The following is a 55,334-nucleotide window of genomic DNA, read 5'->3' on the forward strand; positions in this document are numbered from 1 at the left end:
ACCCCGCAAACGCCTCGGCTACCACACCCCCCGCGAAATGTTCGCTAGCCTCCTCATCCAAGACCTAGACCGCGTTGCGACCACCCCCTGAATCTGCCGCACCTTTGTTTCCCCGCCCCTGGGGTACCGCGCCGAACCCGAGCAGCACTCCTCCCCTGCCAGAGGACAAACAGCCCGGGCCACCCAGACGGCACGGTGACTCGCAGCACGACCCAGCCGACCCACACCTGCGTCACAGGAGCCGGATATCCCATCCCGTGCGGCGCGCGGGGGTGGCGTGGTGGGTGGATGGGCGCGGCGCGGTGCGGTGGGTAGTTCGCGCGGTGGGTGGGTGGGGAGGTTCTCCGGGGGTTCATGGGATGGCGTGGTGATGTTCATTCGGGCGGGTGAGGGTCACGTGAACCGGTTTGAGGGGAGTTGGAATGAGTCGGCGTGCGTGGGTGGTGGCGGCTTCTGTGGTGGGGGTTGCCGCGTTGATCGGCAGCTCGGTGCAGGCGGCTTCCGCCGATGAGCGCGGTCCGCGAGTGGCCGGTACGGCGACGTTGCCGGACGTGTCGCTCGGGAAGTTCTCCAACGGGCTGATCCGAGGGTCGGTGGACGACGATCGGAAGGTCGATCTCGGCGGGATCGGGAGCGACATCTTCCCGGCCGGGAAGAGTGACGAGTTCTGGACCGTCACGGACCGCGGGCCGAACGGGCAGATCAAGGTCGACGGCACGAACCGCCGGACGTTCCCGGTGCCGGGATTCGACCCGGCAATCGTCAAGGTGAAGGTGGCCGGCAAGAAGCTGAAGGTGATCGACGCGGTCCCGATCACGACCCGGCACGGCAAGCCGGTGACCGGCCTCTCGAACCAGGAAAGCCGCGACGAACTCCCCTACACGTACGACGCCTCCACGCGTCTCCCGATCAACCCGAACGGTCTCGACACCGAGGGTATCGTGCGAGCGGCCGACGGCACGTTCTGGCTCGTCGACGAGTACAGCCCGTCGCTCGTGCACGTCTCGAGCCGCGGGCAGGTGCTCGCGCGGTACGTCCCGAAAGGCCTGAACCTCACCGGCGCCGACTACCCGGTGATCGAGTCACTGCCGGCGATCTTCCTGACCCGCAAGATCAACCGCGGCTTCGAGGGTCTCGCGCAACTGCCCGGCGGCGACCTGGTGCTCGCGCTGCAGAGCCCGCTGTCGAACCCCAGCAAGAAGGTCGGCGAGGCCTCGCTCAACACGCGGCTCCTGAGGTTCTCGCCGCGGGCCGGGAAGGTGACGGCGGAGTACGCGTACCGGTTCGACCCGGTCGGCGTGGTCGACCCGGGCGAGGACGACACGAGTGAGCTGAAGATCTCCTCGATCGTTGCTGCGGGCCCCGAAACACTGCTGGTCGAGGAGCGGACCGACAACGCCGCCAGGTTGCAGCGCGTCGTCCTGCGGCCGTCCGCGAACATCCTCGGCTCGCGATGGGACGATGCCGCGACCACCCCGTCGTACGAGGCCTCGACCGACGCGCCGGCGCTGTCCAAGACGCTGTTCCTCGACCTGAACACGGTCAAGGGCGCACCGAAGAAGATCGAGGGTGTTGCGCTGCTGCCGCACAACACCCTCGTCGTGATCAACGACAACGACTTCGGCATGACCGACGGACCGGACGCGTTCGATGCCGACGGCAACCTGATCGACAGCGGCATCGAAACCACCCTGGTGACGATCCGCCTGCGTTAGGCTCGCGGGACACTATCGCTTGTCGCGGCAGATCGTGGTGATCCAGGTCCAGCCGAGGATCACCGCGAGGTCGAACGCGATGATCGTGGGCCGGCTCCCGGCGCCGGCGCTGAGGCCTGCGAACGCGGCGAAGAACAGGATGCCGGTCACCACCGAGAAACGGGCGAGGGTACGGCGGCCGGCCGCGCGGTAGTGCGCGCCGAACACCAGACAGGCGGCGATCAGCCCGGAGAACCCGATCGTGCCGGCCACGAAATGCCCCAGGCCCCGGGTGCTGATCTCGGCGTAGTCGGCCGGCGTACCGACCGGGAACCCGGCAGCCGGATCGGCCGGGAACGCGGCCGCGAGCAGCAGACCGAGTCCGTACGCCGCCACCAGCCGCGGGCCCCACACCGCGCCGCGAACCACCGGGCTGCCGACGGTCATCCGTTGGCGGAGGCCGATCGCGGCCCCGATGCAGAGCAGGCCGCTGACGACGAAGTTCGTGGTCTGGATCCATCCCGGGCCGCCGTTCGCGAGCAGGCTCGCGGGGTGCCGGGTGATGTCGAATCCGTCCCGGGTGAGCGCCTGGATCAGCCACACCGCGACGTACAGCGGGCCGGCGACAATCCCGCCGGTCAGCAGCGCGCGGGTGGAGACGCGGGCGGCCGGAAGCGTCACAGTACTCATGGCGAAGTCCTTTCACAGAGGAGAACAGTCACCACTGCGTCGACCGGGCCACCGCGGAATCGACACCACGGCCGACGACAGACGAAATAGCCCGGTGTTTTGTGATGTGGCGTTGTTCACGTCACACGGCCCGCTCGGCGGCCGTCAGGTGTTTGTTCGATGAGGGCCAACGCAAAGGAACGTCATGAGCGCAGTAGTCGAAGGATTCGCTGGAAAGATCGTCGGACCGGGAGACCCCGAGTACGACGCCGCGAGCCGGACCGTGCTGGTCGGCGGCAGCCCGGCGTACGTCCTCAGGCCGGGAACCGTCGAGGACGTCCGGAAGGCCGTCCGGTACGCCGCCGGGAGCGGACTGCCGCTCGCGGTGCGCGGCGGTGGACACGCGTTCCCGGGATTCGGGACGAACGACGGCGGGGTGGTGATCGATCTCGTCGACCTGGCGGGGATCGACCTCGTGGACAAGGACCGGCACGTCGTGCGGATCGGCGGCGGCGCCACCTGGGGGCAGGTCGCGGCCGCGCTGGCGCCGCACGGGCTGGCGATCTCGTCGGGTGACACCAGGAGCGTCGGCGTCGGCGGGTTGACGCTGACCGGCGGCATCGGGTGGAAGGTCCGCAAGTACGGTCTCGCGCTGGACAGCCTGGTCGCCGCGGAGGTCGTGACCGCCGCGGGCGACGTCGTCCGGGCGTCCGCCGACGAGAACCCGGAGCTGTTCTGGGCGATCCGCGGTGGCGGCGGGAACTTCGGGATCGTGACCGCGTTCGAGTTCGCGGCGCATCCGACGACCGACATCCACTTCGGCAAGGTCGTGTTCGCGGCCGACGAGATCGCCGACGTCCTGCCGCGCTGGGCGGAGTACCTGCGCACCGCGCCCGCGGAGCTGACCTCGATCGCGTCGTTCGCGAACCCGTTCCTCGGCGGCCCCGAGGCGCCGCTGGAGATCCAGGTCGCGTACGACGGTGACGACGCGGAGCTCGCCGCGCGGGCGATCGACCCGATCCGCGCCCTCGGTACCGTGGTCGCCGACGAGGTCGCGCTGACGCCGTACGCCGAGGTGCTCGTGGACGGGCTCGTCCCGCCGCCCGGTATCCGGTTCGAGACCCGGAGTGCCTTTGTCGACAAGGATTCCGTGCCCGAGGTCCTGCGGATCCTCGCCGAGGCCGGTACCTCGCAGGGCTCTCCGGTCATCGCCGTCCGCAGCGTCGGCGGGGCCGTGGCGCAGGTCGCCGACGACACGACGGCGTACGCGCATCGCCAGGCGGAGCTGATGTTCGTCACCATGACGGTCGGTCCGCCGCCGGTACTCGAGGCGACGCGTCCGGCCCGCCAGCAGCTGTGGGACCGTCTGCGCCCGCACGTCAGCGGTGCGTACGCGAACTTCCTGTCCGCGGCCGAGGACGCCGACGTCGCCGCGGTCTACCCCACCAAGACCTACGAGAGGCTCGCGGCGGTCAAGCGCGAGTACGACCCGGAAAACGTGTTCTCCGGCAACCACAACGTCCGGCCGGCCAGCTAGGTTCGCGGCTTCCAGATCGGTAATGACCCCGGAGCTCGGAAATACTGTGCGGCATGCGTCGATCGGGGATGTTTGCCGCGCTGGCCGGATGCCTACTTCTTGTCGTGTCACCGTTGACGGCGCACGCGAAGGTGGAGGCCACGACCGTGAAGACCTTGACGTTCAACATCCACCACGGCGCGGGCGTCGACGGCAGGCTCGATCTCGAGCGGGTCGCCAAGACGATCGAGGCGTCCGGGGCCGCGGTCGTCGGCCTGCAGGAGGTCGACAAGTACTTCGACGCCCGCAGCAACTGGGTGGATCAGCCGGCCTGGCTGGCGGCGCGGTTGCAGATGAACTACGTCTTCGCCGCCAACCTGGACTGGGATCCCGCCGAGCCGGGTAAGCCCCGTCGTCAGTACGGCACGCTGGTGCTCTCGAAGTACCCGATCGTGGACTCCCGCAACACGTTGCTGCCGCTGCACGCGGGCAGTGAGCAGCGCGGTCTGCTCGAGACGCTGATCGACGTGAACGGTACGCCGCTACGCTTCGCCGACACGCACCTCACGACGATCAACGACGGCGAGCGCATCGAGCAGGTGAACGCGATCGTCGCCTTGCTGAAGGACGCTCCCGAGGCCACCCTGCTCGTCGGCGACCTGAACGCCGTACCGACGTCGGCCGAGGTGAAGACACTGACAACGCATTGGACGGACACCTGGCCGCAGAAGGGGTTCGGACTCGGGCTCACCAGCCCGGTGCCGTTGCCGACCAAGCGGATCGACTACCACCTGCACAGTTCGCAGCTGGTGCCGACCGCGGCATCGGTTCCGGTGAGCTTCGCGTCCGACCACCTTCCGGTCGCGGCCACCTACTCGCTCAGCTGACGCTCGTACGCCTCGGGGGACCAGCCCGCGGCGGTCTTCGTGACCATCTTGGCGCCGAGGCGTTCGTAGAAGCGGTAGCCGGCCGTGTTCTCCAGACGCAGCCCCCATCCGATCGGCAGCCGGTCCGGCAGCGCGTGCCGGGCCAGCTCGAGCATGAGCTTCCGTCCGACGCCGGCGTCACGGAAATTCTCACGGACATAGAGATCGTCCAACGCGAGCTGGTCGCCGCCGACCCACAGGTACGGCCGACGCAGCGCGGAAACGTACCCCGCCACGTCGCCGCCGTCCTCCGCGATCAGCACGATCACCTCGTCGCGCCCGAGAAACCCTTGCCAGTCCTCGACGCTCGCCAGCACATAGGCGCCCTGGTCCTGGTAGTCGGCCAGCTCACGCAACATGGTCAGCACGATCTCCGCATCCGCGACCACCGCGCGGCGAATCTCAATGGGCATGTACTTCTCCAGTCGAAGGCTTGAACGCCGGTACGACGACCAGCGCGAGGGCGGCCGCCACCGCGGCAGTGACCGCGGCGAACGTGAAGCCGCGGGTGAACCCGGTCGACACGGTCCCGGCCAGACTCGCCGCCGCGATACTCGACACCACAGCGACCCCGAGTGAGGCACCGAACTCGTGGAACGTGCTGAGCAGCCCGGACGCCAAACCGGCTTCCCGGTAGTCGATCTGCGCGAACGTCGTGGTCGACGACGCCACGAAGGCGGCGCCCAGCCCGATCGTCCCCACGGACATCCCGATCACGACCATGGCAGCACCCTCCCAGATCGCGGGGACAGTCACACCCGCCGCCGTGATCAGGAACCCGGCGATCGCGATCGGCCGCGCGCCGGTCCGGCCGATGACGTGCCCGGCGAGCTGGGCGCCGACGATCGCCGCGACCGCCACCGGCAGGAACAGCAGCCCGGTGCGCAGAGCGCCGTACTGCTGGAAATGCTGCAGGTAGAACGAGCCCAGGAAGAACATCGAGATCATCAGCGCGGTCGCGACCAGGATCATGAAGATACCGGCGGTGACCGGCCGGCGGGTGAAGATCCGCAGGTCCATCAGCGGTGACCGTACGGTGCGCTGGACCCAGGCGAAGACGCCGTACAGAACCAGGGCTCCGGCCAGCGTGCCGAGGGTCGCGAGCGAGAGCCACCCGCGATCGCCGGCGTTGATCAGCGCGTAGATCGCCGTACCCGTGCCGGCCGTGACCAGCAGCGCACCCGGTACGTCGAGACGTCCCGGCTGCTCGCTCGGCCGGTCGGCGGGAAGCATCCTGAGCAGTACCGCGAACACGACCAGACCGATCGGCAGGTTGATGTAGAACACCCACTGCCAGCCGGGGCCTGCGGTCAGCAGACCACCGAGCAGTACGCCGATCGCGGAGCCGCCACCGCCCATCGCGGACCAGATGCCGAGCGCCTTGTTGCGCTCCTCCGCGTCGAACGTCTTGGTGACGACGGAAAGCGCTGCAGGCGAGAGCATCGCGGCGCCGATGCCCTGTGCGACGCGACCGCCCAGCAGGAGCTCCGGCCCGTTGGCCAGACCGGTGACGAGCGAGGCCAGTGTGAACACGAGCAGGCCGGTCAGCACGACGCGGCGGGAGCCGAACAGGTCGGCGGCGCGACCGCCGAGCAGCATCAGACCGCCGAACATCAGCGTGTACGCGCTGACCACCCAGGTCAGCGTCTCGCGTTGCAACTGGAGGTCTGTCTCGATGTTCGGCAGCGCGATCGCCACCACGGTGACGTCGAGGATCAGCATGAACTGCGCGACGGCGAGCAGCCCCAGCAGTCGCCACCGCCGGGGGTCAGGTTGATTCATGATCTCGTCCTTAAGTTGAACAGCTGTGTACGGGTTATTGTCGTACGGTAACTCGTACACTGGTGTTCGACAAGAGGAATTCGTACAGTGGTGTTCGAGATCATGGAGGTTCGATGACTGTCACCACCCGGCGCGCGGACGCACAACGGAACATCGCGGCGATCCTCACCGCCGCGGCCGACTGCCTGGGCCGTGATCCGGGCGCGAGCACGTCGGAGATCGCGAAGGCGGCCGGGGTCGGGCGAGTCACCCTGTACGGCCACTTCCCGTCCCGGGCCGAGCTGGTCGACGCCGTCTTCGTCCAGGCGATCGCGACCGGCGAGGAGACGCTGGGGCAGGTCGATCTGACCGGCGATCCGCGCGACGCGCTGAGCCGGTTGATCGAGTCGAGCTGGCACCTGGTCGACCAGTACCGGGCGCTGCTGCTCGCGGCTCAGGACGCGCTGCCCCCCGGACGGGTGCACGAACTGCACGCCGGTCCGATGGCGCGGGTGGAACGGCTGCTCGAACGCGGCCGGAGCGAAAACGTTTTCCGTACCGACCTGCCGACGTCCTGGCTGGTCAGCGTCATGCACAACGTGATGCACGGCGCCGCCAGCGAGATCCAGGCCGGACGCATCACGTCCGACCAGGCAGCGCCGTACATCACCGCGACCCTGCTGGCCGCGTTCACTCCCCCTCAGTCGGAGTAGCTACTTACTCCAGCCAGGTGGTTTCGAAGGTTGCGTTGGCGTGGATGTGCACTGCTTCGTAGCCGCCCGGACCGGTGCGGAACTTGTGCGGGGTCTCGGCCGGGACGACCAGGATCTGGCCGGCCTTGCCGACGATCTCCTCGGTGCCCACGGTGAACGTCGCCGAACCACGCCGGATGATGAACGTCTCGGCGTACGGATGCAGATGCAGCCGCGGGCCGACGCCCTCCTGCGTGGTCGACTCGAGAATCAGCGAGACACCGGCGCCACCCGGCAGCTCGGTGTAGTTCTCGGTCCAGTCCTCACCGTCGTCGCGCCCGTCCGCCCGGCTGATCACCGCAGCCCCGGATTCCGCGATCTCCGTCATACCCACCCTCCTCGATCGATCCAGTCACCGTAGCGTCGCAGTCGACGCTTTCACATCCCTTTCGGCGTGGGGCGAATCCGCTCGTGCGCCAGCCGGCCTGCCACCGGGGCGAGCGCGGCGACGACCACCGCCAGTACGGCGACACTCGCCAAAGCGGCCGGCAGGGACCAGGCGGAGGAGAGCGCGCCGACCGCCGCGGGGCCGATCAGGAACCCGAGGTACGCGATCGTGGTCACCACCGCGATCGCCCCCGCGCGCCGCTCCGGGCCGGCCCAAGCGCCCGCCATCCCGATGATCGTCGGCGCGCACACCGACGTACCGAGACCGGCGATGCCGATGCCGGCCAGCGCGGTCCACGGGTTGCCGGCGGTGGCCGCGACGAGCGAGCCGACTGCGGCGATCGCGGCACCGATGACTAGGAGCCGTACCGGTTGGATGCGTTTCAGGAGGGCGTTGCCGGCGAATCGACCGGTGGCGGCTGCGGCGGCGAACACAGCCGGGGCGATCGACGCGAGGCCCGCCGCGGCGTGCAGCGAGGTGTCGAGGTGGACGGCACTCCAGCTCTGCCAGGCGTTCTCGACCAGGTAGGCGAGTGCGCAGAGCGCCCCGAGCACGAGGAGCACCGGTTCGAGCCTGGCCCTGGTACGACCCGCCTGGCCGGCGCCGCCCGCCATACCGGTGTCCTTCGTACGAGCGTCCTTTGCTCCTGGCGCGAGAGCGGCGAGTGCTGTGATCACGATCAGCGCAGCGACGCCGGCCAGCACCGGCAGCGCGCCCACACCGGCCGCCCGGAGACCCGCCGTACCGAGGCTCGCCACCACGACCGCGACCGAGAACATGCCGTGGGCAAGGTTCATCACCGGACGTCCAGTGACGGCCTCAGCCTGCGAGCCGGCCGCGTTGACGGCCACGTCCGTCGCACCAGAAGTTGCTCCGAGCAACAACAGCACGGCGCTCAGGGAGACGGCCGAGTCGGCCAGCGCAGGCAGTACGCCGCAGAGCCCGAACAGCGCCATCACCACCGGCAGCACGACCCCGCCGTACCGGTCGATCAGGTAGCCGGTGAACCGCATCGTGACCAGCGCACCGAGCCCGATCATCAGCAACGCCACCCCGAGCTCACCGTCGTTCACGCCGGCGCCCGTCCGGATCGCGGGAAGGACCGCTCCCCACGCACCCCAGAACAGTCCGAACGCCGCGAACCCGGCCACTGGTTTGAGCATCCGCACACCCTAGTTGGCACCCACCGTCGGGCTAGGCTCAGCGGCATGGAGCTGACCCGGACGTTCTCGGACGAGCAGTACGCGCGTGCCCTCGAGTCCTGGATCTTTCTCGAACTCGACGGAAAGGTGCCGGTGTTCACGTCGCCGTTCGGTGACGTGTTCTTCCAGGCGGCGGACGGATTCTGGTGGCTGGACACGCTCGAGGGGACGCTGGAGCGGCTGTGGGCGACCCCGGACGAGTTGCGGGACGTGCTGAACACGGAGGACGGTCAGGACCAGTACCTGCTGGCCGGCCTGGCGTTCGGCGCCGCGAACCAGGGCGTCGTACCGGGTCCTGATCAGGTGTATTCGTTCACCCACCCGCCGCAGCTCGGCGGCGAACTCACCCTCGACAACGTCGAAGTGCTCGACTTCGTGGTGTCGCTGAACATCCTCGGGCAGATCCACAGCCAGATCCGCGACCTGCCGCCCGGGACACCGATCTCCGGGATCACGATCAGCTGAGCCGTCTATCGTGTGGCGCATGCCGCTGTATTCGTTCGAAGGTAAGCGCCCGACCGTCCACCCCGACGCGTGGATCGCGCCCACGGCCACGCTGGTCGGCGACGTGGTCGTCGAGGCCGGGGTGTCGATCTGGTACGGCGCGGTGATCCGGGCCGACCTGGGCACCATCACGATCCGCTCCGGCGCGAACATCCAGGACAACACGGTCATCCACGTCGGCCACAACGGCTGCGAGATCGGCCCGAACGCGACCGTCGGCCACCAGTGCCTGGTGCACGACTGCACGATCGGCGAGCAGGCGCTGGTCGGCAACGGCGCGATCGTGCTGGACGGCGCGGTCGTCGGCGAACGCTCCCTGGTCGCCGCGGGATCCACGGTCACGCCCGGCGCGGTCATCCCGCCGGAGTCGGTCGCGATGGGCAGCCCCGCGAAGAAGATCGTCCCGCTCGACGGCACCGCGAAACTGTTCGTGGACCACAACGCCGCCGTCTACCACGCCCTGGCCGAACGCCACGCCGCCACCGTCGAACTCGTCGCGGACTGAGCGCGTCAACAGTTCCGTGATCGACGAATTCGCCAAGGAGTACCTGCACGACAGCCTGCGCTGGGTCCGCGAGTCGCTCCTGTCGAAGGTCGAGGGCCTGTCCGAGTACGACGTACGCCGGCCCTTGACCCACACCGGCACGAACCTGCTCGGCCTGCTCAAGCACCTCACGATCACCGAGGCCCGCTACCTCGGCGAGATCTTCGACCGCCCGTACGCCGACCCGCTCCCGAACTTCACCGACCCCGGCTACGCGAACCGCGACCACCTGTGGGTCACCGAACACGAGTCCCGCGCACACATCCTCACCAACTACCGCCGCGCCTGCGAACACGCCGACGCGACCATCGACGCACTCCCGATCGACGCCCGCGCCACCGTCCCGTGGTGGCCGCGCCCCGACGTGATGCTGTTCAACGTCATGGTCCACGTCCTCACCGAATCCAACCGCCACGCCGGCCACGCCGACATCCTCCGCGAACAACTCGACGGCACCACGAACAACACCTCGGACACCGACTGGACCACCCACCGCGCCCACATCGAACGCGCAGCCCAAGCCGCCGCCGCCGCGGAATTTGGTGGGTAAGCCAGCCGAAGTGGGGGTTCCACACCCTGAATCAGGGTGTGGAACCCCGCACCTGGCTGGTCTGCCCAGCAAATGCGGTGGCTTACCCAGCAAATGCGTGTCGACCGAGGCTTGGGGCCGGGCGGGTGAGGTGGGGGCTCAGATTCGCCAGGTGTAGCGGCGTTCGGGGCGGCCGGTGGTGCCGTAGCGGAGGGATACCTCGGCTTGGCCTTGGGTGGCGAAGAACTCTAGGTAGCGGCGGGCGCTGACGCGGGAGATGCCGACCTTCTCGGCGCATTCGGCGGCGGACAGATTGTCGGGCGCAGCACGCAGCGCTGCGGTGACGAGGTCAGCAGTTTCCTGACTGAGGCCTTTGGGGAGCCGGTTGACCGACTGGCGGGCAGGAGCCAGCACCCGGTCGACGTCCGCCTGGGAGGTGACCTGGTCGGGCACGCTGGCGCGCCGGCGGGCGTATTCGCGGAGTCGCGCCCGAAGATCCTCGAAACCGAAGGGTTTCAGCAGATAGTTCACGACCCCCTGCCGTACGGCGCCACGCACAGCGTCGGCCTCACGAGCGGCAGTGATGACGAGGATGTCGACATCGGGCTGGACCGCACGCAGGCGGGCGATCAGATCAAGACCGAAGACGTCGGGAAGATAAAGGTCCAGAAGAATGAGGTCAGGGGAAAGCTCACCGAGCGCCGCCACGGCCTGGTCACCGGAGTTCGCCGTACCGACGACCTCGAAGCCGTCCACCCGGTCGACGAACCCGCGGTGGATGCGGGCGACCATGAAGTCGTCGTCGACGACCAGCACCGTGATCATCGGGCTCCCTCCGGCGTACGTTGCGTGGACATCCGCGCGACGAACGCGGCCCCGCCCTCGGTGAGGTTGGTGACCGCCACCTCGCCGCCGCGGCGCCGGCAGATCAGGCGGGTCATCGCGAGGCCGATCCCGCGTTCGCCCTCGGCCGCGGCCTTGGTGGTGAAGCCGTGCGCGAACACCTCCTGCGCCAGTTCGGGCGCGACCCCCGGTCCGGAGTCCCGCACCACGATCTCCACGCTCGTCGCGTCCTGCCGCAACTCGACCTCGACCCACGCGGGCGACAGCGGCGTACCGGACTGGGCGGCGGCGTCGACGGCGTTGTCGACGAGGTTGCCGAGGACGGTCGCGATGTCGGCGGAAAGCGCTGGATCCAGGCGGAGCAGCGTCGTCTTCTCGGACACCCGGAGCTCTACACGGCGTTCCGCGGCGACAGAGGATTTCGCCATCAGCAAGGCGGCGACCGTGGTGTCGTGGACCCGCCGGGTCACGGTCAGGTCGAGCGATTCCCGGTAGCGATTGAGCGCACCGACGTACGTGACCACTTCGTCGTACTCCCCGATCTGGATCAGCCCCGAGATCGTGTGCAGCTGATTGGCGAACTCGTGCGTCTGCGCCCGCAGCAACTCGGCCGACGACCGGAACGACCCGAGTTCGCGCTCCAGCTGCGCCAGCTCGGTCCGGTCCCGCAGCGTGGTCACCGACCCGAGGGACCGCCCGTCCTTCAGCACCTCCATCCGGTTCATCACGAGCACGCGCCCACGCCGTACGACGACCGCGTCGCGCGCCTCGTCCTCGCCGGCCAGCACGTCCCGTAGCCGTCCTTCGACGCCTAACTCCCGCAAGGACTTGCCGACTGCGTCCGACGGGAGGTCGAGGAGGCGCCGGCCGACGTCATTCACCAGCGTCACGCGCAGATGCGGGTCCAAGGCAACAACTCCCTCGGCAAGCCCGTACAGCATGGCTTCCCGGTGCTCCGCCAGTCCCGCGATCTCCCGCGGTTCGAGCCCGAGGGTCTGCCGTTTGATCCGCCGGGCAAGCAACCACGACCCGAGCAGCCCCAGCACACAGGCGATCCCGAGATAAATCGCCAGGTACGACGACGCGCCCCGCAACCGCTGCAGTACGGACGGAACGCGCTCACCGACCATCACGGTCCCGAGGTGATCGCCGAGTGTCCCGTCCAACTTGCCCTGAGCGTCCCGGCCCTCGCTCAGCACCGGCACCTGGGCGACCAGTTCCTTGCCGCCATCGCCCTGCAACTGACCGGACCAGCCCCTCCTGACGTCAGGATCACCCAGCGTGACCTGAGTACCGATCAGCGTCACGTTGGTTGCCGCGATCACCTTTCCGTCGGCGTTCGCGACGGTGATCGAGCTGACGCCGGACTGGGCGATACTCGCCTGCAGCGTGGGCGCGAGCATCTCCGCGGGCGCCGGGTTGCGGATGTTGAACCGCAGCGCGGGGTTCGACGACAACTGCTCTGCCAACAAGGTGACACGGCGCCCTTCGACCCGGTTGAACGTGGCAGCCGATTGGGCGAGCGACACCGCGGCGACGGCGACCAGCACGATCACCACGATCGCCAGCTGCAGCACCAGCAGCTGCCCGGCCAGGGTTGGCCGTCCCCGCAATCGAATCGCCATCGTCACCTCCTCGCCCCTTCCGCACCGCATGATCACCGCTCCGGCGGCCAAGTGCCACACTTCAACCAGGTTCCGCCCGTGACCACAATGAACTCAACCACCGCTGCGGCCACAACGCAGACGCCCGTACCGCTGGAGGTCCACGATCGTCGCCACCTGATCCCCTCCAGAAAGGACTCAGCTGATGAGGTCTAGGCCGATGCTCTGGGTCACCACGGCGCTGGTCGCGCTGGTGACCGCGACCGCCTGTGGCGCGACCGCGGAAAAATCCGACAGCTCGAACGCCGACAGCGGAAAGCCGGCGACGGGTCTGCGGCTGATGGTGCCGAACACCGCGGGCGGCGGGTACGACACCACCGCCCGGACCGCCGCGAAGGTGATGGAGGACGCGAAGATCGCGACCGGGGTCCAGGTGTTCAACCTGCCCGGCGCCGGCGGCACGGTCGGCCTGCAGCGGATCGTGAACGAGAAGGGCAACGGCAAGCTCGCGATGCAGATGGGGCTCGGCGTGGTCGGCGCGACGTACACGTCGAAGTCGAAGGCGACGCTCACCCAGACCACCCCGATCGCGAAGATGATCGAGGAGGCCGGCGCGATCGTCGTACCGAAGAACTCGCCGTACAAGACGATCCAGGATCTCGTCACGGCCTGGAAGGCGAACCCGAAGGGCCTGGCTGTCGGCGGCGGCTCGTCACCGGGCGGACCGGACCACCTGCTGCCGATGCAGCTCGCGCAGGCCGTCGGCATCAACCCGAAGGACGTCAACTTCGTCTCGTACGACGGCGGCGGCGAACTGCTGCCCGCGCTGCTCGGCAGCAAGATCGCGTTCGGCGCCAGCGGATTCGGCGAGTTCCTGGACCAGGTGGAGAGCGGTCAGGTCCGCGTACTCGCCGTGACCAGTGAGAAGCCGATCGACGCGCTCAAGGACGTGCCGACGCTGAAGGACTCCGGGATCGACCTGGTGTTCACGAACTGGCGGGGCATCGTGGCGCCGCCGGAGATCAGCGACGCGGACAAGAAGGTCTGGATCGACGCGCTGACCAAGATGCACGACTCCCCGGAGTGGAAGACCGAGCTGACCAAGCGCGGCTGGACCGACGCGTTCGTGACCGGTGCCGAGTTCGGCACCTTCCTCACCGAGCAGGACAAGGCCGTCGCCGACATCCTGACGAAACTTGGTCTGGCAGCATGAGCGTGGCCGCTACCAGGCGGCCGGATCGAGCGCAGTACGGCGTGTGCGGGTTCTTGGCGGTCGTCGGCGCCCTGGTGATCGTCGACGCCGCCCGGATCCAGCAAATTGCCAACAGCAACGATCCGATCGGCCCGAAGCCGGTCCCGATCGTGCTCGGCGTACTGCTGCTCGTGGTCGCCGCGCTGTACGCCGTCGACGTCGCCCGCGGCGGCACCGGTGCGGCCGAGGAAGGCGAGGACGTCGACGTGACGTCGGCCGTCGACTGGCGCACCGTACTGCTGCTGATCGCCGCGTTCGTGGTGAACCTGGTCCTCATCGACCCGCTCGGCTGGGTGATCAGCGGGACCCTGCTGTTCTGGGGTTCGGCGTTCGCGCTCGGCAGCCGGAACCACATCCGGAACGTGTTCATCGCGGTCGCGCTGGCGCTGATCACGTTCTACGCGTTCGCGATCGGGCTCGGCGTCAACCTGCCGGCCGGCGTACTGCAAGGGATTCTGTGATGGACAACCTGACGAACCTGCTGAACGGGTTCGGCGACGTGCTGACGCCGATCAACCTGTTGCTGGCGCTGCTGGGAGTCACGGTCGGTACGGCGGTCGGCGTACTGCCCGGGATCGGGCCCGCGATGACCGTCGCGCTGCTGCTCCCCATCACGTATGGGCTCGAGCCCGTCCAGGCGTTCATCATGTTCGCCGGCATCTTCTACGGCGGCATGTACGGCGGCTCGACCACGTCGATCCTGCTGAACACGCCCGGTGAGTCGTCATCGGTGGTGACGGCGATCGAGGGCAACAAGATGGCTCGCGCCGGACGGGCCGCGCAGGCGCTGGCGACGGCCGCGATCGGGTCGTTCGTGGCCGGGACCATCGGGACGCTGTTGCTGGTGCTGGTCGCGCCGCAGGTGGTGAAGTTCGCGATCAGCCTGGGCGCGCCGGACTACCTGGCGATCATGCTGCTCGCGTTCGCCGGCGCGACGTCGGTGCTCGGGTCGTCGCGGATCCGCGGGTTCGCGGCGCTGCTGCTCGGGCTGGTGATCGGGCTGGTCGGCATCGACAAGGTGACCGGCCAACAGCGGCTGACGCTCGGCATCCCACAACTTGCCGACGGCATCGACGTCGTGGTGGTTGCCGTGGGCATCTTCGCGGTCGGCGAGGCGCTCTGGGTCGCGGCACATCTGCGGCGCACCCCGGGCACGGTGATCCCGGTCGGGCGGCCGTGGATGGGGAAGTCCGACTGGCGTCGCTCGTGGAAGCCGTGGCTGCGTGGTACGGCCTACGGTTTCCCGATCGGTGCGCTGCCGGCCGGCGGTGCGGAAATCCCGACTTTCCTGTCGTACGCGACCGAGAAGAAGCTGTCCAAGCACCCGGAGGAGTTCGGGCACGGCGCGATCGAGGGCGTAGCGGGACCGGAGGCCGCGAACAACGCGTCGGCGGCCGGCACGCTGGTTCCGATGCTCGCACTCGGTCTGCCCACGAACGCGACCGCTGCGGTGATGCTGGCGGCGTTCACGTCGTACGGCATCCAGCCCGGACCGCTCCTGTTCCAGCGCGAGCCGAAACTGGTGTGGGCGCTGATCGCGAGCCTGTTCATCGGCAACCTGTTCCTGTTGCTGCTCAACCTGCCGCTCGCGCCGGCCTGGGCGAAGCTCCTGCAGATCCCCCGCCCGTACCTGTACGCCGGGATCATCTTCTTCGCCTCGATGGGCGCGTACGCCGTGAACGCCCAGCCGCTCGATCTGCTGCTGCTTCTCGTGCTCGGCCTGCTCGGGTTCGCGATGCGCCGCTTCGGGCTGCCCGTACTGCCGCTGATCATCGGCGTGATCCTCGGACCGATCGCCGAACGGCAGGCCCGGATGGCGCTGCAGCTGTCCAACGGCGACGCGTCGGGGCTGATCGGCGGGCCGATCGCGTACGTGATCTATGCCGTCATCCTGCTGATGATCAGTGCGCCGTTGCTCGCCAAGCTCCGCCAGAAAATTATGACGAAAGATGTCGTACATTCGGCCTGATGCTGGGTGCATGAACGATGTGAACAGAGCCTGGCTGGGTGTGGTCTCCGCGGACCACGCCCAGCGGGCCGTCGAGGGCGGATTCATCCAGCTCAACCACGGCAAGCGGTACGGCGTCGCGCGGCTCCGTGAAGGTGACGGGTTCGCGATCTACTCCCCGACCGAGCGCTACCGGTCGAAAGAACCGCTGCGGGCGTTCACCGCGCTCGGGGTGGTCGCCGACGCGGCGCCGTACCAGGCCGAACCGATGTCGATGGGTGAGCGCGGCATGATCCGGCCGTGGCGGCGGCGGATCGAGTTCCTGCCCGTCCACCGCGCGGCGCTCCGCGACCTCGACCTGAAGCTGACCCGGGCGCCGAACTGGGGCTACCAGCTCCGCCGCGGCCTGGTCCCGCTCGAACCGGACGATTTCGGGATTCTTCGGGACGCCATGTCAATTTCCTGAGCTCGCGTCCGACGTACGGGTATGACGACGACATTCAGGCGGTTGCTGATCAACACGTTGGTGGCGAACGTGACGACCACGTTCCTGAGCTTCGGCTTCGCCTTCTGGGTGTACCTGGTGACCCACTCGGTGCTCGCCGCGTCGCTCGTCTCCGGTGTCTCGATGCTGATCGGCGCCGCCTCCGGAACGATCTTCGGGGCGGTCGTGGACTCGCACCGCAAGAAGACCGCGATGGCACTGTCCACCTCGATCACCGGCGTCGCCTTCGCGCTCGCCGGCGTCCTGTACGCCGTCGCCGGCCGGCAGCTCACCGACTGGCACGGGCCGTGGTTCTGGGCGTTCACGCTGCTGGTCCTGGTCGGCAGCACGGCCGGTCAGCTCCGCAGCATCGCGCTCTCGACCGCGGTCACGCTGCTCGTCCCGGCCGATCGCCGCGACAAGGCGAACGGTCTCGTCGGCACGGTCAACGGCGTCGCGCACCTGATCACCAGCGTCCTCAGCGGCCTGTCGGTCGGATTCGTCGGCATGGGCGGCACGGTCGCGATCGCGGTCGTGTTCACCGCCGCCGTCCTCGTCCACCTGCTGCTCGCGATCCACCTCGACGAGCCGCGGCCGGAGCACCACGACCGCACCCGGATCGACATCCGGAGCGCCTGGCAGACGATGCGCGCCGTACCCGGACTGCTTCCGCTGGTCCTGTTCAGCACCTTCAACAACCTGATCATGGGCGTCTTCATGGCGCTGATGGACCCGTACGGGCTGAACCTGTTCTCGGTCCAGTCCTGGGGCCTCGTCCTCGGCCTCACCAGCATCGGCTTCATCGCCGGCGGCGCGCTCGTCGCCCGCTTCGGCCTCGGCCGTTCGCCGCTGCGGCTACTGATGCTGGCGAACGTCGCGATCGCGATCGTCGGCCTGGGGACGGCGGCGCGCGAATGGCAGTCGCTGCTGGTGCTGGGCATGTTCGGGTTCATGCTGGTGATCCCGGTCGCCGAGGCGGCCGAGCAGACCATTCTGCAGCGGATGGTCCCGTTCGAGAAGCAGGGCCGGGTGTTCGGTTTCGCGCAGAGCATCGAGACCGCCTCCACCCCGATCGCCGCCTTCGCCATCGGCCCCGCGGCCCAGTTCCTGCTGATCCCCTACATGGACTCCCCGTCCGGCCGCACCACCTTCAGCTGGCTCCTCGGCGAAGGCCAGGCCCGCGGCATAGCCCTGGCCTTCGTCGCCGCCAGCCTCCTGATGCTGATCGTCGTCCTCCTGGCCTTCCTCAGCGCCGCCTACCGCCGCCTGAACCTCAGCTACACAGCAGAACTGGTACCCGCCTAATCGGTCAGCCTGTGGAGGTCGCGTGTGAAGGTTTCGAGTTCCTCCGGCGAGAGGACCATCGAGGTCTCAACCGTCCACGGCCTTAGCCGGTAGCCACCACCGTCCTGCAGTTTGATCCAGAGCACCAGATGATCCGGGCCGAGCGCCGGTCGTGGCCCACGGACGAGCTCCAGCCGCAGCCCGCTGGAAAATCCCCAGACCGCGGAGGAGTTGTTCCAGTCGGGCCAGTTCGCGACAACCTGGTCGAAGAACTGCACGAGACCGGCGTAGTCGTCGTGGAGGTCGAGTCTGCTGGTGGCGGTGAGTTGGCGCGCATGGAGCTCGGCCTGCAGGTACCGGCGCTTCTGTCTCGGCACGTGTTCCGGGGCCTTCTCCGACGGCCAGCGGACGGCGGTCAGGCGGAGGTGCTCGTGGGGGTTTCCGATCGTGGCGGACTGCATGGGCCCAGTGTCCCGCTATGTTCGGGGTATGGCGGCCGTTGGAGACGGTATCTCGGTGGCGGAGTCCCGGCGGGTCGCGCTGGGTGCGCAAGGGTTTGGTGGTGCGCGGCGTGATGTGCGGCGGGCGATTCGGCAGGCCGGCGTGCTGCAGCTGGACTCGGTGAATGTGTTGTGCCGGTCGCATTATCTGCCGGTGTTCTCGCGGGCGGGGAACTACTCGCGGGCCCGTCTGGACGAGCTGAGTTGGGGTGCGAGCCGGGAGTTGTTCGAGTACTTCTGGGGGCACAAGGCCGCGCTGCTCCCGTTGACGACGTACCCGTTGATGCGGTGGCGGATGCGGGCGGCCGAGCGGCAGGTGTGGGATCAGGAGTTGAGCCCAGACCTGGCCGTGCCGTGGTCGGTCGTGGTCGGGATGCGCCGGCTGACGGCGGAGCGGCCCGGGTACGTCGACCAGATCTTGCGGATCGTGACGGAGCAAGGGCCGCTGACCGCGGGCGAGGCGAGTCCGGACGACGTACGGCGGAAGCGGTCCGACCCCGATCCGGACCCGACGACCGGCAAGATGTGGAACTGGCAGGACGCGAAGATCGCGATCGAGTACCTGTTCAGCACGGGCCGGGTGACGATCGCGGGGCGGCGGCACTTCGAGCGGGTCTACGACCTGACCGAGCGCGTGCTGCCCGCCGACGTACTCAACGCCCCGGAGCCGACGGCCGACGAGGCCCGTCGTGAGCTGATCCGGATCGCGGCCCGTGGTCTGGGGATCGCGACGCAGAAGGAGCTCTGCGGCGCGAGCGGCCAGGCGCACTTTCCGTTGCCCGCAGCAACAGGTCGCGAGGTGATCGGCGAACTGGTCGAGGCTGGTGAGCTGATCCCGGTGCGGGTCGAGGGCGTGAAGCAGCAGGCGTACCGCTGGCACGAGGCCAAGGACCGACCGATCGACGCGCAGGCGCTGCTGTCCCCGTTCGACCCGCTGATCTGGAACCGCGACCGCACCCACCACCTGTTCGACTTCTTCTACCGGATCAGCATCTACACGCCGGCCCCACAACGCATCCACGGCTACTACGTCCTGCCGTTCCTCCTCGGCGACCAACTGGCGGCCCGAGTAGACCTCAAAGCCGACCGCCAGACCTCAACGTTGGTCATCCCCACCCTCACCCCCGAACCAGATGCCTCCGATTTCGTGGAGCAACTAGCCACCGAGCTCCAGCTGATGGCGGACTGGCTGGACCTCGAGCGCATCGCGATACCAGCCGACGGACCTACCGCCCGCGCTCTTGCCCGGGCGCTCTCACGCCCGCGGGCCAAGTAAGAGCCAGGCGGGCGTCGGGCCCTTGCCCTTCAGGTCGATCAGGCCGCGCTCTTCGAAGCGGTACCGATCACACAGGCGGTCGTAGACCCGTGCCGAGACCTGGATCGAGCCAGGGACGCCATGGCTCTCCAGCCTGCTCGCCGTGTTGACCGTGTCGCCCCACAGGTCGTAGCTGAACTTGCGCTGCCCTATGACGCCGGCGACGACCGGACCGGTGTCCATGCCGATCCGCAGCCTCACGCCGGTCAGCTTTTGGCAGGCCTCCACCATGGCGAGGGCCATCTCGGCGACGGCCTCGCAATCGTCGTCACGCGGCGTCGGAACGCCACCCGCCACCATGTAGGCGTCGCCGATGGTCTTGATCTTCTCCAGGCGGTAGTCATCGGCAAGCCGGTCGAAGGCAGTGAAGACCTGGTCGAGCAGCTTGACCACTTCCTCCGGCGGAAGCCGGACCGCCAGCGGCGTGAAGTCCACGATGTCGGCGAAGAGCACGGTCGCCTCGGAGAACCGGTCGGCGATGACCCCGTCGTGGCGCTTGAGCCGGGCCGCGACAACGGCGGGCAGAACGTTCAGGAGCAGGCGTTCCGACCGTTCGTGCTCTCGATCACGCTCTCGGACGAAGTACCGCAGCAGCAAGTAGGCGACCAGCGACGGCCCCGTCACGTTCGCGACGAAGAACGCGGTCTGCACGCCATCGGGAATCGCGGCGGGCTCGAGCAGCGGATCGATGGCAGCAGAGACGGCCAGCAGGGCGAGGTATCCGGCGAACCAGGCCACTGCCCCGCGCCCTCCGACGAACAGGACCGCGCCGAGCGACGGCCAGAGGCCCCAGAGCGACACCGCGCTCGAGGCGGCGAACCCGCCGAGCGACCACTGGAGAGCGAACGGGAGCAGAAGCATGAGCGTCAACTGGAACGTCCGGAACGGGACGTAGCGCCGCGTCCGTGCGAACCAGACCAGCGATGGGATCGTCACGACGAGGTAGCCCGCGGGAATCAACGTCGGGATCGGCAGCCCTAGAGCGAGGTAGGTGACGACCCAGAGTGGCGTGAGGACGCAGATGAGGGAGGTCGACAGCACGAGCGTCGATCGTCGGAGACGTTCGTCCTCGGTATCGCCGTCGACGGTGCCGAGCGCTGCGAGCCGCTGGATCAGCGGCGATCGCTCCCGGCGGTTCGTCATGGTCCGGTCACGCCTCTCATCGTGACAGGAGCGCGCGGCCGCACGCCAGAGTCCGGTTGTACTAGCTGACGGAGCGAATTCGGGTGACCAGTACGCCGGCCAGGAGGGTGACTGCGGAGGCCGAGAAGTAGAGGACGGGGTAGCCGCCCAGGTGTTTGACGATGGGGGCGGCGATGGCTGGGGCCAGGACCTGGGGAAGGGAGTTCGCGATGTTGATGACGCCGAGGTCCTTGCCGCGGTTGTGCGCGCTCGGGAGGACCTGCGTCAGGAGCGCGAAGTCGACGGACAGGTACACGCCGAAGCCTGCGCCGAGGATGACCGCCCCGAGGATCGCGCCCGGCCAGGTCGGCCACACGGCGAGTACGACGCCGGCTGTCGCCATCACCCACCCGGACGCGGTGACGAACACCTTGCGCCGGGCGGAGCGATCCGACGCATGGCCGAAGGTGATCGCGGTAACCAGCACACAGACGCTGTAGATCGCCGTCAGGATCAGTACGCCGGTGTCCGGGTCGGCGACACCGACCTCGTCCTGCAAGTAGTAGAAGAGGTACAACGTGCCCAACGCATTGCCTACGTTGAACAGGAAACGCGTCAGCCAGGCCCACCCGAAGTCCGGGTAGCGCCGCGGGCTGATCCAGAAACTCTTCAGAAACTCACCGAGCACGAAGGCCGGTCGCTCCGTCAACGTGGCGTCGCCGCTCCGCAACAGGTACGGCACCACCGACAGCACCAGGAAAACGGCACAGGCGACGTACCCGAGGGTGAAGCTGTCGAACGCGGCGGCCAACGCCGTCCCGACCAAGGCGCCAAGGACCTGGGAGATCGCGACCCACCCGCCGACGACGCCGCGCTGCGCGACCGGCACCCGGTCCGGTACGACGGCTGTCACCGCGGCGAGCAATGCGTTGCCGAAGAGCTGCATCAGGCACCAGCCGAGCAGCATCAACGCGATCGCGTGCGCACCCGACAGGATGCCGAGCCCGATCGCGCCGCCGACGGCGCCCGCGACCACCCACGGAACACGTCGTCCATAGCGCGACGTGGTCCGGTCCGACAATGCACCGAAGGCCGGATTCGCCACCACGGAAACCGCTGCACCGACCCCGGTCACCAGCCCGAAAACGTATTCCTTATTGCCGGGAGCAACAGCTTCGGACTGCTTCGCGAGCAGGACCTGGATCGGCCCGAGCCAGGCCGCGAACACCCCGACGTTGGCGAGGACGACGGCCGCCGTCCAGCTGCCCCGCACCCGGACAGTCGGTTCCGCCAACGCGGACGGCACCACGCCCGGCTCGGGAATCATGGTCGACTCTGGGCAATCACGTCACGCAGCCAGTGGTACGACGCTTTCGGTGTCCGCTGCTGCGTCTCGAAGTCCACGTGGACGAGCCCGAACCGCTGCGAGTACCCGGCCGCCCACTCGAAGTTGTCCAGCAGCGACCACTGGAAGTACCCGCGAACGTCGATCCCGTCGTCCATCGCGGCCTTCAACGACCGCAGATATCCGTCCAGGTAGTCGATCCGCCGCTGATCCGCGACCACACCGTCGACGGGCTCGTCGTTGATCGCGCACCCGTTCTCGGTGATGTAGAGCGGCGGCAGCTTGTCGCCGTACCGCTCCCGGAAGATCCGCAGGGTCTCGCCGAACGCGTCCGGAACGATCGGCCAGCCGAAGTCCGTGGTCGCGTACCCGGGCAACGTCCGCGGCTCGAACGGCAGGCCCGGCGGCAGCAGGACGCCGTCGGTGGCCGCGGTGTCGGCCTGTCCGGTGGCGACGCCGACCGAGACCGGCGCGTAGTGGTTGATGCCGAAGAAGTCGAGCGGCGTCGAGATGACCGCGAGGTCGTCGGCGACCGGGCCGGGCATCGCGTCGCCCAGGCCGGACGGGTACTCCCCGAGCAGGATCGGGTCGGCGAACATCCAGTTGATCAGGTTGTCGTACAGCGCGGCCGCTTCCTTGTCCTCCGCACTGTCGCTCGCGGGCCAGGTCGGCGCGTGATTGGAGGCGATGCCGATGCTCGGAGCGCCGGCCGCCCGGAGCGCCTGCACGGCTCGGCCGTGGGCGAGCAGCTGGTGATGCGCGACCGGGAGCGCGTCGAACAGCAACTCCTTGCCGGGGGCGTGCGCGCCTAACGAATAGCCCATCAGCGTCAGCACCATCGGCTCGTTGATGGTGATCCACATCGGCACCCGGTCCGCGAAGTGCGCGGCCAGAATTCCGGCGTACTCCGCGAACCGGTCGGTGATGTCGCGGGACAGCCAGCCGCCGGCGTCCTCGAGCGGTTGCGGGGTGTCCCAGTGGTACAGCGTCGGCGCCGGCTGGATCCCGGCGCCGAGCAGCGTATCGATCAGCCGGTCGTAGAAGTCCAGGCCGGCCGCGTTGCCCGGCCCGCTGCCCGACGGCTGGATCCGCGGCCAGGAGAACGAGAACCGGTAGGTGTCCACCCCCAGCTCACGCATCAGCGCGACGTCCTCGGCGTACCGGTGATAGTGGTCGCACGCGACCGCGCCGGTGTCACCGCCCAGGATCCGGCCGGGCTCGGCGCAGAACGTGTCCCAGGTGGAGGGACCGCGGCCGTCCTCGGCCACGGCACCCTCGATCTGGTACGCCGACGTCGACACCCCCCACCGGAAACCCTCCGGAAACTTGAGGTCAGCCGTCATTCGCATCGTCCTCGTCGGGAGTGCTGTCCTTGGGTCGCGGCGCCTCGACCTTGCGGACGACGACCGCCGTACCGTAGGCCGCCACCTCGCTCATGGTCTGCGCGATCTCGTTGCAGTCGAACCGCATCGCGAGGACCGCGTTGGCTCCCATCTGCTGCGCCATCTGGCACATCCGCATCACGGCGACGTGCCGCGACTCGGCCAGCATCTGGGTGTACTCCGGGATCTCGCCGCCGCCCAGCGACCGGAAGCTCGCGGTGAAGTTCGATCCGAAGTTCCGGCTCCGCACGGTCAGCCCGAAGACCTCGCCGAACACGTTTTCCGCGATGTACCCGGGCAGGTCGTTCATGGTCGAGACCAGCACCGGGTACGGCGATCCCTGCGGAGCGACATGCGGCACGTTCGACGGCGCCGGCTGGTAATTGCCCTGCTGACCGTAGCCCTGCTGCGGCGGCGGCGGCCCCTGCTGATACCCCTGCTGCTGCGGCGGACCTTGGTACCCGGGCGGCGGGCCCTGCTGGTAACCGGGCTGCTGCGGCGGATACGGCTGGTTCGGAGGAAAGTTCTGGCTCATGCCCTAATCCTGACAGGCCATGGGGCATCACCATCTGAAGACTTGCAGCTCATAGAGTGAATACCCGTACGACGTCGCGCGCTGCGTCCCCGTCAACCGCACGTACCGGGCCGGTACGGCGCCGAACCGGACCACATCCTCCCCACCGTCACCGGCCGTCGTCGCGTACACCTGCTGCCAGGTCGACCCGTCCCGCGACACCTCCACGCGGTAGCTCTTCGCGTACGCCGCCTCCCACCGCAGGACGACCCGGCTGACCGTCTGCTCGTTGCCGAGGTCAACCTTCAGCCACTGCGGGTCGGACCAGTCACTGGCCCACCTGGTGTCGAGCTTCCCGTCGACCGCGTTGGCCGGCGGAGAGTTGTACCAGCCCTTCTCGTAACTGCTCGCGGTCGCCGTCTTCCCGGCCGCCAGGTTGCTGACGTCGTCACCGCGCTTCGCCGGGAACTCGATCACCTGCTGGTACGTCGGCCGGTTCACCCACGCGATCCGGTCCTGCGTGATGCCGCCCATCGGGTTGTGCGCGATCTGGTCGGCGCAGAACTGGTCGCCCGCGGAACAGTCCGCCGTCGCCGGGTACGTCGTCGACGCCGGCACCTTGGTCGCCGCCAGCAAGGTCTCGGTCAGGGTGCTGCGGCACGCGGCCAGCGACCCGGCACCGCAGTACGTCACCGGCTGATCGGTCTTGACCGGGTCGCCGAGGACCTTCCGCAGGTCGCGCTGGACGAAGCCCCACCAGCCGCTCTGGAACGCGGATCCCTGCGCACTCGGCCGCTCGTCGATCTTCAGGTTGGCGGTCAGTGCTCCGTACAGATCCGGTCCGAGGTCCTTGAACTGTGCAGGGACGAGCAGCGGCCACCAGGCGTCGAGGATGCGGATGGCGTCGGCATTGTCGTAGGTGCGGGATGCGGCGTTCGGAGTCTTCCGGTGGGCGCCGGCCTGGTCCCAGGCAGTCAGCTTGGCGACGGCGTCGGCAACGGCCGGATCCGTGATCGGCGCCGACTTGAGGACTCTCAGGAGATAGGGCAGGACCTGGTCGCCGCGGAGGTCGACCGTCGCCGCGTCCTCCATCGCCTCGACGAGCTTGCCGCGGGTGAACTTCTGGCCGTTGTCGATGACCGCCTTGATCCGGTCGTCGAGCGGCTGGCTCCGGTAGACCGCGTTGTAGCCCCACTGCCCGTCCGACGCGGAGAACCCGGGCGCCTGCTTGTTGTTCCAGCTGGTGAGGTAGTCCTGGTTCACCACCTGCGGATGCTGGGCCGGCGGTGTGTACGTCGCACGGTTCGTGGCCGGGTTCCAGCCCTGCCACTCGTACGAACTCCAGGACGGCAGATTCGGGTCGGCGCCGGACGCGCGGACCGGGTTGTCGCCGGAGTTGAAGTACGCGATCGAGGTCTTGTCGGTGTAGAACCAGTTGAACGTGTACCCGATGTTCGCCGCGGCCTTCTGGAAGTCGGCGGCGGAGTGGATCTTGTCCGGGTCGTTGAACTGCATGAACCCGAGCGCCGACCCCGCCTCGTTGCCGTACGTCGACCGGTTCTTCGTGAACAGCACCGGCTTTCCGCCGACCGTTCCGCGGTGCGTGACGATTCCGTACTTGGTGCGCAGGGCAACCAACGTGTACGACCCGGCAGGCTCCGACGAGCCGAGGCTGGCGTACCACGCGTTGTGCCGTTCGAGCCGCTCGATCGGCACGCACTGGCCACGGAAAACGTAGTACTGCGAGGTCTTGGTCGGCGTCCCGCCGTTCGGCTCACACAGCGGTACGGCGAACGTGTCGGTGATGTCCTGCCCCGCGGACGTGGCACTCCACGAGTAGTCGGGGCCGCGGCCGATCAGCGTGTAGAAGTTCAGCCCGGCGAACGCGATCCCGCGCGAGCTGACCCCGGGACCCTGCAGTTCCTGGCGGAGCAGCAGTTGCGGGGCGAAGTACCCGGTCTGCGGACCGTAGACGGCGATCGGGTTGCCGGACTGCGTGTGCGCGCCGGAAACCAGCAAGGCGTTCGACATACCCTTCTTTCCGAAACCTTCCGGAAAGAGTCCGCCGTCGAAGATTCCGCGCAGACTTTCCGCGTTCTTCGGGGCCGGCTTCGCGGTCGCCGTCTTGTCCACCGTCTGGTCGATCACCTCAGGCTCCGGAGTGACCGAGCCGCGGTCCGGCAACGCCCGGCCGGCCGGGTTCGGGCCGGTGGTTCCGTACGGGAACGTCGTACCGTTGTGCACCGTCGTACTGGCTTCCGGGTCGTTCTGGGAACGGAACGACTCCCACACCTTGGTGCCCTGGGCAACGCCATACTTCGCCTGCGCCTCGAGGAGTGCCAGCGCGGACGTGACCTCGGCGCCGCCGCCGGTGCCGAAGATGCCCGCGACCACGGCCGCGGTGGCGACCACGTCGGTCACCTTCCAGTGCGGCGTCGGCCAGTCGAGACCGAGGGCGACGTACTCACCGGGGTACGCGATACCGACCGTGTCGATGTAGTGGTTGACGCCGTCGACCCAGGCCTGGATGTCCTGCTGCATCTTCACGCCGTCGGCGCCGTACAACTCGTCCGCGTCGTCGAACTGCCGCTGCAGATCCGCCTCGGTGTACGGCGCGGTCCGCCAGAACTCCTGCTCGAACGCACGGTTCGCCGCCGCACCGCCCGCGAACGGGGTCAGCTGGCCGCGCCCGAGATGCCGGAACACGTCCATCACGAACAGCCGGTCCTGCGCTCCGGCGTACCCGGCGCCGAACATCGTGCCCAGCCGCGTGGTGCCGGTGATGTGCGGGATCCCGCGCGACTTGTCGCGGACGATCGTGACGTCGCTGCGCGGCTGCACAGTGCTTGCCACGTCACCAGGTTTCACTCCGAACGACGAGTCGTCGAAGTACGGCGCGAGGCCGGCGTCGGTAATGCCCTGGGAGTTCCAGACCAGGTCCTGGTACGGCTTCACCGTGTCGCTGAAGTGCGCCGGCCGGAGCCCCAAAGCCTTGAAAGCAAGGAGATCCGTGAAGGTCGCGTTGCCGTTCTGGCCCGGCGGCAGGATGTCACGACATTGCTCGAGGCAATAGTCCGTGGGGCTCGCGGCAACAGCCTGCACCGCCGTTCGGGGCGCGGCCTGGGTCGGCGCGGGCAGGGCCGCGAGCACACCGGTGACGGCGGCCGCGGCGAGGATCGTACGAAGGCGGGTTCGGAGTGCGGGGCGGAGCACGGTTCCCTCCTCAGGTCGGTAAAAGTGAGAATGACTCACGAGTAGCTTCGGGTCAATAACTCGGCAGAGGATGTCCGGGGATTCCTCTACCCACAGACTCTCGCCAATTGCAGTCCGTGACCACTACGCTCGGCAACACCATGAGCATCCACGATCGTTATCGATTGAGTGTGGTGATCAATGCCAAGGGGACGTACACCCCGCTGGGGGTGTCGAGGAGCTCCGACGGGGTGGCGGCGGCCGTCGCACAGGCGTTACCTGAATTCTTCGTGATGGACGAGCTCGGCGACCGCGCCAGCGAAGCCATCGCCCAAGTGACCGGCGCCCAGGCGGGCGCCGTCGTGCACTGCACCGCGGCCGGCATCACGCTCGCGGTCGCGGCCACCATGACCGGCGGCGACCCACGCCGTACGGCGGCGTTGCCGGACGCAACGGACATGCACAACCGCGTCGTCCTGCCGGCCTGCCACGTGGTCGACTACGGGCACTCCAACCTGCAGGGCATCCGGCTCGCCGGCGCGCAGGTCGACCTGGCCGGCGACGAGGACGCGTGCACGATCGCCGACCTGGAGGCCGAGCTCGACGGTCCCGACATCGCCTGCCTGATGCTGGTGTCGTCGCGGTTGACGGCGGGTGAGCCGATCGATCTCGTGGCCGCGGTACGGGCCGCGCACCGTCGCGGCGTACCGGCGATCATCGACGGCGCGGCGCAGTTCCCGCGGATCGCGGACCTGCTCGCGACCGGCGCGGATCTGGTGCTGGTGAGTGGCCAGAAGTACCTCGGCTCGCCGACGGCCGGGATGGCGGCCGGGACCTGGGCGCTGGTGCAGGCGCTGCGGGCGCAGGAGAAGGGCATCGGGCGGGTGATGAAGCCGACGAAAGAGGCGATCGTCGGGGTTCTCGCGGCGCTTGAGGAGTGGCAGGCGTTCGACCGGGTGAAGTGGGAGGCGGACGAGCTCGCCAAGGTGGACGCGTTCGTCGCCGCGGTCGAGCGGATCCCGGGCGTCACGGCCGAGGTGGTCCCGGACCCGACCGGTCTGCAGGTGTCTCGGGTCCTGCTGCGGGTGCCCGACGCCAAACGCGTCGCCACCGAACTCGAGGCCGGCACGCCGCCCATCTATGTGATGACCGACCGCATGGCCGACAACGAACTGATGCTCGAACTCATCCCCCTGGACCCCGACGAGATCGCGACCGTCCTCGCGCGTCTGTGGGCCGTCCTCACCTGAGGCGCTGCACACAAAACGGTGGGCTGACACAGGTCATTTCCTGTGTCAGCCCACCGTTTGTTGTGTATCAGTACTGGACTCAGTGCTGGTAGGACTTGCCGTCGCTTCGGCGGCCGCCGTTGCCGTTGCGGCGCGGGCCGTTGCCGCCGCGGCTGTCGTGGCCGCGACCCGGGCGGGTGCTGCCGAAGCGCTTGCCACCGCCCTTGTTGAAGCGCTGCGGCTTCGGGGCCGGCAGCTTCACCGGGTACCCGGACGGCTTGCTGCCGCCGGTGAGCTCGGTGACCAGCTCGTCGCCCGGACGCGCCCGGACCGGCTCGGCCTTCACGCCGGCCGACTCGGCCATCCGGATCATCCCGCGACGCTGGTGCGGCAGAACCAGGGTGACGACCGCACCCTTGCCCCCGGCGCGCGCCGTACGACCGGCGCGGTGCAGGTAGTCCTTGTGCTCCGCCGGCGGGTCAGCCTGAACAACCAGGCCGACGTCGTCGACGTGGATACCGCGCGCCGCGACATCCGTTGCCACCAGCACCGGAACCGAACCGTCCTTGAACTGGTCCAGCGTCCGGTTCCGCATGCCCTGGGTGAGGCCGCCGTGCAGAGCCGCCGCCATCACGCCGCGGTCCCGCAGCTGCGTCGCGATCCGGTCCGCACCCAGCTTGGTCCGGACGAACACGATGGTCCGGCCGTCACGGCTGGCCAGCTCGGCGGTCAGCGACTGCTTGTGCGCCGGCTCGATCACCAGCAGGTGGTGCTCCATCGTGCTGACCGAGGCCTGGCCGGACTCGGTCGAGTGCTGCACCGGGTCCTTCAGGTAGGTACGCACGATCTTGTCGACGTCATTGTCCAGCGTCGCCGAGAACAGCAGGCGCTGGCCTTCCGCCGGCGTCATGTCGAGCAGCGTGGTGACAGCCGGCATGAAGCCCATGTCGCACATGTGGTCGGCCTCGTCCAGGACCGCGACCTCCACGGCGCCCAGGTCGGCCGCACCCTGCTCGCACAGGTCGATCAGGCGGCCCGGCGTGGCGATCAGCAGGTCGACACCGCGGCGAAGCGCGTCGATCTGCTTCGGGTACGGGAGACCGCCGGCGATCAGCTTCAGCGACACGTTCATCACGTGCGCGAGCGGCTCGAGGGCGTCGTGCACCTGCATCGCGAGCTCACGGGTCGGCACCAGGATCATGCCGCGCGGACGGCGCGACTCGGTGTGACCGCCGGACAGCCGCATCAGCGTCGGCAGACCGAAGCCGAGCGTCTTACCGGAGCCGGTCTGACCGCGGCCGAGCACGTCCTTACCGGCCAGCGCGTCCGGGATGGTCGCGGCCTGGATCGGGAACGGCGTGGTGATCCCGTCCCGGGCCAGCCGCTGCACGAGCCGCGGCGCGAGGCCGAGCGCGGCGAACTGGTTGTCTTCAGCAACAGTACCGAGATCCACCGGCTGCTCCGCCTGCTCGCTCCGCCGGTCGTCCCGGTTGTTCACCCGCTCATCCCTCCGAAAACTCTTGTTGTCCCGCTCGCTGTTGTAGCGCGAACGCTCACCCTGCGAACGGTCATCCCGCCGGTACGACGAGCGGTCGTCCCGGTTGTACGACGGACGCTCGTCCCGGTTGAACCGGGGGCGCTCGTCGCGGTTGCCCTGCGAACGGTCATCGCGGTTGAAGCGCGAACGGTCGTCCCGGTTGTAGGAGGAACGCTCGTCGCGGTTGTACGACGGACGGTCGTCCCGGTTGAACGACGGACGGTCGTCCCGGTTGAACCGCGGACGCTCGTCACGGTTGCCCTGCGAACGGTCATCGCGGTTGAAGCGCGACCGGTCGTCCCGGTTGAACGACGGACGGTCGTCCCGGTTGTACGACGGACGGTCGTCCCGGTTGTACGACGGACGGTCGTCGCGGTTGAACCGCGGACGCTCGTCACGGTTGCCCTGCGAGCGATCGTCGCGGTTGAAGCGCGACCGGTCGTCCCGGTTGAACGAAGAACGGTCGTCGCGGCTGAAGCGCGGACGCTCGTCACGGTTGCCCTGCGAACGGTCATCGCGGTTGAAGCGCGACCGGTCGTCCCGGTTGAACGAAGAACGGTCGTCCCGGTTGAAGGACGGGCGGTCGTTGTACGTCGGGCGGTCGTCGCGGTTGCGGTTGGGGCGCTGGCCGCGGTCGGTGCGGGGCTGTTCGGAGCGGTAGCCCTTGACCGGTGCGTTGTCCGCGCGCGGTGCTTCGTAGCTCGGGTCCGCCGCGAGGCGTTCGCCGTACGACTGGTTCTGGTGTTTCTTGTGCCGTGGCTTCTTGATCCGCCCGTCGGCGGACTCGGGGTCGTGCTGGTGGTGCTGGGTCACGCAAACTCTCTCTCGGATTCACGGACGAATAGCGCCGGATCGCAGCCGCACGGGAGCGCCGGTCACGAACATGACCGGACAACAACGTGCTCAGCAGGAGACGGGCATCGACCTGCGGGTGCTATCGCGTTGCACCCATGTCGCCGGACTTTCAGCGGATGCCGAAACCGACGGGTCGGAGCGCCTGGGAACATCTCTGGTGACGCGACGCGCGCACCGACACCCCAAAAGTATAACCGATCGTGACCACCTCCCCGACCACAGACCCGACCCCGCACCCGACCGCCAGACCACCCCTCCAACTGGTCTTTCCCCGCACTTCAAGCAAGGTTGAGTTTTTGGGACGGGGTTCTAGGGTGGCGGGTATGGGAGAGGAGAACGTCCCCAGCAAGGAGCACTGGCTCTCGATCGGGGAGATCGCGCATCGGTCCGGGGTGGCGGCGTCGGCGTTGCGCTTCTACGAGGACCAGGGCCTGATCGCGTCCCGGCGGACGGCCGGTAACCAGCGGCAGTACCAGCGGAGCACGCTGCGGCGGATCGCGTTCGTGCAGGCGGCGCAGCGGGTCGGTCTCGCGCTCGCGGAGATCAAGCAGGCACTGGATTCGCTTCCCGAGGACCGTACGCCGACGCGCGCCGACTGGAGCAAGCTGTCGAAGACCTGGCGCAGCCGTCTCGACGAGCGCATCGCCGAGCTCGAACGCCTCCGCGACGACCTCGACTCCTGCATCGGCTGCGGCTGCCTCAGCCTCCAGCGCTGCAACCTGTACAACAAGGAGGACCGCCTCTCCACCCGCGGCCCCGGCGCCCGCCTCCTCAACGTGGGCATTCCCACCGAGGCCTAGGACAGCAGGCCGCGCTCCACCACGTCGACGAGGAGCTCGGCGGCGGCTGCGGCGTCGTACGCCGGATCAGCGAGCGACTCGGAGACGATCGCGTCGATTCCGCCGCCGATCAGCAACGCGGCGGACCGCACATCCAGCTCCCCCGTCAGCCCGCGAGCAGCACGAGCCGCCGACACCAGCGCCGCGACCACCGACCAGCGCGCCGTCGAGTCGGTCAGCGACGCATCGGACGTGATCGCCTCGATGAGCATCCGCACATGCCGCGGCCGCTCCCGGAGGTGCCCGACCATCGACCGGATGTACGCCGCGGGGCCGTCCGCCGGCCCTGCCGCCTCGACCGCCGCGCCGACCGTTGCCACCAGCCCCGACAGGACGTGCTCGTGCGCAGCCTCGACCAGCGCCTGCTTCGACCGGTAGTGATACAGCACGCCCGCCTTCGTGATCCCGGCCTTCTCCGCGATCCGCCCGAGCGATGAAGCGGCGTACCCGTGATCGGCGACCAGCTCGATCGTGACGTCGATCAGCTGCGCCCGCCGGGCCTCTTCGGTGAACGTCAGGTTCCGGCCGCGCGCTGAAGGCATGACCTCAACTTACCGTATGGTGGGATCACCTACCGATCGGTTAGGAGAAGTCATGACCAAGAACCCACGCCGCCGCAAGCGCACCCTGATCGCGCTCGGTGTCATCGGTGCGCTCGTCGCCGGCGCCGCCTTCGTCCTCCGCACTCCGTCGCCGGTCGGCCATTGGAACAGCGCGGACGGTTTCGACGACTACCGCTCGAAGTACGACGCCGCGATGCGGGACCTGCCCGCGCCGACCGCGGTACGGGACATCCGCACGGACTTCGGACTCGTCCGCGTCTACCGGTACAACGGAGCGAAGCGCGGACTGCACCCGCTGGTTCTGCTGCCCGGTACGTCGTCGGGTACGCCGGTGTGGGCCGACAACCTGAAGTCGCTGCTCGAGATCACCGACGTGTACGCGATCGACCTGCTCGGCGAGCCGGGCATGAGCATCCAGGACAAGCCGATCACCTCCGACGAGGACAAGGCGGCCTGGCTGAACCAGACCCTGGCGGCGCTGCCGGAGAAGCGGTTCAACCTCCTCGGCCTGTCCATCGGTGGCTGGACCGCGATGAACCTCGCCGTCCGCCGTCCGGACCGGATCGCCACGGTCACCACCCTGGACGCGCCCTTCGTGTACGACGGCCTGCCGCTGAAGACCGTGATTCGATCGATCCCGGCCGCGGTGAAGTGGCTGCCGCGGTCCTGGCGGGACAGCTTCAACTCCTACACCGCCGGCGGCGCCCCGGTGGAACACGTCCCGGTCGCCGACATGATCGAGTCCGGCATGAAGAACTACACGATGCGCCAGCCGCAGCCGCACCGCATCACCGAGTCACAGCTGGGCGCACTGCCGATGCCGGTCCTCGCAATCATCGCGGGCCGCTCGGTGATGCACGACCCGCCGAAGGCGCGCGGTACGGCGGAACGCGCGCTCCGGACGAAGACCGTCGTGCTGTACCCGAACGCTTCGCACGCGATCAACGGCGAGTACCCGGACCGGATCGCCAGCGACCTGAAGACATTCCTCGAAGCGCACGACCAGTCATAACCCGACTGCTATGTCCGGCATAGAACGGGCGACCCGATACGCGGGTTAACCCGAGGGTTTTGCGGGAAGCGATGCGGAAAATCGGGACTCTTGGGAGCATCCGAAGGTGGCGATCGGTAATCTGCCCGTCGCTATCCGCCACCGATTCGGAGTGAGGCCCTCCATGTCGCATCGCCGTATCCTCTCCAGCCTCGCGGGGCTCGCCGCCGCCGCGCTGGCTGTCCCCGCGCTGGCAGCGTCCCCCTCGACTGCCGCGCCCGCCGTCGACTCGCACGGCTCCACCGCCACCACCCGCGCGGCGTACGTCGGCTCGCCGCAGGACGAAGCCGCCACGAAGGCGTTCTACGACGCCGTGATGAAGTCCGCGAAGGCCAAGATGGCCCAGCAGGCGAAGTCGGGCCGCAAGGTCACCGCGGTCACCGTCACGTACGCCGTCGACGCGCCGACGTTCGCGTCCCAGATCTCGTCCAGCACGCAGATCTGGAACTCGTCGGTCAGCAACGTGAAACTCGTCGAGGGCAGCAACTACGACTTCTACTACACCGAGGGCAACGACTCGCGTGGTTCGTACGCGTCCACCGACGGGCACGGCAGCGGCTACATCTTCATCGACTACGCCCAGTCGGAGCAGTACGACAAGACCCGGATCGTCGCCCACGAGACCGGCCACGTGCTCGGCCTGCCGGACCACTACTCCGGCCCCTGCTCCGAGCTGATGTCCGGCGGCGGCCCCGGCCCGTCCTGCACGAACGCGTACCCGGACTCGACCGAACGCTCCAAGGTCAACCAACTCTGGGCGAACGGCAAGACCGCACTGCCCGGCGCAGCGTTCCACACCGCTCGCTGACCGACCTCCGGCCCGGAGCCACCCGGCAGGGGGCGGCCTCCGGGCCGGAGCCCTTCTTTGTGCACCCACCAGCCACTTTTCCGCCCCGGAAATGGTCGGTGGGTGCACAAAGTTGCGTTCAGCGGGCTGGGCCGGTTGACGCGCGGACTACTAGTTCTGGGCGGAACAGGAACTCTGTGTGGGGTGTGGCGTGGCCTCGGACCTCTTCCAGTAGGGACTGGACTGCGGCCAGGCCCATCGCCTGGACGGGCTGGCGGATCGTCGTCATCGGCGGGTCGGTGAACTCCATCATCGGCGCGTCGTCGTACCCGACCACCGAGACCTCACCCGGAACCGAGAGGCCCCGCTGACGGGCCGCGCGGATGACGCCGAGGGCCATCATGTCCGAGCCGCAGACGACCGCGGTGACCTCGGCGTCCAGCAACTGCCGGCCGGCGGCCTCACCGCCCTCCACACCGAACATACTCAAGGCGACCATCGGGTCCAGGTCCTCGTCGGACAAGCCGAGCTGAGCCTTCATCGAGGTCCGGTACCCGGCCAGCTTCCGCTGGACGACGATGAACCGCTCGGGCCCGGACGCGAAACCGATCCGGCGGTGCCCGAGAGCCACCAGATGCGTGACCGCCTGCTCCATCGCGGCGTACTCGTCCGACGACACGAACGGCGCCTCGACCGACGGCAGCCAGCCGTTCACGAACACCACCGGCAGCCGCCGCTCGACCAGCGCCTGGTACCGCTCGTGGTCCGCGCCGGTGTCAGCGTGCAGGCCGGAGACGAAGATGATCCCGGAGACGCCGCGCTCGAGCAGCATCTCGACGTACTCCTCCTCGGTCGCGCCGGACGGCGACTGGGTGCACAGCACCGGGGTGTACCCACGCTGCGACAGCGCCGACTCGATCACCTGGGCGAACGCCGGGAAGATCGGGTTGATCAGCTCCGGCATCACCAGCCCGATCAGCCCCGCGGACCGGCGCCGCAACCGCGACGGCCGCTCGAACCCCAGTACGTCGAGGGCGGTCAGGACGGACTGTTTCGTGTCCTCGGCGACCCCCGGCTTCCCGTTCAGCACCCGCGAGACCGTCGCCTCACTGACCCCCGCCTTGGCCGCGATGTCCGCCAGCCGTGCTCTGCTGCTGCTCACGCCCGGCACTGTACCCAGGCGCTCCTGACTTTTCAGCAAGATCCTGCAAGAACTTGCAGACTGCGCAGTGGTGTCCACTACGTGAACAGAACACGCACGTCACACGCCGTAGACCTTGTCAGGACGAGTGGGGCCGGGCGAGGATGGGCCAACTCCCCCGCCCGGGGGAACCTTTACTCGGATCGTCCGGCACGTTCCTGCCGGTGAAGGGAAAGATCAGTCATGGCTACTGTGTCGTTCAAGGCGGCAACCCGGATCTACCCCGGTGGTGACACCCCCGCCGTCGACAAGCTCAACCTCGAGATCGAGGACGGCGAGTTCATGGTGCTCGTCGGCCCGTCGGGTTGCGGCAAGTCCACCTCGCTCCGGATGCTCGCCGGCCTCGAAGAGGTCAACGAGGGTTCCATCTACATCGGCGACCGCGACGTCACGCACCGTCCGCCGAAGGAGCGGGACATCGCGATGGTGTTCCAGAACTACGCGCTCTACCCGCACATGTCGGTCGCGGACAACATGGGCTTCGCGCTGAAGATGCAGGGTGTCTCCAAGGAGGACCGGGCGAAGCGGGTCGGCGAGGCCGCCAAGCTGCTCGGCCTGGAGGAGTACCTCGACCGCAAGCCGAAGGCACTGTCCGGCGGTCAGCGTCAGCGCGTCGCCATGGGCCGCGCCATCGTCCGTAACCCGCAGGTCTTCCTGATGGACGAGCCGCTGTCGAACCTCGACGCCAAGCTCCGGGTCCAGACCCGCACCCAGATCGCCGAGCTGCAGCAGCGTCTCGGTGTCACGACCGTCTACGTCACCCACGACCAGGTCGAGGCCATGACGATGGGCGACCGGGTCGCGGTGCTCAAGGACGGTCTGCTCCAGCAGGTCGACACCCCGCTGAACCTGTACGACAACCCGAAGAACAAGTTCGTCGCGGGCTTCATCGGTTCGCCGGCCATGAACCTGCTCACCGCGGACATCACCGAGGGCGGCGCCAAGGTCGGCGACTACGTCATCCCGCTGCAGCGCTCCCTGCTGGACAAGGCCGGCAGCGACAAGACCCTGACCGTCGGCGTTCGCCCGGAGGCCTTCAAGGTCGCCGACGAAGGTCTGCCGGTCAAGGTCGCCGTGGTCGAGGAGCTCGGCGCCGACGCGTACCTGTACGGCACCGCGGAGCACAACAACGAGCACCAGCAGATCGTCGCCCGGATCGACGCCCGGATGCCGGTCGAGAAGGGTTCGACCATCCGCCTGGCGGCCGTGCCGGACAAGCTGCACCTGTTCTCGACGTCCACCGAGGAGCGGCTCACCGCCTGATCCTCAGCAGCAGCTGTTACCGGCCCCGGGTGGTTCGTCCACCCGGGGCCGGTGTCATTTCAGCTGCTCCGCTCCAGCCGGTCCGCCGGGTCCATGTTGGTCTGCTTGAGCAGGTAGTGCGGGCGCTTCTTGGTCTCGTAGTAGATCCGGCCGATGTACTCGCCGATCACGCCGAGCATCACCATCTGCAGTCCGCCGAGGCCGGTGATCGCGGCGATCAGCGTGACGTACCCGGGCATCTCGACCCCCTGCACGATCGCGGCCACGATCACCCAGATCGCGTACCCGGCGGCGACCGCGGTGAGCAGCAGACCGACGTAGATCGCCATCCGCAGCGGCTTGTTGTTGAACGACAGCAGCCCGTCCAGCCCGTACTCCAGTAACCGCCGGAACGTCCACCGGCTCTTCCGGTCCGGCGGCGGTTTCACGTTGTCGTACTCGAACAGGAGCGACTCGAACCCGATCCAGGCGAACAGTCCCTTCGAGAACCGGTTGTACTCGTTCAGCTCGAGCAGCCCGTCGACCGCGCGCCGGGACAGCAGCCGGAAGTCGCCGACCCCGTCCATCAGCTCGACGTCGGCCCACCTGTTGATCAGCCAGTAGTACGCCCGCGCCGCCAGCGTCCGGGTCGCCGGGTCGCCGGTCCGGTTGCGGCGCGCGATCACCTGGTCGAACCCGCGTTCGTACTCCGCCAGCATCCGGCCGATCAGCTCCGGCGGGTGCTGCAGGTCCGCGTCCATGATCACCACGGCGTCGCCGGTCGCGTACCGCAGGCCGGCCAGCATCGCGGCCTCCTTGCCGAAGTTCCGGCTGAACGACAGGTACCGGACCGATTCGTCGGTCGCTGCCAACTCGACCAGGGCCTCGAGCGTCCCATCAGAGGAACCGTCGTCGACGTACACGATCTCGTACGGCCGGCCGGTCTCCTCGAGCTCGTGGCTGAGCGCCTGATGGAACCGCGAGATCACCTCGACCTCGTTGTAACACGGCACCACCAGACTCAACCGCATCGTCGTCCCCATCCGCCCCGTACGTCGACCGTGATGCGATTCTTGTCCAGACCAGAACTACCCGCTAGCTTTGGCGACCGGGTGAGCGGAGCGAAGGGGCGGCCAATGGCTTCCGAGGACAGTGCTGATGGAGGGACTGTCCGGCGACGATCGGCGTTACTGCCGGCCGTCGTCGCAGCTGTCGTGGTGGCGGCGGTGTTCGCCGCCTCCGGAATCATCCGCGGTACCTTTCCCTTCGGTTCGCTGTCCCGCAGTACCAACGATCTTGGCACCCAGTACATCCCCTTCTTCGCCCATCTCTGGGACGTCCTGCACGGCCAGGGCCAGGGCGACCTGCTGTTCAACTGGCAGAGCGCCTTCGGCGTCGGCTTCCTCGCGGACGTCGGGGTCGATCTCGGCAGCCCATTGTCCCTGCTGGTGGGTCTGTTCCCCCGCGACCAGATCGACCTCGCCGTCTACGTCGTCACCACGCTGAAGCTGAGCCTGGCCGCGGCCGCCATGGCCGCCCTACTTCTCAAGATGCGTCCTGGACCCCGTTGGGTTGCAGCGATCCTGGGAGTCTCGTACGGCGTCTGCGGCTGGGCACTCGACGACGGAGCCTACGTGCCGATGTGGCTGGACGGTCTGATCGCCCTGCCGATGTTCTTCCTGGTCGCCGAGTGGTCACTCCGCCGGACCAACCGGGTGCTGAGTGTGCTGGTGGTCGCCGTCTTCTGGCTGTCCAACTTCTACACCGCCTACATGGCAACGATCGCGGGTGGGATCTACCTGCTCGCCCGGCTGCTCAGCAGCGACCTCAGTTGGTCGCTGCGCCTCCGGTCGGTCGTCCGGCACGGCGTCTCGTTCGTGCTCGGGATGGCCTTGGTCGCGCCCATCCTGCTACCGATCATCACCACCAACCGCGCCGCAACGCCGTCCCCGTCCGGGATCTTCCACGCCTCGGCGATGGATCTGTTCCTGTCCCGGCTGCTGCCGCTGTCCGAGGGCGTCGGCCGGACCGCCAGCCTGTACGTCGGAACAATCGCCCTGCTGCTCGCGCTGACGATGCCGTTCAACAAGTTCGTGCCGTGGCTGTCGAAGGTCGTGTGGGTGATCACGATCGGCGCTGTCGGCTGGTCGTTCCGGTGGGCGCCGACGCAGGAGGTCTGGCACGCGTTCGACACCCCCAACGGCAGCCAGTACCGCGAGGCGTTCGTGCTCTGCGGGCTGCTCGTCGCGGTCGCGTGGGTCTCGGTCTCGTGGAAGTTGCCCGGTCCGGTCGCCCTGCTGGGCGGTGCGGTCCTGCTGGCGTTGATCGTCGTACTGTCCGACGGCAGTCCGCTGCTGACCGAGCACTGGCTGGAGGTGCTGATCGCGTCCGCGGCGGTGACGTTGATTGCGTTCGGCACCATTTGGACGGTGCGCCGGTTCCCGCGGACGCGGCGGGTGAAGTGGCCGGTCGTTGCCGCGTTCGCCGTACTGCTGGTGGTTGTGGCGGTGGAGACCACCTGGACCGCGGTGATCACCGACGAGCGTCGATCCAAGGTGCTCAGCACTTCGGCCGTGGCATGGAACGACCAGCAGACCACGCGGTACGACGCGCTGCGGGAGGTCGACGGCTGGCCGGCGTACCGGACCGAGCCGGGGACGTCGATCACACCGAACGATCCGATTCTGCTCGGCGGGCAGGGCGCCGGCCTGTACAGCAGCCTGTTGCCGCACTCGGTGAACGAGATGATGACGTCGCTCGGCTTCGGCTGGTCCGGGTACGGCCGCGCGGCGCGCACGCTCGACAACCCGGTGACCGACGCGATCTTCTCGGTCGGCGCCCGGATGCGGCTCGTCGACGGCAACCCGAAGATCACCCGGGCGACCGTTCCGCCGCTGGTCACGGTACGGCGCCGGCTCGACGCGGCGGTCCCGGCCGACACCGACGCCCCGAACGCGTACGCCGCCCAGGAGCGCCTGCTCGGCGCCAAGGTGTACGACGTCCCGGAGTACAAGGGCACCCGGTTCGCGACCGGTGACGTCAAACTGGTCGCGGCCTGCACGCCGGGAAGTACGGCGTACCTGTACATGCCGCGGGTCGGCGGCCGCGCCCGGCTGGCCGACGGCGAGTGGCACGAACTGAGCTCGACGCGCCGGCCGGGGATCAACACCAGCAGCGCGATGATCGGGCTCGGCACCGTACCGGCGACCGGGATCGTGCTGGTCGAGGTCAACTTCGGCGAGGCCCCGCAGGGCATTCCACCGCGGAACGCGATCGGCTGCCTCGACCAGCAGGCGTTGCGCAACGCGGTCAAGAAGCTGCGGGCGACCGGGGCGACGGACGTGGACACGAGCGGTCACTCCCTGCACGCCACGCTGCCCGCGGGCAGCAAGGGCTGGGCGGTGCTCGGCGTACCGAAGATCGATGGCTGGACCTGCAAGGTCGCCGGCGGCAAGTCGCAGACTCCACGGGACTTCGGCGGCCTGATCGCCGTCCCGCTGACGGGTACGGCGGACCGGGTGGACTGCACGTTCGTGCCGCCAGGGCTCCGCCGCGGGCTTGCGGTCGGTGCGGCCGCCGCCGTGGCCACGCTCGGGATCGCGTTGATCGGCGCGCTACGACGACGGCGGCACTCCAGGCTTGCCTAGTTGACGTCGCGGCGGTGGAAGACCCAACCGCCGAGGAGTACCAGGACCACGGTGAAGATCGCCAGGTACCAAGCGCCGTGCTCGAACGAAAGCGTTTTCTGCACGTAGTCGCAGAGGTAGCTGCCGTCCGCACCGGTCTTGCACTCCGTCACGTAGTACTGCGCGTCGTGCCGGACGAAGGCGTCGAAGTTGAGTTTGATCAACCAGGGCTGGGCTTTCTCCAGGAACGCCGCGAAAACGCCTTCCGCCAGCACCAGGTACGCCATCACGACACCGATCGCGGCGGCAGTGTGCCGGAGCAGCAGTCCGACGATGCAACCGAGCGCGGCGGCCAGGGCGGTCGTCAGCACGGCACGACCGCCGATCGCGGTGAGATCACCCCAGACCTTCCCCGTCGTATTCGAGGAATCACCGAGTCTGGTGACGATCACGAACGTTCCGAGAAGTATGGACGCCAGCACCACGGCGGCGATCGGCACGAACCCGGTCGCGGCCGCGAGCAGCTTGCTGCCGTACACCCGCAGCCGGCGCGGCTCGAACGTCAACCAGTTGCCGATGGCACCTGAACTGAACTCGGCGCCGAAGAAACTGGCCCCGATCAGGAACGCCGCGAACGCCAGGAAGTACGACGAACCCTGCAAGAGCTCCGGCATGATCTCGGCGAAGATCGTCGGCGGTTTGCCGAAGTCCTCCGGCCGCGGCTCGGGATAGGTGCACATCTCCTCGAGCTTCGGCTTCGGGTCGGGCTGCTTCGCCCAGTCCGCCTCGCACAGCCTCAGATTCTCGGCCGAGTGGTCCACCCAGTCCTTGTGCGCCATCTCGTACTGCTGCTGCGCCTGCAACTGCTCGGCGGCGGACAACGGCCGCGCCTCGAAGTAGGTGGCGACCAGCAGCAGGATCGTGATCAGGAACAGGCCGACGAGACCCGCCGCCGTCAACCGGCGCGCCAGCAACCGGCGGAGCTCGACCTTCGTCAGGCGGATCATCAGAGCCCCTCGCCTTCGGTGAGCTCGAGGAAGACCGACTCGAGGTCGGCGCGGACCGGCACCAGCTCGGACACGTACAGCTCCTGATGGGCGAGGCGACGCGTCACGTCGGCGGGATCCGGTGCGCCTTCGACGAGCAGATAGTTGCCGTCGGCACGAACCGTCATCCCGGCGGCGGTCAGGATCCGGGTCGCGGCCTCATGGTTGTCGACAGCAACCTTCACTGTTGGCGCCGTACCACCGCCGATCACCTCCGCGACCGTGCCGGACGCGAGCAACCGGCCGTGGCCGATGATCGACACCGTATCGGCGACCTGCTCCACCTCGGCCAGGATGTGGCTACTGACCAGGACCGTCTTGCCCTGCTCGCCGAGCCCGCGCATGGTCTCGCGGATCTCCCGGATACCGGCCGGGTCGAGACCGTTGGTCGGCTCGTCGAAGATCAGCAGGTCAGGCTCCTTGAGCAACGTGGCTGCGATCGCCAGCCGCTGCTTCATCCCCAACGAGTAGGACCGGAACCGGTCGTTGCCACGCTCACCGAGCGACGTCTGCTCGAGCACCTCACCGACCCTGGTGCGTGGTGCGCCGATCGCCTCCGCGAGCAGTTCGAGGTTCTTCCGCCCGGTGAACGCCGGAAAGAACTTCGGCGACTCGACGATCGCCCCGATCCGCCCCACCACCTCCGGCAGCTTCGCCGGCACCGGCTGGTCGAACACGGTCATCGTCCCCGCATCAGCACGCACCAACCCGAGCAGCATCCGGATCGACGTCGTCTTCCCCGACCCGTTAGGACCGAGAAACCCGTGCACCCCACCCGCCGGAACCTCCAGATCCAGCCCCTGCACAGCCACCACCTTGCGCCCCCGCAACGTCCGGTACGTCTTGCGCAACCCCCGCGTACTGATGGCCACGTCGGACATCCCCACCCCTCTCGTCCCATGTCGTCCCTGAGCAGACGCACAGCGTGACAGGTTTGTTCATCACCCGCCCTGACAGGGGTTGACCGCATCCGATAAATACCCCCTACCGGTATGCGTTCAGGACTTGCGTTCTATACCCATAGGGGGTAACTTGTTGGGCGTGGAGATACCCCGGAGGGGTAGTTGAGGGCTAGGAAGAGGGTTGCGAGATGAGCACCGAGCAGACGCATGTGCACGGATACACCGCCGAGAAGAGCAGCCACCTGAAGCGGTTGCGGCGGATTGAGGGGCAGGTTCGTGGTCTGCAGCGGATGGTCGAGGAGGACAAGTACTGCATCGACATCCTGACCCAGGTGTCGGCGGCCACCAAGGCGTTGCAGTCGTTCTCGCTGGAGCTGCTCGACGAGCACCTGTCGCACTGCGTGGTCGAGGCCGCGCAGAAGGGCGGCCCCGAGGCCGACGAGAAGGTCCGCGAGGCGTCCGACGCGATCGCCCGCCTGGTCCGCAGCTGAACCGCATCTCCGCACATCACCCCGTTTCGAGCAAGGAGCTTAGATATGAGCACGACTACGACCTACTCCGTGTCCGGTATGACCTGCGGCCACTGCACGTCGGCTGTCACCGAGGAGCTCAGCAAGCTCGTCGGTGTCAAGGACGTGAAGATCGACCTCGTCGCGGGTGGCACCTCCGCGGTGCACGTGACGAGTGAGTCCGCGCTCGATGAGGACGCCGTACGCGACGCCGTCGACGAGGCGGGTTACGAACTGGCCGCGTCATGAGCCGGGCCGTCGCGCTCCGGCTCGGCGCGTTCGCCGGTGCGGTGGTGCTGGCCTTCGGGGCGGCGTACGGCATCGGCTCCGCGGTCGACCCGATCGCGGCGGCCGAGGACACCTCCGCGGCACCGGCCCACGGAGAGGAGATGGGTGGCATGGAGCAGACTGCCGGCACCTCGGAACACGGCGGACACGAGTCGGCCGGGCAGTTGCCCGGCCTGGCCGTGTCCGACGCCGGCTACACCTTCGCGCCGGCGAAGACGTTCTTCACCAGCGGCGCGAAGACCGAGCTGCGCTTCACGATCCAAGGACCGGACGGCAAACCGGTCACGAAGTACACGAAGACCCACGAGAAGGACCTGCACCTGATCGTGGTCCGGCGGGACCTGTCCGGGTTCCGTCACGTGCACCCGACGCTGGCGGCGGACGGGACGTGGAGCATCCCGTTCACGTTCACCGCCGGCGGAACCTGGCGGCTGTACGCCGACTTCCAGCCGGCCGGCCACGACAGCACGATCACCCTCGGCACGGACGTGAACGTCACCGGGCTGTACGTCCCGGTCCCGGTCGCCGAGCCGGCGAGCGTCTACAGCTTCGACGGGTACGACGTGACGCTGCAGGGCACCCCGGTCGCCGGCAAGGAGTCCGAGCTGATGTTCACGATCAGCCGGGGTGGTAAGCCCGTCAAGGACCTGCAGCCGTACCTTGGCGCCTTCGGGCACCTGGTCTCGCTGCGCGGCGGGGACCTCGCCTACCTGCACACCCATCCGGCGCAGGAAGCGACGGCGGGGATGAAGGGCGGACCGGGGATCACGTTCGCCACCACCTTCCCGACCGCCAGTACGTACAGCCTGTTCCTGGACTTCCAGCACGCAGGCAAGGTCCACACCGCCGAGTTCACCGTCAAAGTGAGCTCGACCGGGACCGCGATCGTCCCGCCGACCGCCCTACCGACCGCAACTACCGCGCCCAAGACCCCTGGGCACGCGGAAACGCCGCACGGCCACTAGAGAGGAGGCACTTCATCATGACCAGCACCGAGCCCGGTCAGTCCGTCGAACTCATCATCGGTGGTATGACGTGCGCCTCGTGCGCCGCCCGGGTGGAGAAGAAACTGAACCGGATGGACGGTGTCACCGCGACCGTCAACTACGCCACCGAGAAGGCGAAGGTCACGTACGCGGACGGCATCTCCACCGACGATCTGGTCGCCACCGTCGAGAAGACCGGCTACACCGCCTCGCTCCCGACGCCCGCCGTCGAGACCGAGGACGATGCACCGGACGAGCTGAAACCCCTGCGGGAGCGGTTGATCGCGAGCATCGTGCTCGCGGTGCCGGTGATCGCGTTCGGGATGATCCCGGCACTGCAGTTCGAGTCCTGGCAGTGGGCGTCGCTGACGCTGGCGTTCCCGGTGGTGACGTGGGCGGCCTGGCCGTTCCACAAGGCCGCCTGGACCAACCTGCGGCACGGCGCCGCCACGATGGACACGCTGATCTCGCTGGGTGTGGTGAGCGCGTTCTTCTGGTCGCTGTACGCACTGTTCTTCGGTTCCGCGGGTGAGCCCGGCATGAAGATGCCGTTCACCCTGATCCCGTCCCGCGGCAGTGGCGCGGAGGAGATCTACCTCGAGGTCGCGGCCGGCGTCACCACGTTCATCCTGGCCGGCCGGTACTTCGAGGCGCGAGCGAAGCGCCGCTCGGGGGCCGCGTTGCGGGCCCTGCTCGAACTCGGCGCGAAGGACGTCGCCGTGCTGCGGAACGGAACGGAAACCCGCATTCCGGCCGACCAGCTCGTCGTGGGTGACGAGTTCGTCGTCCGGCCGGGCGAGAAGATCGCGACCGACGGCGTGGTCGTCACCGGCAGCAGCGCGGTCGACGCGTCGATGCTGACCGGCGAATCCGTGCCGGTCGAGGTCGGCGAAGGCGACGCAGTCGTTGGCGCGACCGTCAATGCCGGCGGCCGGTTGGTGGTGCGGGCGACCCGGGTCGGTGCGGATACGCAGCTGGCGCAGATGGCGCGGCTCGTCGAGGACGCCCAGAACGGGAAGGCCGCCGTACAACGCCTGGCCGACAAGGTGTCCGGGATCTTCGTACCGATCGTGATCGGGCTGGCGCTCGCAACGCTCGGTTTCTGGCTGGGCAACGGTTCGCCACTCGAGGTCGCGTTCACGGCCGCGGTCGCCGTACTGATCATCGCCTGCCCGTGTGCGTTGGGTCTGGCCACGCCGACCGCGTTGATGGTCGGGACCGGTCGGGGCGCGCAGCTGGGCATCCTGATCAAGGGGCCGGAGGTGCTCGAGTCCACGCGGCGCGTCGACACCGTCGTACTCGACAAGACGGGCACCGTCACCACGGGCCGGATGGAGTTGGTCGACGTACTGCTCGCTCCGGATCAGGACCGTGCCGAGGTGCTGCGGTTGGCCGGGGCGCTCGAGCACTCGAGCGAGCACCCGATCGCGCAGGCCGTCGCCCGAGCCGCAGCTGCTGAAGGGAAGCTGCCGGACGTCGAGGACTTCGGGAACGTCGAAGGACTCGGTGTGCAGGGGATCGTCGACGGGCACGCCGTACTCGTCGGGCGGACGCAGTTGCTGGAGGAGTGGAGCCAGTATCTGCCTTCAGAACTGGCACACGCGAAGGAACATGCCGAGGCCGAGGGCAGTACGGCGGTTGCGGTCGGCTGGGACGGGCAGGCACGAGCTGTGCTGGTCGTCGCGGACACCGTGAAGCCCACGTCCGTGGAGGCGATCGCTCAGCTCAAGGCGCTGGGTCTGCGGCCGGTGCTGCTGACCGGCGACAACGAAGCGGTGGCGACGAAGGTGGCCGGTGAGGTCGGCATCGACGAGGTGATCGCCGAGGTCCTGCCGGCCGGCAAGGTCGACGCGGTGAAGAAGCTGCAGGACGAGGGTCGTGTGGTCGCGATGGTCGGCGACGGCGTCAACGACGCGGCCGCGCTCGCTCAGGCCGACCTCGGACTGAGCATGGGCACCGGCACCGACGTGGCGATCGAGGCGAGCGACCTGACGCTGGTGCGGGGTGATCTGCGCGCGGCCGCGGACGCCATCCGGCTCTCCCGGAGCACGCTCCGTACGATCAAGGGCAACTTGTTCTGGGCCTTCGCGTACAACGTGGCCGCTCTCCCGCTGGCCGCCGCGGGGCTACTGAACCCGATGCTCGCCGGAGCTGCGATGGCCTTCAGCTCGGTGTTCGTGGTGTCGAACAGCCTGCGACTGCGGAGATTCCGGCCCCTGAGCTGAGGTTATGGGGGCGTTGCACAGGTTATCGCCTGTGCAACGCCCCCACTTCTTGTTCACCGCACCCAGGCGGTGGTGTCTGGGGGGAGGGCGCCGTTGTCCAGGGGGATGCTGGACAGGAGCAGCTCCTTGGGGGGGGGGAGGGGTACGGGAGTCGGGGCCAGGTTGGTGATGCAGGTCAGGGTCTCGCGGCGGAACATTAGGACGTCGGGCGGCGAGTCGAGCCAGGTGAGGGTGCCGTCGCCCAGGAGGGTGCGGCGGAGGCGGAGACCCGTGCGGTAGAGGGTGAGCATTGAGTTCTGGTCGTCGTACTGGGACTCGACGGTCAGGTTCTTCCAGTCGCGGGGTTGCGGGAGCCACGGCGTACCGGCGCCGAAGCCGAACGGCGGCTCCTTGCCCGACCACGGTAGGGGTACGCGGCAACCATCTCGTCCGCGGTCGGTGCCCTTCGAGCGGGTGAAGATCGGGTCCTGGAGCAGGTCGTCGGGCAGATCCTCCACCTCGGGCAGGCCGAGTTCCTCGCCTTGGTAGACGTAAAGGCCGCCGGGAAGGGCCATGGCGAGCAGGGCCGCGGCGCGGGCGCGGCGTTCGCCCAGGACCAGGTCGGTCTGCATGCCGTGCTTGCGGTCCTGGTGCGAGAAGGACGTGTCCGGCCGGCCGTACTTCGTGACCGGGCGGGTCACGTCGTGGTTCGACAGCACCCAGGTCGGCGGTGCGCCGATCGGGACGTGGGTGGCGAGTGTGAGATCGATCGACGCCTTCAGTTCCGCGGCCTCCCACGGGCGGGACAGGAAGTCGAAGTTGAACGCGGTCTGCATCTCGTCCGGCCTCAGGTACAGCGCGAACCGCTCCTGGTCCGGCATCCACATCTCACCGACGAAGAACCGGCCGTCGTACGAGTCGGAGATCCGCCGCCAGCCGCGGTACACCTCGTGCACCTCGTCGTGGTCGGTGTACGACTCCTCGGCACTGTCCAGGTCCTTGAACAGTACGGCGGCGCTGTCGATCCGGATGCCGTCGACGCCGCGATCCAGCCAGAACCGGAGGATGTCGTGGAACTCCTCGACGACCTCCGGATTACGCCAGTTGAAGTCGGGCTGCTCGGGGGCGAACAGGTGCAGGTACCACTCGCCGTCCTCGACCTGCGACCAGGCGGGACCGTTGAAGATCGACTGCCACTCGTTGGGCGGTCCGTCACCGCGGCCCGGGCGGAACAGGAACCGCTCCCGCTCGGGTGATCCCGGGCCGGCCCGCAGCGCCTGGACGAACCAGTCCTGTTGGTCGGACCCATGATTCGGCACGATGTCGATGATCGTGCGGATGTTCAGGGCGTGCGCCTCCGCGATGTACGCCTCCGCATCCGCGAGGGTGCCGAACGCCGGGTCGATCGCGCGGTAGTCGGCGACGTCGTACCCGCCGTCGGCCATCGGCGACGGGTACCACGGGTTCAGCCAGATCGCGTCGATCCCGAGCTCCGCCAGGTACGGCAGCTTCGCGCGCAACCCGGCCAGGTCACCGATGCCGTCGTCGTTGCCGTCCGCGAAGCTCCGCAGATACACCTGGTAGATCGCGGCTCCGCGCCACCATTCGTCAGCCATCGAATCTCCTTACCCTTTCAGGCTTCCGGCCGTGAGGCCCGCCATGATGCTGCGCTGGAACACGAAGAACACGAGAATGGTCGGCAGGCTGGCGATCACCAGCGAGGCGATCAGGACGTTCTGCGGCATCTGCGCGGACAGCGACGCGATACCGACGCTGATCGACATCTTGTCCGTCTCCGGCAGCACCAGCAGCGGCCAGACGAAGTCCTTCCAGACCGTGACCACGGACAGGATCGACACCACACCGATGATCGGCCGCGACACCGGCAGCACGATCGACCAGAGGATCCGGCCTGGCGAGGCCCCGTCGATCTCCGCGGCCTCGAGCAGCTCGCGCGGGATCGAGTCGAAGAACCGCTTCAGCAGGAACACGAAGAACCCGTTCGCTGCCGCCGGCAACCAGATCGCCCACGGCGTGTTCAGCAGGTCCAGGTGCAGGATCGGCAGATCCTTCGCCACCAGGTACGTCGGCAGCAGCAGGACCATCGGCGGGATCATCAACGTCGCCAGCATCGCCCCGAGGACGAGCTTCCCGAGAACGGGCCGCAGCTTCGACAGCGCGTACGCCGCCGACACGTCGACCGCCAGCGTGAACAGCCACGCGCCACCGGCGTACAGAGCGGTGTTCTTGAGGAAAACGCCCAGCTGGAGCTGGTCCCAGGCCTCCTTGTAGACGCTGAAGTCGGCCGACTTCGGGAAGAAGCTCGGCGGGATCTGCGCCAGCTCGTCGGGAGACTTCAGCGCGCCGCTCACCATCCAGTAGAACGGGAACACGAACGCGCCGGTGAAGCCGACGACCGTCAGCGTCAGGATCGTCCAGTAGATGATCCGGCCGTGCCGCGTGCGGAGCGCGAGGGGTGACACCAGGGTTCTCATCGCTCGGCCTCCTCGCGGGACACGCGCAGGTAGATCGTGGAGAAGACCAGCAGGACGATCATCAGCATCAGACCGAGTGCGGAGCCGCCGCCGAAGTCACCGAAGTTGAACGCGTACTGGTACATCAGGTACGCGACGGTGACGGTCGCGTTCTCCGGGCCGCCGCCGGTCAGCAGGTACGGCTCGATGAAGACCTGCATCGTGGCGACGACCTGCAGGAGCAGCATCACCAGCAGGATCAGCTTGGTCTGCGGGATCGTCACGTGCCGGACCCGCTTGAACAGGCCGGCTCCGTCGAGCTCCGCCGATTCGTACAGTTCGCCGGGGATGCTCTGCAGGGCGGCGAGGTAGATCAGGGTGCCGGTGCCGAGATTCATCCAGGTCGACACGATCACCAGGCTGACAAGCGCCGTACTCGTGGAGTCCAGCCAGCTCAACGGTGGGAGATGGACCGCGTCGAGCGCCTGGTTGAAGAGGCCTGCTCCGGGGTCGTAGAACCACTTGAACAGCAGTACGGCGACTGCGGGCGGGAGCATCACGGGCAGGTAGACGACGAAGCGCAGGTACGCCTTCGCGTGCTTGAGCTCGTTGAGCACCACGGCCAGCACGAACGGTACGGCGTACCCGATCACGAGGGCGAGGCCGCTGAACGCGGCGGTGTTCAACCACGCGGCGCGGAACGCCGGGTCCGCGATCACTGTGCGGAAGTTGTCGAAGCCGACCCACTCCCCCGGGTCCACGAAGTTGTTCTGCTGGAAGCTCAGCACGATCTCCCGGACCATCGGGTACCAGGAGAAGAACGCGAAACAGATCAGGGCGGCACACAGAAATCCGTACGCCGTGAGATTCCGCCGCACCGCCCTCCGCAACGCGCCCGTGGTGCTGGGGAGCGGGAGCTCGTCGCCCCCAGGTGGTCGTCGGGAGCCCATCGCACCACCCGCCGTCCCCGCGGAACGGGGACGGCGGGTGCTGGTTGTGCTGACCATCAGGTGTTCTTCGCGAGGATCTTGTTGGCCTTCGACTCGGCATCCGAGAGGAGCTTGTCGATGTCGGCGTCCTTGCGGGTCAGGACCGCGGACATCGCCACGTCGAGGACGGCGTACAGCTCCTGCGCCTTCGGGGGTTCGAGTTTGTTGGTGATGTCGCCCTGCGCGGCGACGTACGGCGTGAAGTTGTCGATCGGGACCGTCGCGTACTGCTTGCGCAGCGCGTTGATCTCGTTGCCGGGGGCGCTGTTCCCGTACAGGTCCGGGATCGGCAGACCGACCGGCCGGCCCTGCTCCTTCGACCGCGCGTAGTTGAACTGTCCCTGGCCGGGCGTCAGCTCGTGGAACTCGAGCCACAGCAGACCGGCCTTGATCTTCTCCGGCGACGCCTTCGGGTTGAACATGTACCCGTCACCGCCACTCAGCGACGAGTTCCCGGTCGACTCCGGTACGGCGGTGACGCCGTAGTCCTCGAACTTGCCCTTGAAGTCGTTGTTCACCGACTGCACGACGTCCGGCGCACCGATCATCATGCCGAGCTTGCCGCCGCCCATCATGCGCATCAGATCCTCCCACTGCAGCAACTGCTTGCTGCCCATGGAGTTGTCGTCCCAGCGCATCTGCTTCAGGTTCTCCAGGACCGCCTTGCCCTCGTCGCTCTTGAAGGCGGCGGTCTTCCCGTCGTCGCTGACCATCGACCCGCCGCGTGCGTACAGCTCCGCGGCGAAGTGCCAGCCGCCGGTGTTGCCGGCCGAGTACTCACCGAAGCCGACGTACCCCGGGCCGAGCGCGGCGATCTTCTTCGCGGCCGCCCGGACCTCTTCCCAGGTCTTCGGCGGGTTGGCCGGGTCGAGACCGGCCTGGCTGAACAGCTTGCGGTTGTAGACCAGGCCCATGTTGTAGTTGTTCCGCGGCAGGCCGTACGTCTTGTCCGAATTGTCATTGGCCTTGAAGACGCTCATCACGTCCTTGCGCAGGTCGTTCAGCGGCTTCACGCTGCCGACGTACTGGCTGATGTCCGCGGCCTGCTTCTTCTCGATGATCTTCCGGACGTCGGTGTAGTAGACGTAGAAGACGTCCTCCTGTGTCCCGCCGGCCAGCTTCGCCTGGAAGGTGTCCGGGTTGATGCAGGGGAACGCGTCCTTGCCCTCGACCGTGATGTTCGGGTGCGCCTTCTGGAACGCCGCGACATCGGCCTCCCAGGCCTCGCGTTCCTTCGGGTTGCTCTTCGGCGGCTGGCAGCCGACGGTGATCGTGACCGGACCGTCCGCTGCCGGTTTCTCGTCGTCCGATCCGCAGGACGCGGTCACCAGCCCGAGCCCCATCACCAGCAGCAGGCTGAGCCCGCGGCGCGTTGTGGTCATCTCCACCCTCTCCCTTGACTCGTGCCGACACCGTAGGGAACTGGACGCGCGAACGCAATACTTCGATCTCAGCTTGCAAAAACGTGACTTCACGTGGGAGATTGCCAGCCGCAGGGCAAACGACAGCAGCCGCCGACCCCGGCGGGTCAGCGGCTGCCTGGTGGTCGGGTCTAGATGCGGGCTCTCGCGGTGGAGGCGCGGACGACGAGCTCGGGCTCGAAGAGGAGTTCGTCGGCGGGGACGGCGGCGCGTTCGATCAGGGCGACCAGCATGTCGACGGCGGCGCGGCCCATTGCGTCGATCGGCTGCCGGACGGTGGTCAGCGGCGGGTCGGTGCAGTTCATCATCGCGGAGTCGTCGTACCCGATCACCGAGACCTCGTCGGGGACGCTGAGGCCGGCCCGGCGGACGGCGCGGATGGCGCCGAGGGCCAGGATGTCGCTGGCGCAGACGATGCCGGTGACACCGGAGTTCACCAGTTTGGTCGCGGCCGCGTGCCCGCCCTCGAGCGAGAACATCGTGTGCTCCACCAGGCCCGGATCCGCCTCCTCCGCAGCCAGGAACGCCTCCAGTTTCCGCCGTGACGGGATGTGGTCGCGCGGGCCGAGGACCATCCCGATCCGCCGGTGGCCAAGGGCGCGCAGGTGGCCGATGGCCATCTCCGCGGCCACGTAGTCGTCCGACGAGACCTGCGGGAAGCCGAGGTGATCGACGGCCGCGTTGACCAGGACGGTCGGCAGCTTGCGCTCCTGGATCAGCTCGTAGTGCTGATGCGGCGCGTCCGCCTGCGCGTAGAACCCGCCGGCGAACACGACCCCCGACACCTGCTGCTGCAGGAGCAGATCCACGTAGTCGGCCTCGGACACACCGCCGACCGTCCGGGTGCAGAGCAACGACGTGAAACCTTGCTGCGCGAGGGCACCGCCGACAACCTCGGCGAACGCCGGGAAGATCGGGTTCTGCAACTCGGGCAGGACCAGTCCGACCAGCCGGGCCCGGTCGCCCCGGAGCTGCGTGGGCCGCTCGTATCCGAGCACGTCGAGCGCGGTCAGGACGGCTTCCCGGGTCGCCTCGGACACACCGGGCTTCCCGTTCAGGACCCGGCTCACGGTGGCTTCGCTGACGCCGACCTTCTTCGCCACCTCTGCAAGTCGTCGTGTCATGACGCAAACTCTACGCCTATTCACGCAAGAATTTGCAAGCACTTGCGTACCTCGCTGAACGCTCAGGATTCCTGACACACTGGGAGCCGTGCCTCGATTCGTCGCCACCCGCCCGGACACCGGTCTGCTGTCGCTCCCGTGGGACGTCCCGCTGGAGGACTGGCCCGAGGACCAGCTGGTCGCGCTGCCGCGCGGTATCTCGCGGCACGTGGTTCGCTTCGTCCGGGTCAACGGCAGTGTGTATGCGATCAAGGAGGTCCTCGAGCACCTGGCGATGCACGAGTACCGCCTGCTCCGCGACCTCGAACGGCTGGAGGCGCCGTCCGTCGAGCCCGTCGGCGTGATCACCGACCGGGTCGACCGCCACGGTGAGCCGATCGACTCGATCCTGATCACCCGGCACCTGCAGTTCTCGCTGCCGTACCGCGCGCTGTTCTCCAGCACGCTGCGCCCCGACACCGTGAACCGGCTGATCGACGCCCTGGTCGCGCTGATCGTGCGGCTGCACCTGCTCGGCTTCTTCTGGGGCGACTGCTCGCTGTCCAACACCCTGTTCCGTCGCGACGCCGGCGCGTTCGCGGCGTACCTGGTGGACGCCGAGACCGGTGAGCTGCACCAGGACATCTCCGACGGGCAGCGGGCGCACGACCTCTACACCGCGGAGATCAACCTGTTCGGTGAGCTCCTCGACCTGCAGGAGGGCGGTCTGCTCGACGAGTCGATCGACCCGCAGGAGACGGTCGAGTCGATCCAGAAGCGGTACGAGGCGCTGTGGGCCGAGCTGACCGCGCCGGAGGAGTTCGCCACCGACGAGATGCACCGGCTGGACTCGCGGATCCGGCGCCTCAACGAACTCGGCTTCGACGTCGCCGAGATCGACATCATCACCGACTGGGACGGCAGCCAGGTCCGCATCCAGCCGAAGGTCGTGGACGCCGGTCACCACTCGCGGCGGCTGCTCCGGCTCACCGGCCTGGATGTCGAGGAGAACCAGGCACGGCGGCTGCTGAACGACCTGGACTCGTTCGCGGCGGCCACCGACCAGCAGAACGAGGACGAGGAGATCGTCGCCCACCAGTGGCTGACCGAGGTCTTCGAGCCGGTCGTCCGGTCCGTCCCGCGCGACCTGCGCAGGAAGCTCGAACCCGCCGAGGTGTTCCACGAGGTGCTCGAGCACCGCTGGTTCCTGTCCGAACAGGCCGGCCACGAGGTCGACACGATGGAGGCGGCCCGCTCGTACGTGAACGACGTACTCTCCGCGAAGCCGGACGAGAAACTGGCATTGCCGACACCGACACTTCCCGAACCTGACTGATCCCTGCAACGTTCCGGGGCTCACCGGCGTGATGTGGGTGGGAGGTGCCGGATGGAGACGCCGGAGTTCGACGAGTGGGTGGGGCAGCGGGGGGCCGCGCTGTTGCGGTTCGCCTACCTGCTCACCCGCGACCACGCACGCGCCGAGGAGGCCGTGCAGGACGCGCTGATCGCCGCGTACTCACGGTGGACCCGGATCTGCCGTGGCCAGGATCCGGAGGCGTACATCCGGCGCTCGATCGTGAACGCCGACATCGGAACAGCGGAGGCCAAGCGCTGATGGACGCATCCGAGAAGCTGATCGCGGACACTCTGTCGAGGCACGCGGCCGACGCACCAGCCGACGACCACCTCCTGGCCGTGGTCCACGCCCGCCTACGCCGCCGCCGTACCGGTCGCTCGATCGGAGCCACCGTGCTGGCCTTCGCGGCCGTCGCGACCGCGATCACCGCGAGCCACTCGCTCACCACCGAACTCCGGACCGACCCACAGGTCGCCCGCCCGGGCGCACCTGCTCCCGGTTGGCATTGGGAGTCGTACAAGACCGCCCAGGTACAGGTCCCGGACTCGTGGACGCAGTACATCTCCGGACCAGCGCCTTGTACCACGTTCGCGAACTCGGCCGTCCCGTCGGTCGGACGGTTCAACGGCTGGCTCGGGAAGTACGGCTACACGTGCGAGGACGCCGTACTCCCGCTGGGACGGCGAGCGCCGTACCTGTGGTTCAACGACGTGCAAGCGCCCGGGACCAAGCGGTACGACGCCGGCTGGACCGAGGAGACCCGTTTGGTCGGCGGCACGAAGATCAGCGTGCTGACGAACGACGATGCGCTCCGCCGTCGCATCCTGGACTCGGCCCGCCCGATCACCGGCACGGACTACTACGGCTGCCCGCCGACGGACCTCGGACCGCATGGCACAGGTCTGGATGCGAAGGAGCAGATCACCTCTGCCGACGTCTGCGAGTACTGGCATGGCTCGCTGGTCGCTGGATCCCAGCTCGGCGCCGGGACCGCGTCAGCTTTCGCGCAGCGAGTGAACGGCTCGCCGGAGGGTTCACGATCACCCCGCGCCAAGGGGTGCGGCAACATCGACCAGCGCACGTACGTCGTCACCCTGCACGGCCGCGCGAAGTCCGATTCGGTCTGGATCATCGCCGACTACTGCATCACGGACCGCACCGTCTCCACCGACGACGGCATCACCCAGCGCCGCGCCGACCGCGGCACCCTGGACCTGATCCAGCAAGGCGTCCACAGACCCATCCAGCCCAGCGACATCTTCGACCCGGTCCGCCCCATTACCCCACCAAACCGCTGAACTCAGGACATCCCCGGGCTGGCGACGGGAAGGCCGATCGCCTTCGCCGTCGCCAGCAGACGCCGGTCATAGCTGACGAATGCGGTCAGATCGTCGCCCAGAACCGCGTCCGCCGTCGCGAGGTGAATCGCATCGAGCGAGCGAATCCACGGATCCTGGTAAGCAGCTGCGGTGGCGCGAACCGTCTCATCGACGTCGTACATGGACACTTGCGCCAGGACAGAAGGGGCGGTGGTGAGCAAGTCCGGCTCAGATCGTCGGAGAGCTCGTGGCAGCTCCACTTCCACCACCGCCGAGGACACGAAGATCCGATCGACCTGCTGGTTGAGCCAGTCGACGAGCTCCTGCGACTCAGCCTCCCGCCGAACGAGCTTCACCAACGCCGCTGCGTCCAGGTAGATCATCAGTAGCGCTCCTCGTCCCGCATCTGCCTGAGCAGCTCACCGGCCTCATGATCGGTACGCACCTCACCCTTGGGTCTCGAGAACGGTCGTGTCAGCCGGGCAGGTCGGAAGCTCCCGCTTGCGAGTAGCCGGGCAACCGGCGAAGGCTCTGCC

The 55,334-nt window shown here is 68.1% G+C and carries 52 protein-coding genes (1 of these 52 running past the window's edge); 26 read left to right on the plus strand and 26 right to left on the minus strand.

Annotation, left to right across the window (positions count from 1 at the left end; translation table 11 throughout):
• The first annotated feature begins 422 nt into the window (after positions 1-422).
• Entirely contained in the window at positions 423-1,715 is a 1,293-nt protein-coding gene (locus E0H50_RS30235; protein ID WP_131293959.1) for an esterase-like activity of phytase family protein, read from the plus strand.
• 12 nt (positions 1,716-1,727) lie between these two features.
• Here the strand turns inward: E0H50_RS30235 and E0H50_RS30240 are convergent, their stop codons facing one another.
• Positions 1,728-2,384 (minus strand): DUF998 domain-containing protein, encoded by a 657-nt coding sequence (locus E0H50_RS30240; RefSeq protein ID WP_131293961.1) that lies wholly within the window; start codon positions 2,382-2,384, stop codon positions 1,728-1,730.
• A gap of 184 nt (positions 2,385-2,568) precedes the next feature.
• Here E0H50_RS30240 and E0H50_RS30245 point away from each other — a divergent pair, with 184 nt between their 5' ends.
• Both E0H50_RS30245 and E0H50_RS30250 read left to right on the plus strand, forming a co-directional pair.
• Positions 2,569-3,900, plus strand: coding sequence for an FAD-binding oxidoreductase (locus E0H50_RS30245; protein ID WP_131293963.1), 1,332 nt, complete (start codon positions 2,569-2,571; stop codon positions 3,898-3,900).
• Positions 3,901-3,953: 53 nt separating this feature from the next.
• Complete coding sequence (locus tag E0H50_RS30250) at positions 3,954-4,766, plus strand: endonuclease/exonuclease/phosphatase family protein (protein WP_131293965.1); 813 nt, start codon at positions 3,954-3,956, stop codon at positions 4,764-4,766.
• Here E0H50_RS30250 and E0H50_RS30255 read toward each other — a convergent pair.
• The gene (locus E0H50_RS30255) at positions 4,751-5,218 is read right to left on the minus strand and encodes a GNAT family N-acetyltransferase (protein ID WP_131293967.1); all 468 of its coding nucleotides are present in this window, start codon (positions 5,216-5,218) and stop codon (positions 4,751-4,753) included. The two genes, E0H50_RS30250 and E0H50_RS30255, sit on opposite strands and share 16 nt — an antisense overlap.
• Complete coding sequence (locus E0H50_RS30260; protein WP_131293969.1) at positions 5,208-6,587, minus strand: MFS transporter; 1,380 nt, start codon at positions 6,585-6,587, stop codon at positions 5,208-5,210. Before E0H50_RS30260 ends, E0H50_RS30255 begins: the two co-directional genes overlap by 11 nt.
• A 113-nt stretch (positions 6,588-6,700) precedes the next feature.
• Here E0H50_RS30260 and E0H50_RS30265 point away from each other — a divergent pair, with 113 nt between their 5' ends.
• The gene (locus E0H50_RS30265; RefSeq protein WP_131293971.1) at positions 6,701-7,279 is read left to right on the plus strand and encodes a TetR/AcrR family transcriptional regulator; all 579 of its coding nucleotides are present in this window, start codon (positions 6,701-6,703) and stop codon (positions 7,277-7,279) included.
• 4 nt (positions 7,280-7,283) lie between these two features.
• Here the strand turns inward: E0H50_RS30265 and E0H50_RS30270 are convergent, their stop codons facing one another.
• Both E0H50_RS30270 and E0H50_RS30275 read right to left on the minus strand, forming a co-directional pair.
• Entirely contained in the window at positions 7,284-7,646 is a 363-nt protein-coding gene (locus E0H50_RS30270) for a cupin domain-containing protein (protein WP_131293973.1), read from the minus strand.
• Positions 7,647-7,696: 50 nt separating this feature from the next.
• The gene (locus E0H50_RS30275; RefSeq protein ID WP_131293975.1) at positions 7,697-8,869 is read right to left on the minus strand and encodes an MFS transporter; all 1,173 of its coding nucleotides are present in this window, start codon (positions 8,867-8,869) and stop codon (positions 7,697-7,699) included.
• A 45-nt stretch (positions 8,870-8,914) separates the two neighbouring features.
• Here E0H50_RS30275 and E0H50_RS30280 point away from each other — a divergent pair, with 45 nt between their 5' ends.
• Genes E0H50_RS30280 through E0H50_RS30290 form a run of 3 tightly spaced genes read left to right on the plus strand, consistent with a single transcriptional unit; the run spans position 8,915 to position 10,506 of the window.
• Complete coding sequence (locus E0H50_RS30280) at positions 8,915-9,373, plus strand: T6SS immunity protein Tdi1 domain-containing protein (protein WP_131293977.1); 459 nt, start codon at positions 8,915-8,917, stop codon at positions 9,371-9,373.
• Positions 9,374-9,392: 19 nt separating this feature from the next.
• Positions 9,393-9,917 (plus strand): gamma carbonic anhydrase family protein, encoded by a 525-nt coding sequence (locus E0H50_RS30285; RefSeq protein ID WP_131293979.1) that lies wholly within the window; start codon positions 9,393-9,395, stop codon positions 9,915-9,917.
• 16 nt (positions 9,918-9,933) lie between these two features.
• Positions 9,934-10,506: a DinB family protein gene (locus E0H50_RS30290; protein WP_131293981.1), complete on the plus strand. Its 573-nt coding sequence runs from the start codon at positions 9,934-9,936 to the stop codon at positions 10,504-10,506.
• 138 nt (positions 10,507-10,644) lie between these two features.
• On the opposite strand, the gene E0H50_RS30295 is transcribed toward E0H50_RS30290, so the two are convergent.
• A complete protein-coding gene (locus tag E0H50_RS30295; RefSeq protein ID WP_131293983.1) occupies positions 10,645-11,310 on the minus strand; it encodes a response regulator in 666 nt (221 codons plus the stop codon).
• Positions 11,307-12,953, minus strand: a complete 1,647-nt coding sequence (locus E0H50_RS30300; RefSeq protein ID WP_131293985.1) for a sensor histidine kinase — start codon at positions 12,951-12,953, stop codon at positions 11,307-11,309. Before E0H50_RS30300 ends, E0H50_RS30295 begins: the two co-directional genes overlap by 4 nt.
• Before the next feature lie 184 nt (positions 12,954-13,137).
• Between E0H50_RS30300 and E0H50_RS30305 the strand changes: the two genes are divergently transcribed.
• From E0H50_RS30305 to E0H50_RS30325, 5 genes are read left to right on the plus strand one after another with little or no spacing between them, the layout of a single operon-like run.
• The gene (locus E0H50_RS30305; protein ID WP_131293987.1) at positions 13,138-14,145 is read left to right on the plus strand and encodes a Bug family tripartite tricarboxylate transporter substrate binding protein; all 1,008 of its coding nucleotides are present in this window, start codon (positions 13,138-13,140) and stop codon (positions 14,143-14,145) included.
• Positions 14,142-14,645 (plus strand): tripartite tricarboxylate transporter TctB family protein, encoded by a 504-nt coding sequence (locus E0H50_RS30310; protein ID WP_131293989.1) that lies wholly within the window; start codon positions 14,142-14,144, stop codon positions 14,643-14,645. Before E0H50_RS30305 ends, E0H50_RS30310 begins: the two co-directional genes overlap by 4 nt.
• A complete protein-coding gene (locus E0H50_RS30315) occupies positions 14,645-16,153 on the plus strand; it encodes a tripartite tricarboxylate transporter permease (RefSeq protein WP_131293991.1) in 1,509 nt (502 codons plus the stop codon). Before E0H50_RS30310 ends, E0H50_RS30315 begins: the two co-directional genes overlap by 1 nt.
• 10 nt (positions 16,154-16,163) lie before the next feature.
• A complete protein-coding gene (locus E0H50_RS30320; RefSeq protein WP_131293993.1) occupies positions 16,164-16,598 on the plus strand; it encodes an EVE domain-containing protein in 435 nt (144 codons plus the stop codon).
• Between the two features lie 21 nt (positions 16,599-16,619).
• Positions 16,620-17,921 (plus strand): MFS transporter, encoded by a 1,302-nt coding sequence (locus E0H50_RS30325; protein WP_131293995.1) that lies wholly within the window; start codon positions 16,620-16,622, stop codon positions 17,919-17,921.
• On the opposite strand, the gene E0H50_RS30330 is transcribed toward E0H50_RS30325, so the two are convergent.
• A complete protein-coding gene (locus tag E0H50_RS30330) occupies positions 17,918-18,361 on the minus strand; it encodes a hypothetical protein (RefSeq protein WP_131293997.1) in 444 nt (147 codons plus the stop codon). The two genes, E0H50_RS30325 and E0H50_RS30330, sit on opposite strands and share 4 nt — an antisense overlap.
• 28 nt (positions 18,362-18,389) lie before the next feature.
• Between E0H50_RS30330 and E0H50_RS30335 the strand changes: the two genes are divergently transcribed.
• Positions 18,390-19,676 carry a winged helix-turn-helix domain-containing protein gene (locus E0H50_RS30335; RefSeq protein WP_131293999.1) on the plus strand — a complete coding sequence of 429 codons (1,287 nt, stop codon included), beginning with the start codon at positions 18,390-18,392 and terminating at the stop codon, positions 19,674-19,676.
• Here the strand turns inward: E0H50_RS30335 and E0H50_RS30340 are convergent.
• From E0H50_RS30340 to E0H50_RS30360, 5 genes are all read right to left on the minus strand, one after another.
• Entirely contained in the window at positions 19,656-20,858 is a 1,203-nt protein-coding gene (locus tag E0H50_RS30340; RefSeq protein ID WP_131294001.1) for an adenylate/guanylate cyclase domain-containing protein, read from the minus strand. The two genes, E0H50_RS30335 and E0H50_RS30340, sit on opposite strands and share 21 nt — an antisense overlap.
• 61 nt (positions 20,859-20,919) lie before the next feature.
• Positions 20,920-22,164, minus strand: a complete 1,245-nt coding sequence (locus E0H50_RS30345) for an MFS transporter (protein ID WP_131294003.1) — start codon at positions 22,162-22,164, stop codon at positions 20,920-20,922.
• Positions 22,161-23,525 carry a GH1 family beta-glucosidase gene (locus E0H50_RS30350; protein ID WP_131294005.1) on the minus strand — a complete coding sequence of 455 codons (1,365 nt, stop codon included), beginning with the start codon at positions 23,523-23,525 and terminating at the stop codon, positions 22,161-22,163. Before E0H50_RS30350 ends, E0H50_RS30345 begins: the two co-directional genes overlap by 4 nt.
• Positions 23,515-24,099, minus strand: a complete 585-nt coding sequence (locus tag E0H50_RS30355) for a YbjQ family protein (RefSeq protein ID WP_131294007.1) — start codon at positions 24,097-24,099, stop codon at positions 23,515-23,517. Before E0H50_RS30355 ends, E0H50_RS30350 begins: the two co-directional genes overlap by 11 nt.
• Positions 24,100-24,126: 27 nt before the next feature.
• Positions 24,127-27,291, minus strand: coding sequence for a penicillin acylase family protein (locus tag E0H50_RS30360; protein ID WP_131294009.1), 3,165 nt, complete (start codon positions 27,289-27,291; stop codon positions 24,127-24,129).
• A gap of 140 nt (positions 27,292-27,431) precedes the next feature.
• On the opposite strand from E0H50_RS30360, the gene E0H50_RS30365 reads away from it, so the two are divergent.
• Entirely contained in the window at positions 27,432-28,520 is a 1,089-nt protein-coding gene (locus E0H50_RS30365; protein ID WP_131294011.1) for an aminotransferase class V-fold PLP-dependent enzyme, read from the plus strand.
• 79 nt (positions 28,521-28,599) lie between these two features.
• Here the strand turns inward: E0H50_RS30365 and E0H50_RS30370 are convergent, their stop codons facing one another.
• A complete protein-coding gene (locus tag E0H50_RS30370) occupies positions 28,600-30,849 on the minus strand; it encodes a DEAD/DEAH box helicase (protein ID WP_131294013.1) in 2,250 nt (749 codons plus the stop codon).
• Between the two features lie 365 nt (positions 30,850-31,214).
• Between E0H50_RS30370 and soxR the strand changes: the two genes are divergently transcribed.
• Positions 31,215-31,691 (plus strand): redox-sensitive transcriptional activator SoxR, encoded by a 477-nt coding sequence (gene soxR, locus E0H50_RS30375; protein WP_131294015.1) that lies wholly within the window; start codon positions 31,215-31,217, stop codon positions 31,689-31,691.
• On the opposite strand, the gene E0H50_RS30380 is transcribed toward soxR, so the two are convergent.
• Positions 31,688-32,272, minus strand: coding sequence for a TetR/AcrR family transcriptional regulator (locus tag E0H50_RS30380; RefSeq protein WP_131294017.1), 585 nt, complete (start codon positions 32,270-32,272; stop codon positions 31,688-31,690). The genes soxR and E0H50_RS30380 overlap by 4 nt on opposite strands.
• Before the next feature lie 52 nt (positions 32,273-32,324).
• On the opposite strand from E0H50_RS30380, the gene E0H50_RS30385 reads away from it, so the two are divergent.
• The gene (locus tag E0H50_RS30385) at positions 32,325-33,305 is read left to right on the plus strand and encodes an alpha/beta fold hydrolase (protein ID WP_131294019.1); all 981 of its coding nucleotides are present in this window, start codon (positions 32,325-32,327) and stop codon (positions 33,303-33,305) included.
• 163 nt (positions 33,306-33,468) lie between these two features.
• The gene (snpA, locus tag E0H50_RS30390; protein WP_131294021.1) at positions 33,469-34,152 is read left to right on the plus strand and encodes a snapalysin; all 684 of its coding nucleotides are present in this window, start codon (positions 33,469-33,471) and stop codon (positions 34,150-34,152) included.
• Positions 34,153-34,270: 118 nt separating this feature from the next.
• On the opposite strand, the gene E0H50_RS30395 is transcribed toward snpA, so the two are convergent.
• The gene (locus E0H50_RS30395) at positions 34,271-35,302 is read right to left on the minus strand and encodes a LacI family DNA-binding transcriptional regulator (protein ID WP_131294024.1); all 1,032 of its coding nucleotides are present in this window, start codon (positions 35,300-35,302) and stop codon (positions 34,271-34,273) included.
• Positions 35,303-35,515: 213 nt separating this feature from the next.
• Here E0H50_RS30395 and E0H50_RS30400 point away from each other — a divergent pair, with 213 nt between their 5' ends.
• The gene (locus E0H50_RS30400; protein WP_131294026.1) at positions 35,516-36,595 is read left to right on the plus strand and encodes an ABC transporter ATP-binding protein; all 1,080 of its coding nucleotides are present in this window, start codon (positions 35,516-35,518) and stop codon (positions 36,593-36,595) included.
• Positions 36,596-36,654: 59 nt separating this feature from the next.
• On the opposite strand, the gene E0H50_RS30405 is transcribed toward E0H50_RS30400, so the two are convergent.
• Positions 36,655-37,605: a glycosyltransferase family 2 protein gene (locus E0H50_RS30405; protein ID WP_131294028.1), complete on the minus strand. Its 951-nt coding sequence runs from the start codon at positions 37,603-37,605 to the stop codon at positions 36,655-36,657.
• 105 nt (positions 37,606-37,710) lie between these two features.
• Here E0H50_RS30405 and E0H50_RS30410 point away from each other — a divergent pair, with 105 nt between their 5' ends.
• On the plus strand, positions 37,711-40,221 hold the full coding sequence (locus E0H50_RS30410; protein WP_165547346.1) for a YfhO family protein: 2,511 nt from the start codon (positions 37,711-37,713) through the stop codon (positions 40,219-40,221).
• Here the strand turns inward: E0H50_RS30410 and E0H50_RS30415 are convergent.
• Both E0H50_RS30415 and E0H50_RS30420 read right to left on the minus strand, forming a co-directional pair.
• A complete protein-coding gene (locus E0H50_RS30415; protein ID WP_131294032.1) occupies positions 40,218-41,207 on the minus strand; it encodes an ABC transporter permease subunit in 990 nt (329 codons plus the stop codon). The two genes, E0H50_RS30410 and E0H50_RS30415, sit on opposite strands and share 4 nt — an antisense overlap.
• The gene (locus E0H50_RS30420) at positions 41,207-42,127 is read right to left on the minus strand and encodes an ABC transporter ATP-binding protein (protein ID WP_131294034.1); all 921 of its coding nucleotides are present in this window, start codon (positions 42,125-42,127) and stop codon (positions 41,207-41,209) included. The genes E0H50_RS30415 and E0H50_RS30420 overlap by 1 nt, the downstream gene beginning before the upstream one ends.
• 209 nt (positions 42,128-42,336) lie before the next feature.
• Here E0H50_RS30420 and E0H50_RS30425 point away from each other — a divergent pair, with 209 nt between their 5' ends.
• The 4 genes from E0H50_RS30425 to E0H50_RS30440 are packed head-to-tail and all read left to right on the plus strand — an operon-like array spanning position 42,337 to position 46,156.
• Positions 42,337-42,639 carry a metal-sensitive transcriptional regulator gene (locus E0H50_RS30425; RefSeq protein ID WP_202868395.1) on the plus strand — a complete coding sequence of 101 codons (303 nt, stop codon included), beginning with the start codon at positions 42,337-42,339 and terminating at the stop codon, positions 42,637-42,639.
• 45 nt (positions 42,640-42,684) lie between these two features.
• Positions 42,685-42,906 (plus strand): heavy-metal-associated domain-containing protein, encoded by a 222-nt coding sequence (locus E0H50_RS30430; protein ID WP_131294036.1) that lies wholly within the window; start codon positions 42,685-42,687, stop codon positions 42,904-42,906.
• Complete coding sequence (locus tag E0H50_RS30435) at positions 42,903-43,910, plus strand: hypothetical protein (protein WP_131294038.1); 1,008 nt, start codon at positions 42,903-42,905, stop codon at positions 43,908-43,910. The genes E0H50_RS30430 and E0H50_RS30435 overlap by 4 nt, the downstream gene beginning before the upstream one ends.
• Before the next feature lie 17 nt (positions 43,911-43,927).
• On the plus strand, positions 43,928-46,156 hold the full coding sequence (locus E0H50_RS30440; protein ID WP_131294040.1) for a heavy metal translocating P-type ATPase: 2,229 nt from the start codon (positions 43,928-43,930) through the stop codon (positions 46,154-46,156).
• Between the two features lie 53 nt (positions 46,157-46,209).
• Here the strand turns inward: E0H50_RS30440 and E0H50_RS30445 are convergent, their stop codons facing one another.
• From E0H50_RS30445 to E0H50_RS30465, 5 genes are all read right to left on the minus strand, one after another.
• Entirely contained in the window at positions 46,210-47,751 is a 1,542-nt protein-coding gene (locus E0H50_RS30445; RefSeq protein ID WP_131294042.1) for a glycoside hydrolase family 13 protein, read from the minus strand.
• Positions 47,752-47,760: 9 nt separating this feature from the next.
• Positions 47,761-48,630, minus strand: coding sequence for a carbohydrate ABC transporter permease (locus E0H50_RS30450; RefSeq protein ID WP_131294044.1), 870 nt, complete (start codon positions 48,628-48,630; stop codon positions 47,761-47,763).
• The gene (locus tag E0H50_RS30455; protein ID WP_238151401.1) at positions 48,627-49,487 is read right to left on the minus strand and encodes a carbohydrate ABC transporter permease; all 861 of its coding nucleotides are present in this window, start codon (positions 49,485-49,487) and stop codon (positions 48,627-48,629) included. The genes E0H50_RS30450 and E0H50_RS30455 overlap by 4 nt, the downstream gene beginning before the upstream one ends.
• 128 nt (positions 49,488-49,615) lie before the next feature.
• The gene (locus E0H50_RS30460; protein WP_238151403.1) at positions 49,616-50,980 is read right to left on the minus strand and encodes an ABC transporter substrate-binding protein; all 1,365 of its coding nucleotides are present in this window, start codon (positions 50,978-50,980) and stop codon (positions 49,616-49,618) included.
• A gap of 170 nt (positions 50,981-51,150) precedes the next feature.
• On the minus strand, positions 51,151-52,143 hold the full coding sequence (locus E0H50_RS30465; RefSeq protein WP_131294048.1) for a LacI family DNA-binding transcriptional regulator: 993 nt from the start codon (positions 52,141-52,143) through the stop codon (positions 51,151-51,153).
• Between the two features lie 67 nt (positions 52,144-52,210).
• Between E0H50_RS30465 and E0H50_RS30470 the strand changes: the two genes are divergently transcribed.
• From E0H50_RS30470 to E0H50_RS30480, 3 genes are read left to right on the plus strand one after another with little or no spacing between them, the layout of a single operon-like run.
• Positions 52,211-53,458, plus strand: a complete 1,248-nt coding sequence (locus E0H50_RS30470; protein ID WP_420323265.1) for a DUF4032 domain-containing protein — start codon at positions 52,211-52,213, stop codon at positions 53,456-53,458.
• A 51-nt stretch (positions 53,459-53,509) separates the two neighbouring features.
• Complete coding sequence (locus tag E0H50_RS30475; RefSeq protein ID WP_131294052.1) at positions 53,510-53,737, plus strand: sigma factor; 228 nt, start codon at positions 53,510-53,512, stop codon at positions 53,735-53,737.
• Positions 53,737-54,777, plus strand: coding sequence for a hypothetical protein (locus E0H50_RS30480; protein ID WP_131294054.1), 1,041 nt, complete (start codon positions 53,737-53,739; stop codon positions 54,775-54,777). Before E0H50_RS30475 ends, E0H50_RS30480 begins: the two co-directional genes overlap by 1 nt.
• A gap of 2 nt (positions 54,778-54,779) precedes the next feature.
• On the opposite strand, the gene E0H50_RS30485 is transcribed toward E0H50_RS30480, so the two are convergent.
• A complete protein-coding gene (locus tag E0H50_RS30485) occupies positions 54,780-55,181 on the minus strand; it encodes a type II toxin-antitoxin system VapC family toxin (RefSeq protein WP_131294056.1) in 402 nt (133 codons plus the stop codon).
• Positions 55,181-55,334, minus strand: the 3' portion of a protein-coding gene (locus E0H50_RS30490) for a type II toxin-antitoxin system Phd/YefM family antitoxin (protein ID WP_131294058.1). It continues 119 nt past the right edge of the window; only the last 154 of its 273 coding nucleotides appear in the window; its start codon lies off the right edge, out of view; it ends in the stop codon at positions 55,181-55,183. The genes E0H50_RS30485 and E0H50_RS30490 overlap by 1 nt, the downstream gene beginning before the upstream one ends.

The sequence above is a fragment of the Kribbella sindirgiensis genome (assembly GCF_004331435.1).
Taxonomy (GTDB): domain Bacteria; phylum Actinomycetota; class Actinomycetes; order Propionibacteriales; family Kribbellaceae; genus Kribbella; species Kribbella sindirgiensis.

What these genes read in the sequence shown, in the direction of transcription:
- soxR (WP_131294015.1), top strand. Translation starts at nt 31,215, where the DNA reads ATGGGAGAGGAGAACGTCCCCAGCAAGGAGCACTGGCTCTCGATCGGG.
- E0H50_RS30250 (WP_131293965.1), top strand. Translation starts at nt 3,954, where the DNA reads ATGCGTCGATCGGGGATGTTTGCCGCGCTGGCCGGATGCCTACTTCTT.
- E0H50_RS30330 (WP_131293997.1), bottom strand. Translation starts at nt 18,361, where the DNA reads ATGCAGTCCGCCACGATCGGAAACCCCCACGAGCACCTCCGCCTGACC.
- E0H50_RS30425 (WP_202868395.1), top strand. Translation starts at nt 42,337, where the DNA reads ATGAGCACCGAGCAGACGCATGTGCACGGATACACCGCCGAGAAGAGC.
- E0H50_RS30445 (WP_131294042.1), bottom strand. Translation starts at nt 47,751, where the DNA reads ATGGCTGACGAATGGTGGCGCGGAGCCGCGATCTACCAGGTGTATCTG.
- E0H50_RS30235 (WP_131293959.1), top strand. Translation starts at nt 423, where the DNA reads ATGAGTCGGCGTGCGTGGGTGGTGGCGGCTTCTGTGGTGGGGGTTGCC.
- E0H50_RS30245 (WP_131293963.1), top strand. Translation starts at nt 2,569, where the DNA reads ATGAGCGCAGTAGTCGAAGGATTCGCTGGAAAGATCGTCGGACCGGGA.
- E0H50_RS30400 (WP_131294026.1), top strand. Translation starts at nt 35,516, where the DNA reads ATGGCTACTGTGTCGTTCAAGGCGGCAACCCGGATCTACCCCGGTGGT.
- E0H50_RS30440 (WP_131294040.1), top strand. Translation starts at nt 43,928, where the DNA reads ATGACCAGCACCGAGCCCGGTCAGTCCGTCGAACTCATCATCGGTGGT.
- E0H50_RS30275 (WP_131293975.1), bottom strand. Translation starts at nt 8,869, where the DNA reads ATGCTCAAACCAGTGGCCGGGTTCGCGGCGTTCGGACTGTTCTGGGGT.
- E0H50_RS30305 (WP_131293987.1), top strand. Translation starts at nt 13,138, where the DNA reads ATGAGGTCTAGGCCGATGCTCTGGGTCACCACGGCGCTGGTCGCGCTG.
- E0H50_RS30295 (WP_131293983.1), bottom strand. Translation starts at nt 11,310, where the DNA reads ATGATCACGGTGCTGGTCGTCGACGACGACTTCATGGTCGCCCGCATC.
- E0H50_RS30310 (WP_131293989.1), top strand. Translation starts at nt 14,142, where the DNA reads ATGAGCGTGGCCGCTACCAGGCGGCCGGATCGAGCGCAGTACGGCGTG.
- E0H50_RS30410 (WP_165547346.1), top strand. Translation starts at nt 37,711, where the DNA reads ATGGCTTCCGAGGACAGTGCTGATGGAGGGACTGTCCGGCGACGATCG.
- E0H50_RS30415 (WP_131294032.1), bottom strand. Translation starts at nt 41,207, where the DNA reads ATGATCCGCCTGACGAAGGTCGAGCTCCGCCGGTTGCTGGCGCGCCGG.
- E0H50_RS30380 (WP_131294017.1), bottom strand. Translation starts at nt 32,272, where the DNA reads ATGCCTTCAGCGCGCGGCCGGAACCTGACGTTCACCGAAGAGGCCCGG.
- E0H50_RS30430 (WP_131294036.1), top strand. Translation starts at nt 42,685, where the DNA reads ATGAGCACGACTACGACCTACTCCGTGTCCGGTATGACCTGCGGCCAC.
- E0H50_RS30340 (WP_131294001.1), bottom strand. Translation starts at nt 20,858, where the DNA reads ATGACGAACCGCCGGGAGCGATCGCCGCTGATCCAGCGGCTCGCAGCG.
- E0H50_RS30240 (WP_131293961.1), bottom strand. Translation starts at nt 2,384, where the DNA reads ATGAGTACTGTGACGCTTCCGGCCGCCCGCGTCTCCACCCGCGCGCTG.
- E0H50_RS30450 (WP_131294044.1), bottom strand. Translation starts at nt 48,630, where the DNA reads ATGAGAACCCTGGTGTCACCCCTCGCGCTCCGCACGCGGCACGGCCGG.
- snpA (WP_131294021.1), top strand. Translation starts at nt 33,469, where the DNA reads ATGTCGCATCGCCGTATCCTCTCCAGCCTCGCGGGGCTCGCCGCCGCC.
- E0H50_RS30385 (WP_131294019.1), top strand. Translation starts at nt 32,325, where the DNA reads ATGACCAAGAACCCACGCCGCCGCAAGCGCACCCTGATCGCGCTCGGT.
- E0H50_RS30300 (WP_131293985.1), bottom strand. Translation starts at nt 12,953, where the DNA reads ATGGCGATTCGATTGCGGGGACGGCCAACCCTGGCCGGGCAGCTGCTG.
- E0H50_RS30365 (WP_131294011.1), top strand. Translation starts at nt 27,432, where the DNA reads ATGAGCATCCACGATCGTTATCGATTGAGTGTGGTGATCAATGCCAAG.
- E0H50_RS30480 (WP_131294054.1), top strand. Translation starts at nt 53,737, where the DNA reads ATGGACGCATCCGAGAAGCTGATCGCGGACACTCTGTCGAGGCACGCG.
- E0H50_RS30355 (WP_131294007.1), bottom strand. Translation starts at nt 24,099, where the DNA reads ATGAGCCAGAACTTTCCTCCGAACCAGCCGTATCCGCCGCAGCAGCCC.
- E0H50_RS30475 (WP_131294052.1), top strand. Translation starts at nt 53,510, where the DNA reads ATGGAGACGCCGGAGTTCGACGAGTGGGTGGGGCAGCGGGGGGCCGCG.
- E0H50_RS30350 (WP_131294005.1), bottom strand. Translation starts at nt 23,525, where the DNA reads ATGACGGCTGACCTCAAGTTTCCGGAGGGTTTCCGGTGGGGGGTGTCG.
- E0H50_RS30270 (WP_131293973.1), bottom strand. Translation starts at nt 7,646, where the DNA reads ATGACGGAGATCGCGGAATCCGGGGCTGCGGTGATCAGCCGGGCGGAC.
- E0H50_RS30465 (WP_131294048.1), bottom strand. Translation starts at nt 52,143, where the DNA reads ATGACACGACGACTTGCAGAGGTGGCGAAGAAGGTCGGCGTCAGCGAA.
- E0H50_RS30420 (WP_131294034.1), bottom strand. Translation starts at nt 42,127, where the DNA reads ATGTCCGACGTGGCCATCAGTACGCGGGGGTTGCGCAAGACGTACCGG.
- E0H50_RS30460 (WP_238151403.1), bottom strand. Translation starts at nt 50,980, where the DNA reads ATGACCACAACGCGCCGCGGGCTCAGCCTGCTGCTGGTGATGGGGCTC.
- E0H50_RS30280 (WP_131293977.1), top strand. Translation starts at nt 8,915, where the DNA reads ATGGAGCTGACCCGGACGTTCTCGGACGAGCAGTACGCGCGTGCCCTC.
- E0H50_RS30435 (WP_131294038.1), top strand. Translation starts at nt 42,903, where the DNA reads ATGAGCCGGGCCGTCGCGCTCCGGCTCGGCGCGTTCGCCGGTGCGGTG.
- E0H50_RS30315 (WP_131293991.1), top strand. Translation starts at nt 14,645, where the DNA reads ATGGACAACCTGACGAACCTGCTGAACGGGTTCGGCGACGTGCTGACG.
- E0H50_RS30335 (WP_131293999.1), top strand. Translation starts at nt 18,390, where the DNA reads ATGGCGGCCGTTGGAGACGGTATCTCGGTGGCGGAGTCCCGGCGGGTC.
- E0H50_RS30285 (WP_131293979.1), top strand. Translation starts at nt 9,393, where the DNA reads ATGCCGCTGTATTCGTTCGAAGGTAAGCGCCCGACCGTCCACCCCGAC.
- E0H50_RS30345 (WP_131294003.1), bottom strand. Translation starts at nt 22,164, where the DNA reads ATGATTCCCGAGCCGGGCGTGGTGCCGTCCGCGTTGGCGGAACCGACT.
- E0H50_RS30265 (WP_131293971.1), top strand. Translation starts at nt 6,701, where the DNA reads ATGACTGTCACCACCCGGCGCGCGGACGCACAACGGAACATCGCGGCG.
- E0H50_RS30485 (WP_131294056.1), bottom strand. Translation starts at nt 55,181, where the DNA reads ATGATCTACCTGGACGCAGCGGCGTTGGTGAAGCTCGTTCGGCGGGAG.
- E0H50_RS30260 (WP_131293969.1), bottom strand. Translation starts at nt 6,587, where the DNA reads ATGAATCAACCTGACCCCCGGCGGTGGCGACTGCTGGGGCTGCTCGCC.
- E0H50_RS30255 (WP_131293967.1), bottom strand. Translation starts at nt 5,218, where the DNA reads ATGCCCATTGAGATTCGCCGCGCGGTGGTCGCGGATGCGGAGATCGTG.
- E0H50_RS30405 (WP_131294028.1), bottom strand. Translation starts at nt 37,605, where the DNA reads ATGCGGTTGAGTCTGGTGGTGCCGTGTTACAACGAGGTCGAGGTGATC.
- E0H50_RS30325 (WP_131293995.1), top strand. Translation starts at nt 16,620, where the DNA reads ATGACGACGACATTCAGGCGGTTGCTGATCAACACGTTGGTGGCGAAC.
- E0H50_RS30320 (WP_131293993.1), top strand. Translation starts at nt 16,164, where the DNA reads ATGAACGATGTGAACAGAGCCTGGCTGGGTGTGGTCTCCGCGGACCAC.